Source organism: Pseudomonas sp. ef1, from assembly GCF_007293365.2.
Classification (GTDB): domain Bacteria; phylum Pseudomonadota; class Gammaproteobacteria; order Pseudomonadales; family Pseudomonadaceae; genus Aquipseudomonas; species Aquipseudomonas siliginis.
Map to the genome: position 1 here is coordinate 1,664,064 of NZ_CM129815.1, position 56,064 is coordinate 1,720,127.

A 56,064-nucleotide genomic window follows, 5' to 3' on the forward strand; every position below is an offset into this window, starting at 1 on the left:
TGGCACGGCATAACCGCTGTACAGGTGCGAATCGACGCGAACGCCGTTGCCGCCTGGGGCGTGGAAATGCTTGACCGTGCCCGGGCTCGGCATGAAGGTCTTCGGATCTTCAGCGTTGATCCGGCACTCCAGCGAGTGACCGCGGATGACCACGTCATCCTGAGTGAACGACAGCTTGTTGCCAGCGGCGATGCTGAGCATCTCCTTGACGATGTCGATACCGGTGACCATCTCCGAAACCGGGTGCTCCACCTGAACACGGGTGTTCATTTCGATGAAGTAGAAACGACCGTTCTCGTAGAGGAACTCGAAAGTACCGGCGCCACGATAGCCGATGTCGATGCACGCCTTGACGCAGCGAGCCAATACTTCCTGGCGCGCTTTCTCGTCGATGCCCGGTGCCGGTGCTTCTTCGAGAACCTTCTGGTGACGACGCTGCAGCGAGCAGTCGCGGTCGCCCAGGTGGATGGCGTGGCCCTGGCCGTCGGACAGAACCTGCACTTCGACGTGGCGCGGGTTGGTGAGGAATTTTTCCAGATAGACCATCGGGTTGCCGAACGCCGCGCCTGCTTCGGAGCGGGTCAGCTTTGCCGAGGCGATCAGGTCTTCTTCCTTGTGCACCACGCGCATGCCGCGACCACCACCGCCACCGGCGGCCTTGATGATCACCGGGTAGCCGACTTCACGACCGATGCGCAGCGCCGTTTCTTCGTCTTCCGGCAGCGGGCCGTCAGAGCCAGGAACGGTCGGTACGCCGGCTTCGATCATCGCGTGCTTGGCCGATACCTTGTCGCCCATCAGGCGGATGGTGTCGGCTTTCGGGCCGATGAAGGCGAAGCCGGAGTTCTCGACCTGCTCGGCAAAATCGGCGTTTTCCGCGAGGAAACCGTAGCCTGGGTGAATGGCGGTAGCGCCGGTCACTTCAGCGGCAGCGATGATGGCCGGAATGTGCAGGTAAGACTGAGCGGCGGACGCCGGGCCGATGCAGACGGATTCGTCTGCCAGACCCAGGTGCATCAGCTCTTTGTCGGCCTTGGAGTAAACGGCGACGGTCTTGATGCCCATCTCTTTGCAGGCACGCAGAATCCGCAGGGCGATCTCACCGCGGTTAGCGATCAGAACTTTTTCCAACTTCGCAGTCATCAAAGGCTCTCCGCGGTTCAAACGATGGTGAACAGCGGTTGGTCGTACTCAACCGGCTGGCCGTCTTCGACGAGGATGGATTCGATCACACCGCTGGTTTCAGCTTCGATGTGGTTCATCATCTTCATGGCTTCGACGATGCACAGGGTGTCGCCTTTCTTCACGGTCTGGCCGACTTCAACGAAGGCAGGCGAGGTTGGCGAAGATTTACGGTAGAAGGTGCCGACCATCGGCGAACGGGCAACGGTGCCGTTCAGCGCGGGTGCAGCAGCGGCAGCCGGAGCAGCGGCAGCGACTGGCGCGGCAGCAGGGGCAGCGGCCGGAGCCTGCATCGGGGCTGGCGCGTAGTACTGCTGCGCCGGGGTCTTGCTGTGGCGGCTGATGCGTACGGACTCTTCGCCTTCCTTGATCTCGAGCTCGTCGATGCCGGACTCTTCCAGCAATTCGATCAGTTTCTTAACTTTACGGATATCCATGAATCATCAACTCCCAAGGGTCGGTCAGGGGCGTATAGCTTGGTGTTCAAGCTGCTCTAGTGCGGCCTCCAGGGCCAGTCGGTAACCGCTGGCGCCAAGGCCGCAGATCACTCCTACCGCTACATCGGAGAAGTAGGAGTGATGGCGGAAAGGTTCGCGCTTGTGCACGTTGGACAAATGCACTTCGATGAATGGGATGCTCACTCCCAGCAGCGCGTCACGTAATGCGACACTTGTGTGCGTAAAAGCCGCCGGATTGATCAGAATGAAGTCCACGCCTTCACCGCGTGCAGCGTGGATGCGATCGATCAATTCGTACTCGGCGTTGCTTTGCAGATGCAGCAGATGATGGCCGGCTTCACGGGCGCGCCGCTCCAGATCCTGATTGATCTGCGCCAGGGTCGTCGACCCGTAGGTCCCCGGTTCCCGGGTGCCGAGCAGGTTCAGGTTGGGGCCGTGCAGCACCAGTAGCGTCGCCATCTGCGTTGTCCTTGTTATCAATGAGCAGTCGTCAGAACCCGGCGACTATGCCGCAAAGCCTTTGTGACTGTCCAGTTCCATGCAATAGGCGGCACGATGGGCGATGTTTGCGCGAAATTTGTGACCGAGGATCAGGATCCGGTCATTTGTAGTGACTGGGCTGGCGCCTTCGCGAGCAGGCTCGCTCCCACAGGGGTATGCATTCCAATGTGGGAGCGAGCCTGCTCGCGAAGGCGGTGTGTCAGACGCGGAAGGCCTGAACGGCCGTATGCAATTGGCCGCCGAGAACCAACAAATTCTCGCCCTGTTCGCGCCCTTGGCCGATGCGCAGCAGGTTATCCCCACCCAATTGATGAATGCGCTCGCTGTGATCGCGGATCTCGCTGACCGCGCCACTTTGCTGCGCGGTGACATAGGCGATGCGCACGGCGGTGTCGGCGATGGTCTGTATCGCGCCAACGATTTTGTCCAGTGCACCGTCTGCCGCTTGCGCCTGACTGGCCGTGGCTTCGGCGTGTTCGACTTGCGCGCGCATGCCTTCGACCGATTGTCGCGCGGCGGTCTGCAGGCCGGCGATCAGCGTCTGGATTTCTGCCGTGGCCCCGGCGGTGCGTTGTGCCAGCGAGCGCACTTCCTCGGCGACCACGGCAAAACCACGGCCCATCTCCCCGGCGCGGGCCGCCTCGATCGCGGCGTTCAGGGCGAGCAGATTGGTCTGGTCAGCAATCGAACGAATCACTGTCAGCACGCCGCCGATGGTTGCTGATTCTTCTGCCAGATGTTCGATCATCTGCGCATTGCCTTGAACCTCACCGACCAGCGCATGCAGTCCGGTCAGGCTCTGGCCGATTACAGCCTGCTCATGCTCGACGGCGAGACCGGCATGACGGCTGGCGTCGGCAGCCTGACGGGCATCGCCGGCCACTTGCTGAATGGTCGCCTCGAGTTCTCCCAGCGAATCGCGAATCAGCGCGGTATCGCCGGCCTGATGTTCGGCGCCGCTGTGCAGGTCATTGCTCAGTTCGGCGAGGGTGCGGCTGCTGCCCGCGACCTGCTCGGCGTTGCCGCGAATGGTGCCGACCAGATCCACCAGATAGGCGCGCAAGCGGTTGAGCGAGGCTTCGATGTCATGCAATTCGCGATTGGTCTTGCCCAGTTGGATGTCGCGACTGAAATCGCCTTCGGCCCAGGTCGACAGCGCTGGGGCGAGGTTGGTCAGGGTGCGGGCCAGGCGCCGCTGCAAGGTATCGATGAGGAGGGCGATCAGCAGAATCAGGCCGATCATCACGCCTTGCATCAGCCGCACTTCGCCCTGGATCTGCCCATGTTGCGCGCGTACCACCGGTTCGAGGCCGGCGATGGCGTGTTGCACGCTGGCGATTTTTTCGTGGGTCGCGGCGCTGAGCTCGGCGCGTTTCTGGATCTGCTCGCGGGTGCGCGCCAGTTCCGCCGGATAGCGGCCGAGCAAGCTGTTCAGTTCGCGTTTGAGGCCGACACCGGCATCTTCGGCGGCGGCTTTGTCGGTGTTTTCGATGCCCATCAACGCGGCGAAATCGTCACTGCTCGATTCGTTGCTGGCGACCACACCGAGCAAGGGCAGGGCATCGATGGCCTCGGCCTGGGCGCGCATGTTGCTCACTTCACGCTCGACATCGGCGGCCAGCTCACTGCGCCCGCTGCTCACCAGTTTGTCCCGCGCCAGCGACAGTCTGCCCAGATGCTGCGATGCGGCGAGCAGCGGCGCGAGATAAGTCGCGTTGCCATTGGCGTAGGTATTGAGCTGGTCGAGGCTGGCGCTGAGTTCGCGTTCGGCCTGCAACAGCAGCGCCTGCGGATCGCCAGCCAGTTTGCCGGCGGCGAGCAGGTCGGTTTTGCTGAACTCATCAAGGCTCGACAGGCTTGGCCGTACGGTGTCGGCCAGCGCCGGGGGCAAGTCACCCAGTTGCTTTTGCACGCTGTCGATAGCCTGGGCGGCGCTGCTCAGGCGCAGCGCGTCACCGCTGGCCAGATAATCCTCGACGTTGCGCGCTACTTCATTCTGAAATTGTTGCGACAGCCCCAGGTAACGCTCCATCAAAAGATAGGGTCGTTCGAGGGCTTTTTGCGACCACCACAGCGTGGCGCCAAGGGCCACGCAGACGGCGACCAGCAGCAGAGTGTTGAGATTGGTGAGCAACTTCAGGCGCATGACGGCTACCAACGGCAGGAATGGTAAGCGCCTGAATTTATTGCGGTTCTATTACAAAGTTATGACCGAATCAGTGGATTCCGATGAAAAAGTGGCACTTTGCTTTGACTGGCGCGCGGTCTGCACCCGATTGCGTCCTGCACCCTTGGCGCGATACAGCGCCTCATCGGCCTGGCTGGCCATCATCAGGCTGTCGGAGTCATCGCACATTTCTACTACGCCGGCGCTGAACGTGCACCAGAGGTCCTGCGGCTGTGCCGGGTAATGAATCTCGGCAAAGCGCTGGCGAATCTCGTCGAGGACTTTGTGCGCCGCGTCGATATCGGTGTCGGGCATGACAATGGCGAACTCTTCACCGCCGTATCGGCCAATGAAATCGGTCTTGCGCAACCGCTGCTTGAGAAACAGCGCCAGGCTCTTGATCACCCGGTCGCCCATGGGGTGGCCGTGGCTGTCGTTGACCCGTTTGAAGTGATCGATGTCGAGCATGGCAAAGCTCAGCGGTTTGTTCTCGCGGCGGGCGCGGAACGAGCAGTCTTCGAGCAATTGCAGGATGTGCGTGTGGTTGTACAGGCCGGTGAGGCTGTCGCGGACCATCCGTGCTTTGAGGTTGCGCGCCCGAGCGGCGCGGTTGCGCACAGTGGTGATCAGGTGCCGCGGTTTGATCGGCTTGGTCAGGAAGTCATCGCCGCCCTCGCTCATGGCGTCGAGCTGCTTGTCCAGATCGTCCTCGGCCGACAGGTAAATGATTGGCACGCTGACGTAGCGGTCATTGTGACGGATCACTTTGGCCAGCTCGGTGCCGGTGCAGGCCGGCATGTACATGTCGAGGATGATCAGGTCCGGCTGGAAATCCGCCAGCTCGGCCATTGCCTGAATCGGTTCGATCAGGGTGCGTGTGACAATCCCGGCGCTGTTGAGCAGGCGCTCGGTGTGCAGGGCCTGGGCGCGCGAGTCGTCGATGATCAGCACTTTATAAGGCTCGTACTGGGCGACGCAGGTCAGCACTTCGATTTTTTCCAGCAGACTCGATGCTTCGAGCGTGCCGGTGAGAAATTCCTGGCCACCGGCGCGCACGGCGGCGAGGCGGGTCGGGGTGTCGGTTTCGTGCAGGCTGAAGAACAGCAGCGGCAGCGGTTCTTCGAGGCCGACCTGAGCTTCGGCGGCGAGTTTCAGGCCGATGCCGGGGCCACTGAAATCCACGTCCATGACAATCGCCGCGGGCAAGCGCTCGACCATCGACGAGCGAAACGCCGCGACACTGTCCAGTGCCTGCGCGCTGAGGCCAAAGAATTCGAGCTGCTTGGCCAGTCGTTCGGCGCGGTCGTGATCCTGCAACATTACGTAGATCGGCTTGCGCAGCGGCGGCAGGAACGTCTGGTCGAGCTGATCGCCATGGCGCAGGCCAGTGCGCGACAGGCGCTGCATCAAACGATTGAGATCGGTGATCAGGCCGCTGCTGAGACGCCCACGGTTGGCATCCACCGCTTGCAGCGACTGGCTGATGTGATGCGCCAACTGAGTGTGTTCCGGCTGTTCAAAGCGCTCGGCAAAACGCAGCAGACGCAGATTCGCCTCGCTCAGTTCGGCAAGATCGACGGTGGACCACTCACTGCGTTGCAGGCGCTGCCATATCTCAAGAATCTGACGTGCCTGATGAATTACCCGCTGGGCAAAGTGGTGCTTGAGACGCTCACGGCTGGGGTCTTCTGGCTCGGTCATATCCTGACTACTAGTTAGGGTGCATGCTGAGATCGACTGGTGGCTCTATGCTAGCACCTCTTTTCCCTTAGACGAGTGTCGTACGTCAATAATCTGCTGGACGACACGATTCAGTTTCTGACCGGGTGGTTTTGTTTTTACCTCTGATTTCGACCAAGTGCCCGCATGCTGGGATTTTGCGAGCAATCCGGCCAGCGCTGTCGACATTTCACCGGTCTTGATAGGCGGCGTCTGACAGCGCTTTCTGATTTTTCTTCTACGCGCTTTCACCGGCCAGATTGGCTGGTACGGTTCAGGGATTCCCCTAGCTGCCGCCCTTCCATCATGAGCCAATGTTTCACCGAACTCGCCAGTGATGCCCAGCGCCTCAACCACAACATCACGCCCATCGACGACTGCGCCTGCGGCGAAGAGTTGTTGTATGGCGAGCGGGTGCAGGTGACAGAGGTGCCAGTGCTGACCTGCACTGGTCTATGGCGTATCTATCAGCGCGAAGCCGAAAATATCGTTGCGCCAGACGGCGTTCTGATTGCCGATCCTGTGGAGCGTAATCAGGTAATTAATGCGGCCTATGCCCGATTGTGGTTGCAGGATTCTCGTTTTCAATGGGCAGGTTTAGCGGCGTTTGCCTCAAAACAGGTCGGTTGTGGATTGCTGCATGCTTCAAACACTGTCGATCTCATAGGGCAGCAGCGGGACGCCAGAGCTCAATTACGTGGTATTCGCCGAGAGGCCGGATTGCTGACGCCGGGTCGGCTTGAAGAACAAGCGAAAGCGTTGAAGGATTACAAGGCCGCGAATGCGCGTAATCCGGTTTCCGCACTGGATCTGCACCTGGGCGGCGAGTTGACGCTCGTGCAGCAGCAATTTCGCCACGTGCACGAAATGATGGCTTTGGGGAACACCACCCTGTTTTTGGATATTTTTCCACTTCATGTGTTTTACGCCAATCGGGGACTGAAAGAATTTAGTACCTGTCTGAAGGCGCGAGAGGGGATTTACGGACATCCCATGTTTCCGGTGCTATGGCCCGTTGGGCAAAAGCAACTGAAGTTTGGACAGTACTTCGAAATATTACTGCAGGCATTTCAAGCCATTGAAGAAGGGGATATCGCGCGTAGCGTGAAGCATCTTGCGGAACATGAGCAGCGTCACATACTTCAACCGACTATTTATGAAGACACGCGCCTCATCGCTTTGCTTAGAAGCAATCACGCCTCCTTCGTCACAGGTTTTCCCTCCGGAGTAGCTCAGGCCATCGAACTCACTTTGGCCAATCAGTGCCGTTCGCTCGACGACGGACGCACGATCGGCTTTGACGACAATCCATTCGCCAATCTCGCTGACATCGAACAGCGCATGGAATTTGTGCTTCGGGCTGCGCGGCGTTTCGATGATTTGCTAAGTGGCATCCATCGCTCCGCTCTTGAAGAGTCAATAAGAGATATAGCGGCTGGAACTGTGGCGCGATGAAGCTGCGTCGATGGGTTGATGGCTGGCGATTTGTTCTGCTTGCGATCATAGCGGTCGCGTTACTGCGCTGGTCAATTGAAATCATGCAGGACGATTTCGAGATCGCTCTAACGATCAACGAGCCTTGGGAGCAGATGCGTCAACGCTCATTTGCCGCCGTCGGGCCGGTGCCATCCAGTGCTGTTTGGATCAGCAAGTCCAGATCGGGTGTGCGTTTGCGCTTCATCGATCCAGAATTCGGTTTTGTAACTCCTTTAGCTCGCGAATTCAGGATCAATGCCAAGTCAGTACAGTGGGTAGGGCGTGTTCGTCTTTCACCGCAAATGAAGCCGCTTTCACTTGATGAGGCACTCATCGTCGTCTCGGATTTGCATGCCCAACTGCGCAAAAAATGCTGGGTGGAGGCAAAAGTGATGAATGACCCTCCAATAGCGGACACGTTGCAATGGCGCACATGGTTTCACTCCCGTACGGAATATGCGACGTCGTTTTGGCTGGCAGCTGACAAGTATCAGTTGGCGATTGATTTAGAGCCATGGGGGATGAGGACTCACAAAACAGATCCGCTTTATCGAATTGTATTGACAGTTGATGAGCCCTATTTGCCGTTTGCCAATGCAGCATCTGCGAATGGTTGCGTTCGCAAAGACAGTAAAACTTCATAACTAAGGAGCTATCCCATGCCCATCCCAGCCTTCATGACCATCCACGGCAGCCGCCAGGGCCTGATCACCGCCGGCGCTTTCACCGAGGCGTCGGTCGGTAACGGCTACCAGAGCGGGCGCGAAGACAAGATCATGGTGCAGGCCCTCAGCCATGGCATGTACATCCCCAAGGATCAGGGCGCCGGGCGGCGGATGCACAGGCCATTGATCATCACCAAAACCCTCGACAAGGCTTCGCCCTTGCTGAATATGGCGCTGTCCAGCGGCGAGTTGCTGAGCGAATGCCGCGTGGAGTTCTATCGCACTTCGGCCAGCGGCGTGCAGGAGCACTTCTACACGGTGGAACTGGAGGATGCGTTGGTCGTCGGCAGCGAACTATTGATGCCGCACTGCCTCGACAGCGGCACGTCGCACCTTACGCAACTGGAGAAAATCCACTTCAGCTACCGGCGCATCTACTGGCGCCACGAAATCAGCCGGACGATGGGTTCGGACGAGTGGCAAGGCGAGGGACTTCGATGAGGCTGGTCCGTGAACTGAGCCTGACCGACCACGAGCGCCAGCATGTCTGCTGCGTGGAGGAGGCGCTGGCGCACGTCAGCAGTCTGTTGAGCATGCGCCAACCGCTCGAAGGTCTGGATCAACTGCGGGCCGGTTTGATGATCAATCTGGACAGCGAAGTCCTGGCGCAGATCAAACAGGGTGAATGGTGCCTGATCAAAGCCGAGGCCGACTATGGCTACTGGCAGGGCGCCGAAGCGGTGTTCCACCAGGCCGTGCTCGATCTGATGAACAACCCGCCCGAGCAGCCCACGCGCACCGCACGAATCTTTCGTCTGGTCGACAGCGTGACCGGTCAGCCGTTGCCCGCGCAGGCCTACATCGCCATGATCGATGGAATACCCAGTCAGCGCCGAACTGATGCCCAAGGCATTGCACATCTGTTTACCGACGACCAAGTGCGGCAGCTTTCGCTGCGCATCTTCAACGTCTGAAATCTGCGTCTATCCTTTCGTTCGCGACACCCTTCGCTTGTTTTGCGCCAGTACCGCGATAGCGGGTGCTAGGCCTTGGCACGTTGTTGTATGGTTGTGGTCGAACCGTTGAACCCAAGTGATTGAAAGGATATCGCCATGCTGGACTGGAAAAACCGCGCGGGCAGCGCGCCTGAACGTGCCGCCGAGCCCAAGTCGGCCACCCGCAGCTATGTCGGCGGGCTGCTGTTCAGCCGGGCGCTGGCCACAGTGATCGGTCTGTATCTGCTGGTCACCATCGCGCTGGGCTGGTACTGGAGCCAGGAACCGGAGCTGTTTCCGGTGGCGCAGAACGCCCAGGTCGCTGCCGAGAAAGAAGGCAAGCAAATGGTGGTCGGCTACACCACGGTCGAAACCCTGAAGACCGTTGCCGGCACCTTGCTCAACAAGCCGGGCGGTTACATTTCCAATGACCGTTTCCCGCCGGGCCTGTGGATGGACAACACGCCGAGCTGGGAATACGGCGTGCTGGTGCAGGTGCGTGACCTGACCCGCGCCCTGCGCAAGGATTTTGCCCGTTCGCAATCGCAGTCGGCCGAAGACGCCGATCTGGCCAAGGCCGAACCGCGCTTCAACTTCGACAACAAGAGCTGGGTGCTGCCGTCCAGCGAGTCGGAATACCAGGAAGGCATCAACTCCCTGAGCCGCTATCAGTCGCGCTTGTCTGATCCGAACCAGAAAAACGCGCTGTTCTACGCGCGCGCCGACAACCTCAACAACTGGCTGGGCGATGTCGGTACCCGTCTCGGTTCGCTGTCGCAACGCCTGTCGGCCAGTGTCGGCCGGGTCAAGCTCAACACTGCGCTGAAGACCGAAGTTCCGGCAGTCGGCGAAGTGCCGCAGGTTGACGAAGAAGTCGTGGAAACCCCGTGGATGCAGATCGACAACGTGTTCTACGAAGCACGCGGCCAGGCCTGGGCGCTGTCGCATCTGCTGCGCGCCATCGAAGTCGATTTCGCCGACGTGCTGGCGAAGAAGAACGCCACCGTCAGCGTGCGCCAGATCATCCGTGAGCTGGAGGCTTCGCAAGAGCCGGTGTGGAGCCCGATGATTCTCAACGGCAGCGGTTTCGGCGTGTTGGCCAACCACTCGCTGGTCATGGCCAACTATATTTCCCGGGCCAACGCTGCGGTGATCGATTTGCGTCAACTGCTCAATCAGGGCTGATACGTGAGCCAGACTACAAGAGAGGCGGCCCATCGCGCCGCCTCGGACGCTGAACAGATCGCCTGGGTCGACGAACAGGACAACCTGCTCGGCGCTCTGGTGCGCTCAGATTTGCGTGAGCGCGGGCTGATTGGCCGTGGCACTTACATCATGCTGTTCAATTCCGCCGGTGAGCTGTGCGTGCACCGCCGTACGTTGAGCAAGGCGATTTATCCTGGTTACTGGGATGTTGCCGCAGGCGGCATGGTCCAGGCCGACGAAAGTTATGCCGAGTCGGCGGCGCGCGAGCTGGAAGAAGAGTTGGGCGTCAGCGGCGTCGAACTCACCGCTCACGATCACTTCTATTTCGAAGACACCGGCAACCGTCTGTGGTGTTCGGCATTTTCCGCTGTATGGGACGGGCCGCTGAAACTGCAGCCGGAAGAAGTCCTCGAAGCGCGATTCATCCCTGTCGAACAGGTCATGCGCGAAATCAGCGAAAAGCCTTATTGCCCGGACTCTCTGGCCGCGTTAAGGCGCTATCTCAAGGCGCAGCAAAGCAACGTCGCAAAGAACACATGAATTGGCGCCGATTGGCACTTAGCAATCGCGATTTTTGCCGTTACACTGCGCGACCTTTTCAAGCTGCACCGGATAGCTTGAGGTTGGCCTGCAGATCTACCGTAGGAGCTGCCGAAGGCTGCGATCTTTTGATCTTGCCGTTAAAGATCAGGATCAAAAGATCGCAGCCTCGTTGCACTCGTCAGCTCCTGCAGATTCAGTCCAGCGTCCAAAGTTTTCCGATGCAGTAGCGCTGCCCCTGCCTGAGTGGGGCTTCGCGGTCGCTGACCTTGCCCAAGGTTGCGATCAGTCTTTGTCCTCCCGAGAGGATTGCCGGTGGCCAAGAAAGCCGCATCCTTCGCCGCCCTGGGCGGCCTGGTATTTTCCACCGACGCAGGTCGTCATTGCCCGGAATGCAGCAAGCCGGTGGACGCCTGTATCTGCAAACAAACCGTGATCCCGGCCGGTGACGGCATTGCCCGCGTGCGTCGCGAAAGCAAAGGGCGTGGCGGCAAGACGGTGACCACCATCACCGGCGTGCCCCTGGCCGAAGACGCGCTCAAGGAGCTGGCGACGACGTTGAAGAAACGTTGTGGCACCGGCGGGGCGTTGAAGGACGGCATCATCGAAATCCAGGGCGATCACGTCGAGCTACTCTTGGCAGAGCTGATCAAGCACGGTTTCAAAGCGAAGAAGTCCGGCGGCTAGCAGCCTCTGTGAAACCCTCCGGCGGCTTGATCCGGCTTCGAGTGTTCTCGGATCCGGCGTCGTCGCCATGGTTTTCACAGAGCCTGTTCATGACCGGTTTCTAAACTCCACGCAGTCAGTGCGGTCTACCGCCGCACTGACGAACCGTCATTTTCATTCTTTAGACTGCGCCGGCCTGCACTTCAGGCGACGCACTCTGACTTCTTTATAGGGGACTTCGATGTCCGTACGACGCACACGTAAAGACGATGGCAGCCAATGGACAGTTGCGGACAGCCGCAGCGTTTACGGGATTCGCCATTGGGGGGCCGGGTATTTCGCGATCAATGAAGCCGGTCGCGTCGAAGTACGTCCGAACGGCCCGAGCAGCTCGCCTATCGATCTGTTCGAGCAAGTCGACCAACTGCGCAAGAGCGGTTTGTCCTTGCCGCTGCTGGTGCGGTTCCCCGACATCCTGCAAGACCGTGTCCGTCAGTTGACCGGTGCTTTCGATTCAAACATCGAGCGCCTGGAATACCAGAGCAAATACACCGCGCTGTACCCGATCAAGGTCAACCAGCAGGAAGCGGTGATCGAGAACATCATCGCCACCCAGAACGTTTCCATCGGTCTGGAAGCCGGCTCCAAGCCTGAACTGCTGGCCGTGCTGGCGCTGGCGCCGAAGGGCGGCACCATCGTCTGCAACGGTTACAAGGACCGCGAGTTCATCCGTCTGGCGCTGATGGGCCAGAAGCTCGGCCACAACGTGTTCATCGTCATCGAGAAAGAATCCGAAGTCGGCCTGGTGATCGAAGAAGCCGCCTCGCTGAAGGTCAAGCCGCAGGTGGGTCTGCGCGTGCGCCTGTCGTCGCTGGCCTCGTCGAAATGGGCGGACACCGGTGGCGAAAAATCCAAATTCGGTCTGTCGGCGGCGCAACTGCTGTCGGTGGTCGAGCGCTTCCGTGGCGCCGGTCTGGATCAGGGCATCCGCCTGCTGCACTTCCACATGGGTTCGCAGATTGCCAACCTCGCTGACTATCAGCACGGCTTCAAGGAAGCGATCCGTTATTACGGCGAATTGCGCAACCTCGGTCTGCCGGTCGATCACATCGACGTCGGCGGCGGCCTCGGTGTCGACTACGACGGCACGCATTCGCGCAACGCCAGTTCGATCAACTACGACATGGACGATTACGCCGGTGTCGTGGTCGGCATGCTCAAGGAATTCTGCGACGCGCAGAGCCTGCCGCATCCGCACATCTTCTCCGAGAGTGGCCGTTCGCTGACTGCGCACCACGCGATGCTGGTTGTGCAGGTCACCGACGTCGAGAAACACAACGACGAAATCCCGCTGATCGAAAACAAGGAAAGCCTGCCGGAAACCGTGCAGTGGCTGGTCGATCTGCTCGGCCCGACCGACATCGAAATGGTCACCGAAACCTACTGGCGCGCCACCCACTACATGAGCGACGTGGCCGCGCAGTATGCCGACGGCAAGCTGACCCTGGCGGAAAAAGCCCTCGCCGAGCAGTGCTACTTCGCCGTGTGCCGTCGCCTGCACAACTCGCTGAAAGCGCGTCAGCGTTCGCACCGCCAGGTGCTCGACGAACTCAACGACAAGCTGGCCGACAAGTACATCTGCAACTTCTCGGTGTTCCAGAGCCTGCCGGACACCTGGGCGATCGATCAGGTGTTGCCGATCATCCCGCTGCATCGCCTCGACGAAGAGCCGCTGCGCCGCGCGGTGCTGCAGGATCTGACCTGCGACTCCGATGGCAAGATCAACCAGTACGTCGACGAGCAGAGCATCGAAACCAGCCTGCCGGTGCACGCGTTGAATGAAGGCGAAGATTACCTGCTGGGCGTGTTCCTGGTCGGTGCCTATCAGGAAATCCTCGGCGACATGCATAACCTGTTCGGTGACACCGACTCGGTGAACATCTACCAGAACGCCGATGGCAGCGTGTACCACGCTGGTATCGAGACCCACGACACCATCGAAGACATGCTGCGTTACGTGCACTTGTCGCCGGAAGAACTGATGACGCACTACCGCGACAAGTGCGCCAGTGCCCGCATCAGTGCCAGCGAGCGCACGCAGTTCCTCGATGCCTTGCGTCTGGGCCTGACCCGCTCCTCCTATCTGTCTTCCTGAGACCCGATAGCGTTCCGCCCGGGTTGTCCGATTTTTTTCCGCAAGCTGTGGAAAATTCGGACAACCCGGTGGGACATCTCCTGATTTTTTCACGAAAACCTGTGCGATCACGGTCAGCAAACTCATCTGGTCTGCTTTTCGCGTAGGTCATTTCCTAAGTTGTACTTCGCCTCTCTACTCGGCCATGCCTCTCGGCGAGAATCCCCGGCCGCCCCTCCTGTAGAGATCCGCCCATGTTCGATCCAGTCAACGAGCCGTCGTTTCGTCTCGATGTAGCGGGCCTGTCCGACCCCTTCGAAGTTCTCGCCTTTACCGGAAGGGAAGCGCTCAGCGAACCCTTTGCCTTCGAGATCGATGTGGTGATCGACGATCCGCATCTGGATCTTGCCAGCCTGCTGCATCGTTCTGCGTTCCTGTGCTTCGGCGCGCCCGGCCAGGGTGTGCACGGGCAGTTGCACAGCCTTGTCCAGCACGAGCATGGCCATGGCTTGCGTTTGTGTCGAGTGCGTCTCGGGCCGAGGCTCGACTGCCTCGACCTGCGTTTGAGCCAGCGCATTTTCAGTGGCCGCTGCGTGCCGCAGATCATCGAACAGGTTCTGCGCGAGCATGGCATCGTCGGCTTGCAACGACGTTTCGACCTGCATAGCGACTACCCGACCCGCACCTTCTGCACGCAATACCGCGAATCCGATCTGCAACTGCTTCAGCGCCTGTGCGCAGAGGCACGCATTCATTATTACTTCGAGCATCACCGCGACAGGCATTGCCTGGTGTTCGGCGACGATCCGACGCGAATGCCCCATGCAGACGTCGCGCCCTATCAGGGCGAGCATGACCAGCGTGGCGTCGCTCCAGCCGTCCGCCAATGGCAACTGCACGAAGACTCGCAGGCCAGCCAGCGAGGCCCCAGTGCCGAAGGCCACAGCGATCTGCCCGCCTTGCGCAGCGGTCAGTGGTTGCCCCTGGACGACCATCCTTTCATCGAATGCAACCGCCCATGGTTGCTGACCCGCATCGAGCACCGTGCCGATCAGTCTCTCGAACCGCCCTATTGCAATCGCCTGTTCGCGGCCGCGCGGGTACCCGTCTGTGCGCCCGCCGCTGCGCAGTCCAAGCAGCGCATGCACAGCCTGCAGCGAGCCTGGGTGGTCAGCGTCGATGAGCCGCAGCCGGATTGCTCGCGGCCGGTGGCGGTGCAATTCGACTGGCTCTATCAGGGCGAAGGGGCTTCGCCGAGTCATTGCTGGCTGCCCCTCGCGCCTGACCTGAACGAGCTGCCCTCGGCGGCACTCGCTGATGGTGTGGAAGTGGTGGTGAGTTTTCTTGAGGGCGACCCCGATCAGCCGGTGGTCAGTGGCGTGCTCCAGCCATCGGTGTTGCCAGAGGCTGCGGTCGAGGACGATGAACCGGTATCGCTCCCAGAACTGCTGGTGAGCGATGGGTTGCAGCAACTGTTGCAGTCTGGCGAGCCGTTGCTGCTGCTGTGCCTGATGCCGGGCGGTGGCAGCTTCAACCACTGCGCCGAGTCCGTGTGCAGTTGCCGGCTGCTCACCGCGCTCGATCAGAGCAGCGCACGATGAGCGGCGCGGCGCTTGAGCCCATGGCGCAATGGCTGTTGCTCGACACCCCGGACGCGGCACGCGCCCTGCTGACCTTGCGCCAGGGCTTTGCCGATGTGCAGCGGCACCGATTGTTTGACGGCACCGAATTTCAACCGGTCAGCGAGCACGGCCCGGTCCTCGTCGACTTGCGCGAGAGTCCGGCATTGACCGCCTTGTGCCTGCGCGATCCGGACACCTGGCGTGGCCTGTTGCTGAGCTGCGAGATACCGGCGCAGCAGCTGCTCAGCCATTTGCAGCGCATGCTTACTGTCTCGTTCGGTTTGAATCATCGGGCCTTGCTCAGCTATTACAACCGTCAGACCGCCAGCTACTTCTTCGACGCCTGCGACGCCACGCAACTGAGTCGCTGGCTCGGGCCAATCCGCCAGTTGCGCTGGTTTGGCGGCACCTGGGCCGACCGCGCCATCGGCAGTCAGGGCTGGCAACAGCTGCGCAATCCCGGCCTGCTCGTCGAACCTTTGGGCATCGAAGAAAGCCTGACCCGGCGCCAGCGCGAGCGCTTGCAAACCTGTCTGCTGGAGCAGCACATCTGGCGCTGGTGCCAGTCTCTGAGCGTTGATTACCAGACGATCGCTGTACATGTGCAACAAGGTCTGGCGCTGGGTTTCAGCGATCGTGCTGTGCTCGATGGCTGGCTGTGGCTGCGCCTGCTCAATCCGCGCGCCGTGCTGGTCGTGCCGCCGGCCGGACTGACGCAGCCGGAACGGCTCGATTTTTTGCGTCGGCAGTGGGGCGCGGCGGACTGACTTTTCTGATCAGTGAGCCTTGCCGCTGAACCAGCCATCGCGGCGCTTCAGCCACAGGGCTTGCGCGCCAAGGGTTACGCTGCGCAAGACCATGAACAGCAGAAAAGATATCCACAGGCCGTGATTGCCCAAGGCCTGCAAATACCAGGCGAACGGCAGCAACAACAGCACCGTCAGCAGCATGCCGTTACGCATTTCCCGCGCACGGGTGGCGCCGATGAACAAACCGTCGAGCAGGTAACTCCACACCGCAATCAGCGGCAGCACGGCGAGGTAGGGCAGGTAGACGAATGCGGTATCGCGCACGCTCTGAATGTCGGTTTGCATCTCGATGAACAGGTGCCCGGCCAGCAGAAACAGCACGGCAAACCCGAGGCTGGCAATCAGCGACCAGCCGCCGGCCACCACCAGCGATCGACGCAATGCCAGGCGATCCCGCGCGCCGATGGCATGGCCGCACAAGGCTTCGACTGCGTGGGCCAGGCCATCCAGTGCGTGGGCCGTCAGTAGCAGGCCGTTGAGCAGCAGCGCATTGGCCGCCACGGTTGCATCGCCGAGCCGTGCGCCCTGCACGGTGATCAGGAAGAACACCGATTGCAGGGCGAGGCTGCGGATGAAAATGTCACGGTTGACCGCCAGCAGCGGCCGCCAGCTCTGCCAGACTCTCAGCGCCGACCAGATGATCTGCCCCGGATAGGCGCGCAATGCCGTGCGCGTCAGCCACAGGCCGAGCAGGGCGCCGCTCCATTCAGCGATTACCGAAGCCCGCGCCGAGCCGACCACGCCCCAGTCCAGGCCAATGACAAACCACAGATTGAGGGCGATGTTGATCAGGTTGGTGCTCAGCAGAATCGCCAGCGGCGCCCGCGCGTTCTGCGTGCCGAGGAACCAGCCGACCAGCGCATACGTCGCCAGCGCGGCGGGCAGGCCGAACAGGCGGGTGTGGAAAAACTCCCGGGTCAGCTGATCCAGTTCAGCCGACGGTTGCATGAAGTGCAGGGCAACGCCGCTGAGCGGCACGCCAAGAGTGCCGAGCACGACGGCCAGCCCCATAGCCAGCAACAGACCCTGCAAGAGAATCTGCCGCAACGCCGCGCCATCGCTGCGCCCGGCAGCCTGCGCGGCAAAACCGGTGGTGCCCATGCGCAGAAAACCCATCGCCCAGGCGAGAAACGTGTACAGACTGGCGCCGACCGCCACCGCGCCCAATTGATGGGCATGGGGCAAGTGACCAATGACAGTGCTGTCGACCAGCGCCACCAGCGGCACGGAAATATTGGAAAGAATCATCGGCGCGGCGAGCGCCCAGACCTTGCGGTGAGTCGGGCGGTCGCGCCAGTCGGTAATCAGAGAGGACATGCAGGCTCCTTGGGGGAGCGGGGATTGTAGCGAGTCATGCCATTCAATGTGGGGAGCGAGCCTGCTCGCGAAGACTGACCGACCGTGAAGATTTCGGCTGTGCCGGCCATTCGCGAGCAGGCTCGCTCCCACAGGGTGGCGGTGGGGTTAATGGATGATCCAGCTCAACAACCACAACCCCAGCAGCAACCAGATGATCCCGGCAATGATCGACGCGTTCATGAACGCCCGGATCGCCGACCACAGCAGCATCAGGCCAACGATCAGGGCGATGATGCTGATGATCGAGGTGTCCATCCCCAGCGTTTGTGCCAGGCCGTCGACAAAGTTGCTGCCGGCATTGCTGAGCATATTGAACAGGCCGCTGAGGCCGTCGACGATAAAGCGGATGATCGAACCGAGTGCCTGGCCGAGCCATTCGAAAAAGCTTTCTACACGCATGTGTGCATCCCTGATGAAAGAGCTGAGCCTTGGGCCACACCGAGGGTGGCCGAGTTCCCTGCATGATAGAAGGTTTGCCCGGATCATGTGTGGGAGCGAGCCTGCTCGCGAAGGGGGCGTGTCAGGCAAGTCCGGTCTGGATGATCCACCGCCTTCGCGAGCAGGCTCGCTCCCACATTAGTTCACCTGCACCCTTGCCTTCGCTGGGTATCCCCCCGAAGCTATGCGTCTTCAGGAGAGCCCGATGAACCTTGTTGAACTGACCGAACGCCTGCATGCCATTCGCGACCGCAATGACTGGCGGCAATTTCACAGCCCGAAAAACCTCGCCATGGCCGCCAGCGTGGAAATGGCCGAGCTGGTGGAAATCTTCCAGTGGCTGACGGAAGACCAGTCGCGCCAGTTGCCGGCGGACAAGCTCGCCCACGCCGGGCAGGAAGTAGGCGATATCGTCCTGTATCTGTTGCTGCTGTGCAGCGAACTGGGCCTGGACATGAATGAAGTGGTGCGCGCCAAGCTCGCCGACAGCGAACGGCGGTTCAGCTGATGAGCGACCGTCATTTCGACCAGTTGGCCACGCGCTTCGCGGAAAAAATCTACGGCGGCGCCAAAGGCGCGATTCGCCTCGCGGTATTACAGGCCGATCTGACCGAGGCCTTGCCGGATCGTCCGCTGCGGGTGCTGGATATCGGCGGGGGCCTGGGGCATATGTCGCTGTGGCTGGCCGAGCGCGGCCATGACGTCACCTTCACCGAGCCGGCCGAACCGATGCTCGAGGGTGCGCGCCAGCGTTTTGCCGAAGCCGGACACACCGCTACGTTCATTCAGGCGCCGTGGCAGGAACTGCCCGGTCAGCTCACCGAGCCCTACGATCTGGTGATCTGCCACGCCGTGCTGGAATGGCTCGCCGAACCCCATGCGATCCTGCCGGTGCTGCATCAGTTGACCAAGCCTGGCGGCTGGCTGTCGCTGGCGTTCTACAACCGTGATGCGCTGATTTATCGCAATCTGCTCAAGGGCCATTTCAAGAAAATGCGCAAGAACGTCATGGCCGGCGAGAAGCAGAGCCTGACCCCGCAGCAGCCTCTCGACCCAAGGGAATTGGCAACGCAACTCGCCGGTATGTGGCAGGTCGAAAGTCAGAGCGGCGTACGGGTATTTCACGATTACATGCCGGTGGAATTCCAGGCCCGCGCCGAACTGGCGGACTTGCTGGAAATGGAACTCGCGCACCGTCGTCACCCAGGCTTCGCCGGGCTTGGGCGTTACTTGCACTGGATCTGCCGGCCGATCTGAGCGGAGCGCGACATGAAAGCTCGATGCGGGTTATTGCTGATAAGTCTGGGGTTGGCCGCTTGCCAAGGCAGCAACCCCTACGTGGCCCAGTCACGGCCGTTGCCGCCGGCACCGCCGCAAGCCGCCACCACCTTCGACCGCAGCGCCTACCCGGCGCCGCCGCGTGATTACGGGCGCTACCGCAACTGGGCCTGGCGCAACGGCCAGTTGCCGCCGGGCACGGCGTGGGCCGATTCGGCGCAAGTGGCCGAGGCGGTCAGCAACGCCCTCGACCAGCGCGGCTTGCGGCCGATGCGCGACAGCCGCCCGGCCGACCTGCTGGTCAGCGCCGATCTGCGTCTGGAGACCCGTTTGCGTCAGGTTCGCGATGATTACGGCTACTACGGCGGATACGGCGGCTATGATCGTTATGGTCGCGGTTACGGCATGTACAACAGCGTGCCGATCGTGCGCACCTATCAAGAGCAGGTCGTAGTGGTGCGAGTCGATCTGTTCGATGCCGGCAATGGTCAGCCAGTGTGGAGCGCCAGCGCCGAAACCGGCACCCAGGGCAATCAGATCGAACGCGCCGATGCGATCCGCGAGGCTGTGGAAAAAGCCATGGCGGCGTATCCTCCCAGCTGACGTCGTGTCAGCAGGTTCATGTCTTCACCCGGAGAAAAATCATGTTCCGCCGTCTCGCTCTACTCGCTGTTGCTGCGCTGCTCAGTGCCTGCGCCGCCAATCAGGTCAATCACGATTTCGACGCCAGCCGCGACTTTGCCGCGTATCGCAGCTGGAGCTGGAAAGATCCTGCCCTGCAATATCGTCCCGATGACCCGCGCATCAAGAGTGACCTGACCGAACAGCGCATCCGCCAGGCGGTGTCCGATCAACTCGATCAGCGCGGTTTGCGCCCGGCCGCTGGCGGCGGCAAGGGTGATCTGAGCGTGCAGACCTACCTGATCGTCGAGGACAGGCAGCAGCAAGTGACGACGAATTACGGCGGCGGTTGGGGCGGCCCCTGGAACGGCTACTGGGGCGCGCCGATGTACAACGAAACGCGCAACATCACCTACAAGGTCGCGACCATTCAGATCGACCTGCTCGACGGCAAGGACGGCAAACTGGTCTGGCGTGGCAGCGATGAGCAAATGCTCAGCAACCGCCCGAATCCGGCTGACCGCAGCAATGCCATTCGCGAGACCGTCGCACGGATTCTGGCCAACTATCCACCGCGTTGAATGAACGGCCCTTTTCCCGCCCGGACGCAAATCCCCTGTAGGAGCTGCCGAAGGCTGCGATCTTTTGATTTTCAGAGGCAAGATCAAAGGATCGCAGCCTTCGGCAGCTCCTACGGTGGTTTGCCATGCCAACAGCGCATTGTCGGCAGCCGCGTCTACACTCTTTTTCATTAACGGAGGTAGCGCTCGGCACTGCGCCGGCAAAGGAGTGCGCCATGTCGCCAGGATCGCAAGGCAACGGCCCGGCCCGGCAACGCGGGGCGATCGGCTTGATGGCGGCTGCCACCCTGAGTCTGGCGCTGGTGATGATGTTGCTGGTGGTCGACAGCGGTCGCCTGTACATGGAACAGCGCAAATTGCAGCGGGTGGTGGATACCGCCGCCCTCGAAGCGGTCAGTCGCGGCGGCAATTGCCTGCCCGGGCTGACCGCCGCCAGTTATGCCGGGCAAAGTGCGCTGCGCAATGGTTACGTGGTCGATGCCGCCAATACGCTCGTCACCACTTGCGGCACGCTGGCCACCGCCGCCAGTGGTGTGCGCAGTTTCACCGTCGATGCCACGCAATCAAGCGCAGTCAAAGTCGCCGCCAGTCGTACGGTCACCAGCAGTTTTGCTGGCGGTGTGCAGGCGCTGTTCAGCGCCACGCCGGTCAGCCTCAATACCACGCTCAATGCTTCGGCAGTCGCGGCCAAACCGCAGCCGACCGTCGCCCAATTGAATATTCGCAGCACCCTCGCCAGCATCGACACGGCGCAGTCGAACATTCTCAACCCGCTGTTTTCCGGGTTGCTCGGCGGCAACGTCAACCTCACGGCGGTGGGCTGGGACGGTTTGCTGCACACCGATATCAACCTGCTCAAATACCTCGATCAACTGGCCATCGACCTCAACGTCGGCGCCGGCAACTACTCGCAGTTGCTCAACACCCAAGCGACGGTGACGCAGTTGATTCAGGCCGCAGCGACGGTGGTGCAACTCAACGGCGCAACCGCGCAAGTGGTCACCGCGCTGGGCCAGTTGCAGGTCGCCGCGATCAACGCGGCGCCGGTCAGACTCGGCGAGATCCTGCAACTGCAGACCGGCACTACGGCGGCGGGGCTGGATGCCAATCTGCAATTGCTGCAACTGGTGCAAGGCGTGGTGCAACTGGCCAACAGCAAGAGCGCGGTGGCGGCGACCTTGCCGGTCAACGTGCTGGGGCTGGCCGGTGTCACGGTGCGGGTGAAGGTGATCGAGCCGCCGCAGTTCTCGGCGATTGGCGACCCGGCGCGGGCCAAGGCCGATCCGTTGGGACCGGACCGGATTTATGTGCGCACGGCGCAGGTGCGCACGCTGCTGTCGGTGAATCTGCCGGTGCTCTCGGGGGTGACGGGGCTGACCAATGCGGTGCTGGGCCTGGTCGGTACGCTGACGCCGACGCTCAATGCACTGTTGAGCCTGAATCTGGTGGACACGCTCAATTCAGTGTTCTGCCTGTTGGGTGCCGGCTGCCAACAGCTCGATCCGAAGCTGCTGCCCTCACCGCAAATCGACATCGCGCTGGATGCCGGCGGGGCGAAAAGCTATGTCACCGATTACCGCTGCCCGACCGGCGATACCGACAGCAAAAGCCTGACTGCCGCCACCACGACTTCTCTGGCTGATCTCAAACTCGGCAAGATCGATCCCGTCGCCGCGTTCTCTTCAGTCGCCGAACCAACCGTGACGCCGCTGCCGCTGGTCGATCTCGGCATCATTACCTGCCACAAAATTCTCGGCATCGGCAGTTGCGATGCCGCCTCCCGCGTCCAGTACGGCGCGGGCGGCATCGCCATCAAACTCGACACCAGCGTCGCGCAAACCACGCAGAATCTGCTGTTCTCCAGCACCACACCCTTCGCCACCCCGGCCAATCTGAAACTGCCGCCCAGCGTGCTACCGGCCGCGCCGACCAGCAACATCGTCGGCAGCCTGGCGAACACCCTGTCGGGCATCAACCTGATCGTCTACAAACCCGTGGGCAGCAATCCGCTGGGCGCCATCGTCACCGGTGTGGCTTCACTGATCAGCGATGTCAGCAACCGCTTGTTGCCGGTGGTCACCGGTTTGATCAGCCCATTGCTTGATCCGCTGTTGAACAATCTGCTCAAGGGTCTGGGCATCAATCTGATGAACACCGAGGTGGGCGCCAACATGACCTGCGGGCAGACCGGCAAGGCCTATCTGGTGATCTGATCATCCGTGGCAATCGGCAATTCGATGCAGAACCGTGCGCCCTCCGTGGAGTTGCGCACGCTCAACTGGCCGCCCATGTTGGCGATGATCCCGTAGCTCACCGACAGGCCCAGGCCGGTGCCGACGCCAATCGGCTTGGTGGTGAAGAACGGCTCGAAGATCCGCTCCAGCAAACGCGGATCGATGCCGCCGCCATTGTCCTCGACCCACAGCCGCACGCTTTCCTCGTCACGCTCGGCGTAGATTGAAATCCACGGTTTGAATGCCGGGTCGTGCTCGCGCTTGCCGAGCAGGGCGTCGCGGGCGTTGACCATCAGGTTGATCAGCACCTGCTCCAACTGATCGACGTAGCCGCGCACCTGCGCCTCGAAACCGGTCTCGCTGATGCGCAGATCGACACCTTTACCGCGCATGCCCTCGGCCAGCAGTGACAAGGTGCCTTCGATGGCTTGGGCCGGATTGAACAACTGTTGTTCGATTTCCGAGCGCCGGCCGAACACACGCATGTGGTCGACCACCTTCGCTGCGCGTTGAACCTGAGCGTCGATGCGGTTGAGTTTGTCGGTCAGATAATCGACCTGCACATCACCGTTGCCGAGGCGCTTGAGCACGTTGACGATGGCCATGCGCATCACGTTGAGCGGCTGGTTGATTTCGTGGGCGAGGCCGGTGGCCATTTCGCCGAGGGTAGCCATTTTCGCGCTCTGCGTAAGTTGTTGTTGCGAGCGGCGCACCTCGGTGTTGTCGCGGCCCACCGCTTGCACTTCGATCAACTGCCCATGCTCATCGAACACGCCGCGATCCGACCAGACCCACCAGGCGTGTTCGCGTCCGGGCAGTTGCAGGCTGATTTCCGCTGTGCTCACTGGCTGTTCCGGCGTCAGTTGGCTCAAGCGCTGAACGAACGCTGCGCGCTGTTCTTCGGACATCCAGCCACCCAGATCAACCCCGGGCAGTTGTTCCGGGGTGCACTCCAGATAAGTAGCCAAGGGTCGGTTGCCAAAGATCAGCGTCAGGTCCGGGCGATAACGGCAGATCATCGCCGGCGAGTCCTCGACCAGAATCCGGTAGCGCTCTTCGCTTTGTCGCACCTGCTCGGCAGCAAGCGTTGCGTCGGTGACGTCCAGCCACAGGCCCACCGCCTCGACTGGCAGACCGAGATCGTTGCGCAGCAGTTTCGCTTCATCGAGCAGCCAGTGATACTCGCCACGGTTGTCGCGCAGGCGATAACGCGCACGCACCGAGCCTTCGCGCAGCAACTGGCGGTTGCGCTGGAAATACAGTTCGCGGTCGTCGGGGTGCACGCGCTCGACCAGTGTTGCTGCATCGCAATCTTCCAGCGTCCAGCCCAGCAAGGGTTGCAGGCTGGCGCTGAAAAAAGCCGGGATCAACGCGCCTTCTGCGTAGCGCTGCACGTAGATCACCGCCGGCGAACTGGCGATCAGATTGTCCAGCCGCGCATGGGCGGCAGCGGCGCGCTGTTGTTGATTCTGGATGTCGCTGATATCGAGCATGAACCCGACCAGACGCCGATGTTCGCCCTTGCCGCTGACCTGGCCCTGAATCCGATACCACGTCACTGCTGCGCCGGCCTCCGCGTGGTGCAGACGCACGCTCAGGGTCAGCGCTTCTCCTTGCAGTTGCAGGGCGCGCAGGCGGCTGCGCAACTCGTCGCGGTCGGCGGGATGAAACAGCGACAGCCAGTTTTCTACCGGCAGCAGGCGATCGCTGAGATTCAGTGCCGAAGCCAGCGTCGGCGCCAGCGCAATCTGCTCTTCGGCACTGATTTCCCACCAGCCAGTGCCGAGCAGGTTTTGCAGGGAATCAAGACGCTCCATCGATTGCACATGGCGCTGCTCGCGCAAGCGGCTGAGCAGCGGTCCGGCCAGCACACCGGCCAAGGTCAGCCAGTCGCGATCGGTCAGCCATGGCGCCACGTTGTCGACCGTATAAAACCCGCAGAGCAGCCACGCGACCACGCCCTGGTCATTGCTGTAGGGCACGGCGAAACCGTTGGCGTTGCCGAACGTGGCCTGCAATCGCGAATGTTCATAGCGGCCCTGCGGGCCGGCGAGGCGTTGCGGCGCGCTGCCGTTGAGGCTGTCCAGCGGCGTGCCCAATGGCTGGCCGTCCTCCCACAATTGTGGAGCGTCATGGCCACGAAACTGTTGATGAATCTGCCAGCCCTGGGCCCGTTCATCGAGCAGCGCCACGGCGAGGCAGGGGATGTGCCAGCGCTGGGCGATGGCCTGCAATTGTTCGCCGAGCACCATCGGCAAACGCGTCAGGCTGCAGGTGCGCAGACGATCGCTGACTTGCGCGGCGAGGGCCTGGCAGGCGTCGCGGTCGCGCGCTTGCTGACGTTCGAGCAACAGGTCGGCGATGTCGAGCAGCTGCAATCGCCAGCCATCCTCCAGCGGCTGCACCCAGCCGCGCAGGTGCAGCGGCTGATCATTCAGGCCGGTGAAATCCAGATCGAGCAATTGCCCGTGCCAGTCCCGCGGCTGGCCTTCGACGCTCAGCAGGCTATGCGGCAGCAGATAGGCGCGAAGCGGCAGCGGCTGACCCTGAGGTTTGTGCTGGGCGAGCAAATGCCGCAGCGGGCCGGCGATCTGCAACACGGCGCCGTTGCCATCCAGATAAAAATGCAGGCCGATCGGCGGCGCGCCGAGGTGGTCCGGCAATTCGTGGGCTGCGGCGGGGGCGCGCTTGAGCAAGCGCCCGAAAAGCTTATCGCCGGCGGTCAAAATTGCAGGCTCGAGCGGGCGGTGAGGTGCGTGGGCAGATTAGGCACCGTGCCGATCCCGGGCAGCACCAGAAACGGCATGATCTGATTGAGCTTGCTCACCGGGTAATTGACGCTGACGGTCAGGGTGCCAGTCCCCGCGTCGTACGCCGCACTGGTGTCGGTGCCGACCACCAGATTCAAGGCCGAGGGCAGCCATTGCAGTTGTTGGGTCAGCGCAGCATTGGCGGTGTTGACCACCACCGTCGAATAGTTCGGCGTGGTCGGGTCCACCGCAACGCTGCGGCGCACCGCCTCAGCGGTGGCCTGGTTGAACGATTGCATCATCACGAAGGGCAGGCCGTAGCTGACCAGCCCGTAAAACACTGCGAAAAAGATGATGAACACCAAGGCGAATTCGATCGCCACCGCACCTTTTTGCGACCTGCGAAAGCCGTTTTTCATGCGTGCGTCTACCCTGACAGTCACTGCGTAGTATCAGCATAGAATCAATCAGGCAAAACGGACGGCTTTCAGCGGATGCAGATTTCCCTTGTTCTGATCTGGCTGGCGATCTGCGCCGCGCAAGATGCCCGACAGCGGCGCATTTCCAACATGTTGACCTTGGGCGTAGGTGCGCTGGCGCTGGTCTGGTTATTGGCGACCGGCAGCACTTGGCTGGGCGCCGACGCAGCGCAAGGTGGCTGGGCCTGCCTGATCGCCTTGCTGCTGACGTTGCCGGGTTATTTCCTCGGCCGCATGGGCGCTGGTGATGTGAAATTAATGACAGCCCTGGGTCTTGCGACGAACGGCATATTCGTTCTTGGCGCGTTTATCGGCGCGGGCGTGGCCAGCGTGCTGTGGCTGCTGCTCGCGCCAAAAGTCTGGCCTCATATGCGTCAAGGGCTTAGAGCGCATCTGCGTCATCTGGCCCCGGACAAGTCAAAAAAGCTGCCATTTGCGCCGTTCGTGTGGGTAGGGGTGGTGCTTTCGCTGTACTGGATCACCTGATCGCGGGGTGCCACTAGTCCTATGTACATAGTCGGAAAGTCGGTCTACTTTCAATTCAGGCGAATACGCCACCAAAGTGCAGGAATCGTCAGCGTTGGCCGAGCAAATGGAGTGGTTCGTGAACAAGCCTAATTCGGTAAAAATCCTCGTGGTCGATGATCAGCCGCTGATCGTCGAAGAACTCTGTGAGTTTCTCGAGAGCAGTGGCTACCGTTGCGTGCCGTGCGACTCGAGTCTTGAAGCCATCGAGCTGTTCAGGGCGGACCCGGACATCGGTCTGGTGCTGAGTGATTTGCACATGCCGGACATGGACGGCATCGAGTTGATCCAGGCGTTGCAGCGGCTGGCCGGCAAGCAGCGGGTGTTCGAGGCGATCATGCTCACCGGGCGCGCTGACAAGCAGGATGTGATCAAGGCATTGCGTGCGGGGATTGCCGATTACTATCAGAAGCCGATTGATCTGGCAGAGTTGCTTGAGGGTGTGCAGCGCCAGGAACTGGCTTTGCAGGAACGGCAGAAGAATCTGCATCTGGGTCATCTGAATCAGAAGTTGCAGTTCTTGTCCGAGTCGATTGATGACCTTTATCAGGATCTGGACAAGGTGCGGCGCTCGCCCGCGCCGGTGTTGGCCGATGGTGAGCCTGAGTCTGTGGAGATGCCGGCGGTGTTCAGTCAGTTGTCGCCCCGGCAGTTGGATGTGGCGCGGCTGGTGGGCAAGGGGCAGACCAATTATCAGATTGCCTGTGAGTTGGGGATTACCGAGAACACGGTGAAGCTCTATGTGTCGCAGGTGTTGCGGTTGACGCATATGCATAATCGGACGCAGTTGGCTTTGGCCCTTTCTCCCGTTGGATCTGCTGGGCGGCAGCGGGTTACTGCGCATTGACTTGGCGGCCTTTGGGCCGACCATGCTTTGGGGGGGGTGGGGTGAATATCCGTTTTTTTTGGTGTCGCTGATTACGGTTCCGCCCTTACGGCGGGTCACTTTTGGCAAACGCCCCAAAAGTAACCAAAAGGTCTTCGCCCTGACGTTCGGCCCGCTCGCTGGGGCTCGGGGTTCCTTCGCTCCGGGATCGATCCTGGCGCAGCGGCTCCGGTTTGCTTCGCTGCACCTCCTTCCACTGTGTACGACTGCGTCGTACGGTCGCTGCGCTCCCACGCCCGGATCAATCCCTCCACTCAGCCTGCCGACGGGCTCCCAGATCAAGATCAAAAGCTACTCGAGCTTGCGCTCATTGTTGAGTGGTGCGGCTTCGCCGCGGGCAGCTGCGCTGCTTTTGCTTTCTGTAGGAGCGAGCCTGCTCGCGAAGGCGGCCTGACAGCCGACCTGTTTTTGAGTCTTACGCGATCCAACTGTAGGAGCTGCCGAAGGCTGCGATCTTTTGATTCTGCTGTTGCTGTTTTGTAGGAGTGAGCCTGCTCGCGAAGGCGGCCTGACAGCCGACCTGTTTTTGAGTCTTACGCGATCCAACTGTAGGAGCTGCCGAAGGCTGCGATCTTTTGATTCTGCTTTTGCTGTTCTGCAGGAGTGAGCCTGCTCGCGAAGGCGGCCTGACAGCCGACCTGTTTTTGAGTCTTACGCGATCCAACTGTAGGAGCTGCCGAAGGCTGCGATCTTTTGATTCTGCTTTTGCTGTTCTGTAGGAGTGAGCCTGCTCGCGAAGGCAGCCTGACAGCCGACCTGTTTTTGAGTCTTACGCGATCCGACTGTAGGAGCTGCCGAAGGCTGCGACCTTTTGATTCTGCTTTTGCTGTTCTGTAGGAGTGAGCCTGCTCGCGAAGGCGGCCTGACAGCCGACCTGTTTTTGAGTCTTACGCGATCCAACTGTAGGAGCTGCCGAAGGCTGCGATCTTTTGATTCTGCTTTTGCTGTTCTGTAGGAGTGAGCCTGCTCGCGAAGGCGGCCTGACAGCCGACCTGTTTTTGAGTCTTACGCGATCCAACTGTAGGAGCTGCCGAAGGCTGCGATCTTTTGATTCTGCTTTTGCTGTTCTGTAGGAGTGAGCCTGCTCGCGATGAGGCCAGTCGGTCCGCCGATAACTCGAAGTCGTTTAAATCTGTTTCAAAATAACCAGAACCTTCCCACAAGGTTTTCAGGTTGTCCGTCGGACGTCGGGTCACTAGTCTCTGGCTGTCGCTGACAACTCAGCGGCCAGGTGTGGAAACCTGAAATTCAAGTAGTTGCTTTGCATTGCTACCGTAATCGTTGTCGGCGTGTTCGTTCGTCTGCAAACTGTGTCGCGGCGGCTGTGCGTGGGCAGACTTTGGTCTGGCCGGTTGCCTACTTATCGGTTTTCCACCCTGCGTACAGCTGCCACCTTTTGTCGTGTGGAAACGACAGAAGAGGGCGTCACAGCCAGGTAGGAGTTCTCATGGACAAACTGATCCCAGACCCACCCCCATCCCCCACCACCCCGCTCGAAGACGCCATGCGCGCCGACGATCTTGTGAAAAACCGCGAAGCGATAAAACGCGCGCTCGATTTCTATCTCTGCCCCGAACCCGCAAAACCGCACCCGCCCAGCACGTTGTTCATGGTGGTGCCCAATGTCGATACCGAAAGCTTGTTGGCGCATGCCTGTGAGTCGCTGGCGTCAGCGAGTGCGATGGCGAGTAATTTCGCTGGCGAGTTGAGCGGGTTTCAGCGCAGCACGGCGTTGGCGATTCAGCAGATTGTCATGCTGGCCGAGCTAGCCGTGAATCGGGCGCTGGACCGGGTTGATCCGCAGCGTTGAAACCGCGTTATCGTTCTTCGCGAGCAGGCTCGCTCCCACCGAAAGCACGCGGTCGACTGTGGGAGCGAGCCTGCTCGCGAAGGGGCCTTCAAGGGCACCACCAAACTAATTCTTGCTCTCGATCTTCCCGCCCGCATCCGGATCGTAAAAGTCCGGAATCTCGTACTGGTATTTCTTCAGCCAGCGCTGCATCGCCAGTTCGCGTTCGGTGGCGGTGGCGCTTTGGGGTTTGGGGGAGGCGGCTTTGTTGCGGCTTTGCAGGACCAGCCAGCCTTCGGTTTCCTGCTGCTGCGCAGAAGCAGGGCCGGCGTCGATGGCTTGGGCGCTGAGGGGCAGGGTAAGCAGGGTCAGGTAGCACAGGCCTTTGCGGATGGTCATGGCTGTCTCCTATTCGAGCGTCGGCGGTAACGGGTCGATGAAGGCGGCGACGCGGTCGCCAGGTGTGGCTTTGGTGTTGGTCGGGGCTTTAAGTTTTTCTGCGCGTTGCTGCGCTTCGGTGAATTGCTCCGGGGTCAGTTTCGAGCGGCTGACGATTTCCGCGGCTTGGGGCCAGTCGTTCTGGTAGAGCAGCAGGGTGACCATGTTCAGCGTCGCCAACTGATTGTTCTGGCTCAGTTCGATGGCGGTGAGAAATTCGAATTTCGCTTCGTTGAGGCGCAGTTGGTTGAGGTAGACCACGCCGAGGTCATTGCGGATTTTCTCGTCAGTGGGTGCCAGGCGTGCGGCGCGTTGCAGGTGGGCCTGGGCCTGGCCGTTGTCGCCACGGGCGGCGTAGACCTGGCCCAGGCCATGTTCGGCTTGGGCGGTGAGGCAGCCGCCGAGCAGGCTGCGGTAGAGCGGCTCGGCTTCGCTGCGGCCGAGCAGGCGATAAACCTTGGCTTTGCGCAGGCGCACTTCGCTGAGGTTGTCCGGCAGGCTTTGCAGGTTGGCGAGGCTGGCGTGGAGCTTGCCGTCGCTGGCCAGATCATCGGCGAGGTTCAGCGACAGTTCCTGCTCCGAGGTCAGTTTGCTGCAGCTGGACGGCGACAGCAGCGAGGTCCACGGCGCCTGGCCATCCGTGGCGCAGCCGCTGAGCAGCAACAGACTTGCCATGACTATCAGTACTTTCATCAAACGCTCTCCATGAGCCAAGGTCAGTTTGCGAAGGCGCGGGCAATGGCGGTGAAGCCCGGGCCGGCCAGTACGATCAGCAGGGCAGGAAACAGAAACAGCATCATCACCACCGACATCTTCGCGGACATTTTCGAGATGTATTCCTGCAGCCGGGTCAGGCGTCGGTCATCGAGTAATTGCTTGAGCGCCAGCAGCGATTTCATCGCACCGCCGCCCTGGTGGATCAGTTGCTGGAGGATCACGCAGGTGTCGGTAAATTCGTCCACAGCGAGCATCACCGCGGTCTTGTTCAGCTCCTGACCCAGCTCCAGACCCGAGTCGACGCGGCTGAGGATCAGGCGCAGTTCGCTGGTCAGCTCCGGCAGCAGTTTCTGCGCTTCGACGCTGAGCACGCGCAGCGCTTGTTCCACGGCCATGCCGGATTCGAAGAGGATGCGCAGCAGCGGTATGAACGTGGAGATTTCCACGGCGATGGTTTTCTGTCGGCGGGCGGCGGCGTAGGCGAGCAGGCGTTTGGGCAAGAGATAGCCGCCGCCCGCAGCGAACATTGGCGCCATCCAGCGATGGCTGGTCTGCGGGAAAAACACTTCCTGCAAAAAGATCGCCAGCCCCAGAGCGAGCAGCGGCGTGCCGATCTGGCAGGCGGCGAAGAGCGCGCGCTCGTTGGCGCGGCGCCAGCCGAGGCGGCCGAGCAGGGTCTGGGTTTCGCTGTCGATGCTCACCGAGCCCCGGCCGAAACGGCTGTTGCCCAGCGCGCGCAGCCAGTGGCCGAAACGGTTCTCCCGGACCAATTGGCCGTGCAAGCGCTGATGCACCTGACGCACGCGGCGGCGCTCGGTGAGCAAGTGATTGCCCAGCAATAACAGCGAACCGAGGAGCAACAGCGACGCCGCGAGCCAGACCATCTCAAACGCTCCGCAACATGCGCCACAGCGCCAGACTGCCCAGCACCTGCAACACGGCGGCGCTGAGCAGCATGGTCTGGCCGCTTTCGTCGTGCCACATGCCGAGCATGTAGCCGGGGTTGGTCAGCATGAAGTAGCTCACCAGAATCAGCGGCAGCAAACCCAAAACCCAAGCGGTCATGCGCGTTTCCCCGGTAAGGGCGCGCAACTGCCGCGCGCCCTGGTCGCGCTCGCGGATCAGTTTGATCAGATTCTCCAGCAGCTCACTGGCATTGCCGCCGTAGCGGTGATTGACCTTCAGGCCGAGGGCGAACATGCGCAATTCGTCCTGCTCGTAGAGTTCGGCAAAGTCGCTGACGGCGTCAGGCAAGTTCACCCCCAGTTGCACGTTGCGCTGTACCCGGCCCATGGCCGCTTTCAAGGGATCTTCACTGGCCTCGATGCCGCCCAGCACCGCATCGCTCAGCGTGCGCCCGGACTTGAGGCTGCGCACGGTGTGGTCGAGCAGTTGCGGCAGTTGTTCGATCATGCGACGGATCCGTTGCCGGTAGCGAATGGCGATGTACAACCGCAACGCCACGGGCGGGACGAGCAACATGATCAGCAAACCAACCCAGCTCCCGAGCAGAAATCCCAGGCCCATGGCCGCCGCCCACAGGCTCAGCCACAGGCCGAAACGCTCGCTCGGCCGACCCAGTCCTGCACGCAGAAACATGCGCTCCAGCCCCACCCACCTGGCCTGCTCGACGGCCAGTTGCGGTTGCCCGGCGGCGAGTCGATTGAGGACTTTTTCCTTCGCGGTCTTGCGCAGCCCTTGCAGGAACAGATAGATCGACAGCCCCAGCAGCATCAGGCAAATGGCGATGAGAATGATCGGTCCCAGCATCTGCGTGCTCCTCGCCGTCAGCCCAGGTGAGCGTCGTGGCGCAGCTTGTCGCCGGCCGGGTTGACCGCTTCGCGGACAAAGCCAAAGCCTGTGCGACGGTCGAGGCGGAACAGGGTGTTGGTGACGTAGACGTCCTCGCGAATGCCGACCACTTCCACCACTTCACTGACGCAGCGCCGGCCATCGGGCATGCGTGTCAGTTGAATGATCACGTCGAGGGCGGCGCAGATCATCTGGCGCAAGGTGCGTTCGGCAATCGAGCGTCCGGTCAGGCCGACCAGAGTCTCCAGACGCAGCAACGCGTCCTGCGCATTGTTGGCATGCACGGTGCTCATCGAACCGTCGTGGCCGGTGTTCATTGCGGTGAGCACGTCGACCACTTCGACGCCACGGATCTCGCCGAGAATGATCCGGTCGGGACGCATGCGCAGGGCGTTGCGAATCAGGTCGCTGGCCTTGACCTCGCCATGCCCCTCAGCGTTGGGCGGACGGGTTTCCAGACGCACTACATGCGGATGGCCGAGTTGCAGTTCGGCGACGTCTTCGATGGTCACCAGCCGTTCGTGCGGGTTGATCAACTGGCTGAGGATGTTCAGCAGCGTGGTCTTGCCGGTGCCGGTGCCGCCGCTGATCAGGATGTTGCAGCGCTTGCCCACGGCGTTCTGCAGGAATTCGAAAATCGCCAGATCAATGGTCTGCATCGCCATCAGGTCGGTGCTCTTGAGCATGTCCTTGCGGAACTTGCGGATCGACAGGCACGGGCCGTCGAGGGCAATCGGCGGGATGATCGCGTTGACCCGGCTGCCGTCGGGCAGGCGCGCATCGACCATCGGCGAGGACTCATCAAGGCGGCGACCGAGCGGCGCAAGGATGCGTTGCATGACCCGCTCGACGTGATGCGCATCGATAAAACGCAGATCGCTTTGATGCAGTACGCCGTCGCGCTCGATGAACACCCGGTGCGGGCCGTTGACCAGAATCTCCGTCACCGACGGGTCGCGCAGCAGGACTTCCAGTGGGCCGAATCCGGTGAGTTCGTCGACGATTTCTTCGCCGAGGCGCTCCATTTCGTAGCGCGAGATCGCCAAGTGCAAACGCGCGATGTATTCGGCGACCTTGTCGGTGACGAACTGCGCCAGTTGCTGGCGCGAACCTTCCAGCAGGTTTTTCCCCGACTCCTCGATGGCGTCGATGATGTAGCGGTGCAGGACCAGTTTCAGGCCTTCGTGATCGCTGTTGCCGATCGCTCCGTGAGACGTTGCGCCAAAGAGTTTTTCTGCGCTCATGAGTGGCCTCGCAGACGGTCGAACCAGGTGACTTTCGGTTTGCTCAGGCCTTCGGAGCGTTTCGCCAAGCGCTCGCCGAGGGTGCGCAGGCTCTGGGTGAGTTTCTCCCGGGGCGCCAGTTCGAAGAGGCTGACGCCCTGGTTTTTCGCGTTCAGGCGCACGTCGGGACTGAACGCCAGCACGGCGATGACTTCCAGATTGAAGGTCTTGCCCAAGGTCTCGGCATCCGGCGCGACGTTGCTCAGGTAGCGATCGATCAGCAAGCGCCCGTGCTCGAGTTTCATGCCTTTTTCGCGCCACTGGTTAAGCACGGCGAGGTTGCGTCGGCAGTTGAGTACGTTCTGGTCGGTGTACCACAGCAGTTTGTCGCAATGGCTGACGAAGGTGCGCAATGCCTCACTGTCGGCCTGCCCGGTGAGGTTCACGACAATGTGCTGAAAGTGCTGGCGCAAGGCGCTGAGCAGCATGTACAGCTCGGCGGCGCTGGTGGTTTCCAGCGGCTCGTCAGTGTTGGCGTAGGCAAGAATGCGCAGGCCGTGGTCGGCGCTGGTGAAAGCGCTGTCGATCAGCGTAGCGTCGAGCCGGCGCAAATGACGCAGGGCATCGCCAAAGTGAAACGAACTCTCCAGCCCCAACAACGCCAGGCTGTCGCCACGGGGCAGGCCGAGATCGAGCAGCAAGGTTTGCTGGCCGCTCTTCTGCACCACCATGGCCATGTGATTGGCGAGCAAGGCACCGTCGGAGCTGCTCTGCACGCCGTACATCACGGTAAGCCCGCCCAGCTGCGTGTTGGGAGTGACGGCGGGCAGGCGTTTGCCCAGGCGCCGCACCAGCCCGGCGACTTCGCTTGAACGTGAGCCATAGGCGACGAAATCCCGTGCGCCGGCGCGCATCGCATTGAGTACGAGCTGATTGTCCATGCCGTCGCCGAGGGCGACGATTGCCAGCATCGGCTTGGCTTCCAGCGCACCTTCGATCAGCGCGCTCTGCGCCACGACATGCTCGCGATCGAGACCGACGAAGACCAGATTGGCGAACGTCACATCGACCAGTGCGAGCAGTTCGTCGAGGCTGCCGCCACCGGCGCTGACCACCTGGCCCAGGGGCGCGAGTGCGCTTTGCAGCCATTCCAGATCGGTGCTGTTGCGGGTGATGGCGAGGAAGGTCTGACTGAGGTTCTGGCTCATTGCGACAACCCGCTGCGCTTGTCGAAGTTACCGTTCTCGAGGAAGAACATGCGATAGAAATTCGGGTCGTAATTGCGCAGTTTTTCGCCCGGCAACGACGGCAGTCGCGCGTCCGCCGCCAATGGCTGGACCAGGTGCGGGGTGACGATCATCAGCAGTTCGCGCTCTTCGCGTTTGATTTGCGAACCCTTGAAAAACGCCCCGAGGATGGGAATGTCGCCCAGGCCTGGAAACTTGTTCACTTGCGAGCTGTTGGTGGTGCTGATCAAACCGCTGATGACGAAACTTTCGCCATCACCCAGCGACACGCTGGTGTCGGTGCGGCGGATGGTCAGCGCCGGAACGGTGGTGCCGGCGATGTTCACCGCGTTGGCGAAATCCAGTTCGCTGACCTCCGGGGCGACTTTCAAGGCGATGCGGTCGCGGCCGATGATGGTTGGCGTCAGGGTCAGGCGGATGCCGAATTCCTTGTACTCAATCGACACGCTGTCGCTGCCGGAACTGGGCACTGGAATCGGGATTTCTCCGCCGGCCAGGAAGCTCGCACTCTGCCCGTTCAACGCCACCAGACTTGGTCGCGCCAGCGTGTAGGCGAAGCCGCTGGTTTCCAGGGCGTTGATGATCGCCATGGTCTTGCCGCCGACCCAGGAGAAATTGAACAGCGAGTTATCCACCGGCAAGCGCGGCTGCGGCACGCCGTCAATCGGCGGCAGTGTGCCAGGCGAGCCGAACAGGAAATTGCCGCGGGTGCCGATCAGCGAGGCCGTGGCTTCCTTGAGCTTGGTGCGGCTGACTTCGACGAAACGGATGTCGGTCTGCACTTGCGACGGCAGGGTCGGATCGTCCGACGGCACGCTGCTGGTCAATGCCGTGGTCGCCGCACCCTGGACGAAGACCATGGCTTGCTGTGGCTGCGCCGAACACGCCGTCCAGACCATCAGGCTGGTCGCGCCGGGGCCGACGCCAGTCAGCAAAAAGGACGAACCGCCATTGGCATGCACGTCGGCAATTTTCGGGTCGCCGACCGCCAGCCGAGTGATTGCCACCGGTGACTGCATGTCCTGCTGGAAGCCTTCACCGATCTCGATCACCGAAGGCAGGCGCGGCAGTGCCGAGCAGTTGCCCGCCGCCGCGAGGGCGCTGTCCATCGTCAATCCCAACAACAGCAAGGCCCGGAGCGCCGGTTTCAATGTCGGTCTGAGTCGACTCTGCATGCACGTGAATCCTTGCGCAGTCATGGGGTTTGTTGGCTGATCTGGTTGCCGCGAATGATTTCCACCGCAGGCCTGGGCGCCGCGCCGGCACTGGCGGTGGCAGGTGCTTTTTGCGCGCTGCCCAGGGCGAGTTGAGTGAACTGGAAAAGCTGGCTATTGGCCCGATCCAGGTGCGCGGGCGATTGCGCTTCGCCGGCCCAATATTTGGCCAGCCGCTGTTCTTCGCTGCTGCGCACCGCGAGGCGCAACGTGCCGACTTGAGTGGCCAGCATCAGACGACTGAGCAGTTGTTCCGGCACCGCCAGCACCACGGTGCGTGCGGCGATGCGGCGTTGGTCCTGTTTGATTTTTTCTTCGGCGCTGAGGCTGGGCGATGCCGGTTGGCCGTCATTGGTCAGGCCGTACTGATCGCCGATTCCGAGCACGCGCAAGGCAGGAACGGCGATCTGCGCCGACTGCTGCAGGTTGCTCGCGTCCTCGCGCAGATACAGCAGCACATCAACGTAATCGCCCGGCAGCAATTGCCCGGCGCCACCGATCACTTCGTCAACGGCCACGGTCAGCGCGCGTTCGTCGCGGCGAATCATCCGCGCCAGCGCACCGCCGGCCTGGAAGCTTTCGTCATTGAGCCAGGTGCCAGTGCTGAGGTGGCGCCAAGGCGTGCGGCCGACAGCTTGTTCGATGCTGGTCAGGCTACCGGCCGGTGCGCTGCGCAGTTTTTCCACGGTTACATCGGCGGCGGTCAGCGGCGTGAACGGCGCTACATCGTGGAGCAGCACCACCACCGGTTGGCGGGTCTGGTCTTCGGCAATCGCGACAGTCTGTTCAATGCTGACCGCTGGGGCGACGGGCGCCTCGGCGACCGGGGCCGGCTGACGACTGAGCACCAGCCCCCAGTAACCGACAAAAACCGCGCCGAGCAACAGCAACGCGGCTAGGCCCATGGTGACGCGACTGTTCATGACGGCTCTCCCTTTCCTGCTGCACAACCGACTGCATTTGCTTGCGAAAGGCGGACTGAATCGGCAGCTATGAACATGCAACTATTTCGCTATTTCCAAGCTAGCTGATCCAAGCAAAAGCGCCATTAGTGACAGGCAAAATAACCGTACCAAAGTGTGAGTCTGGCCGGTTAACAGCGGGAAATGGCCGAGACACGTTGGGATTAATGCTTTGTGATTAATGCGTTCTTACAGTTGTTGGGCGGGGGTTTGTTGACAATGCTCAGGTGGCACGGTGGAACCTTGCCGCGGTGATGATGTCGGCGCCAGAGGCGCGAAGGAGTGGACCTATGTTTCGTATGACTTTTGATTATGTGATCGCCAAGGCTCGCGCGTTTGCCCGCAGTGAAGAGGGCGCTTCGGCGATCGAGTATGCGATTGTGGTGGCGATGGTGGCTGTGGTGGTTGTGGCGTTCGTCACTCCGCTTGGAGACAGGGTATTGGCGATCTTCAACAATATTCTGACCTCGCTCGATGGTACGGCTGTGACTCGGCCAACGCCCTGATCTTGTGAACACTGCACCTGGCTGATATCGCACTACACTGGATTTACCTTTCAGTATTCAGGTATTGCCTATGAACGCGTCTTCGTCGCCCCGCCAACAACTGCTTCTGGTTGATGATGAAGAAGACGCGTTGCTGGAGTTGGCGGAGTTGCTGGAGGGGGAGGGGTTTGTCTGTCATACCGCGACGTCGGTGAAGCTCGCGCTGCATCATCTGACCCGGCATCCGGATATTGCTTTGGTGATTACTGATCTGCGCATGCCGGAGGAGTCGGGCATGTCGCTGATCAGGCGGTTGCGTGAGCATACGTCGCGGGCGCATTTGCCGGTGATTGTGATGTCGGGGCATGCGGATATGGAGGATGTCAGCGATATGTTGCGGTTGCAGGTACTGGATCTGTTTCGCAAGCCGATTTATCACGTCAGGTTGTTGGAGACTCTCGATAATCTTTTTCCCAAGCCTAAGGTTCAGGGTGGGTGAACTCGGCGGCCTTTGGGCCGACCGTGTTGGTGGGGTTTTGGGTGAATATCCGTTGCTTCGGGTGCTGCGGCTGGCGGTTTCGCCTGACGGCGACTTACTTTTTTACAAGCGCCTAAAAAAGTAAGCAAAAAACGCTAGCTCCTGCGTTCGGCCCTCGCAGGCTCGGGTTCCTTCGCTCCGGGACTGATCCGGGCGCAGCGGCTCCGGTTTGCTTCGCTGCACCTACACTCGCTGTGTTCGACTTCGTCGAACGGTCGCTGCGCTCCCACGCCCGGATCAATCCCTCCACTCAGCCTTCCGACGTCGCCGGTGGATCAAGATCAAGAGCACTCGAGCTTGCGCTCATTGTTGAGTGGGGCGGCTTCGCCGCGGGCAGCTGCGCTGCTTTGCTTTTGCTTTTGCTTTTGTGGGAGCGAGCCTGCTCGCGAAGGCGGCCTGCCAGCCGACCCATTTCTTCCTGATGTACATCAATCCTGTGGGAGCTGGCTTGCCAGCGAAGGCGCCCTGCCAGCCGACCTGTTTCTCGCTGATGTACTCGATTCAAACTGTGGGAGCGAGCCTGCTCGCGAAGGCGCCCTGCCAGCCAACCAATTTCTTCCTGATGTACATCAATCCTGTGGGAGCTGGCTTGCCAGCGAAGGCGGTCTGCCTGCCGACCTGTTTCTCGCTGATGTACTCGATTCAAACTGTGGGAGCGAGCCTGCTCGCGAAGGCGGCCTGCCAGCCGACCAATTTCTTCCTGATGTACATCAATCCTGTGGGAGCGAGCCTGCTCGCGAAGGCGCCCTGCCAGCCACCAGTCTCTCACTGAACACCCACGATCAAAACTGTAGGAGTGAGCCTGCTCGCGATAGCGCCCTGGCAGCCAACCCATTCCTGCCTGATGTACATGAATTCTGTGGGAGCTGGCTTGCCAGCGAAGGCGGCCAGCCAGCCAAAAATGCTCTGCCTGACTCACCACCTGCGCAACCAACCTCTTGCTCTTGTCACTCCGGCACAAGCCTGTCCAGTACGCGGTTGACCGCCAGTTCGCCCAGCATGATCACCTGCTGTATTCCCAACAGGGAGCTGCGTTGCGGTCCATCGATAAATCCGGCGAGGTCGCTGGCCATGATGCTCGCCGAGGCCAGTGATTCGCAGGCATGGACCAACAAGGTTTCGTTGTCCGCAGCCGGGTCGACGATGAACAGGGTGCTGGGTTTGCGCGGTGCGGCAGGGTCTTTGATGAGGCGGGGGTTGAGGTAGTAATCGATGGCGCGGTCGGCGGCTTCCTTGAGTTTTTGCGCTTCGACGAGCGGGTCGGCGAAGGTTGGATCGGCAAGAGGAGGATCGGGCGTTATCTTTTTCACGGGCTCAGTCTCCTGATGGAGTAGGGCCGCAACCGGTTCGCGACTAAACGAAAGGGAGGCAGCTGCACGCAGGTTAGTCGACCGATGAGCCACGAAATCGGCGCGCCCGAAGGCGCCCTGCGCACAGCCACCATCAAGTGCAGGTATGCAATACCTGGCTGACAGGAACCTGTGCGTCGTGGACAAGCGGGCGACTAAACCCGACCACTGATGAGCAGTGGCAGGCAAACGATAGAACCCGCGCCCCAGGCGCACAAGCCGGCGGATTCTGGCGTAGCCGTAGGCAATGGCGCAAGGATTTGTAGCCTGTTGCGAGGTAGCGTGGCCTGTGTTTAAACGGCTGGTTTAAGCACTGCGATAAATCGGTTGAACAGCCGAACCATTTGGCGAGCCTGCTCGCGAAGGCGGTGCGTCAGTCAAAAAACCCTCACTGACACATCGCTCGACCATCACAACTGATAACTGAAACTGATGCTGTAACGCGGCTTGCGATTGAACGTATCCAGCGCTTCATCCGACATCGCCTTCGCCACTTCCAGCGCCACGTTGTAATACTTGGCATCACCAAAGCGCAGCCCGACGCCGGTCGATGACAGGTTGTTGGCCTGCACCGGCAGTTGGTTGAACCAGCTGCGCGAGCGGTCGACGACGACGTAGGGTTGCAGGATGCGCACCCAGTTGCCCTCGCGGTTGAAGCTGTAGTTGACCTCGTAAGCCACGCCCCAGCCCTTGTCGCCCGAGGCCTGGTCGTCGGGGTAGCCACGGCCGAAGTTCTGTCCGCCGAATACGGCGCGTTCGCTGTCGGGCAAGGTGTCGTCGCTCCAGTACAGCGCCGCCGAGAGCACGCCTTGCCAGTTGTCGAGAAACTTGTCGCTCTGCACGCCGGACAATCTGACGCGGAAGAAATCCAGGTCGATGTCGTCGTAGTTGGTGTGTGCGCCGAGGCTGTCGAAGCCTTGGTAGACGCCGGCACTGAGGATGCGCAGTTGGCGGGCGTCGGCCTTGCGCCAGTCGCCTTCGAAAGCCAGGGCGCGGACGTCGGTGCGCAGTTCGGTGCTGAAGGGAAAGTTGATGCCGTCGTAGCGCGTCTTGTCGTCGACCGCATACAGGCGTGAGCCGGCGGTCAGCAGTTCGTTGGCGGAGGCGATCAGGGGCGTGCTGAAGCCGATCGAGTAGCGATCGTTCTCGCGGTGGGTACTCAGGCGTCCGCCACCGCCGACCAGCACTTCGGTGTCCGGGTCGGCGCGGTAACGCGAGGCCGAGACGTTGAGTTGCGTGCCTTCGGTATCGAGGAACTGGCTGTAGTCGAGACGGTAGTAATGCTCTTTGTCGTCGCCCGGTGGGAACAGGCCGCTGAGGCTCAACTGCTCGCCCATCGACGTCTGCGAATTGCTGCTGACACCGAGCAACGCCTGCGGGCCGTTACGGTTGTCTTCTGTGGTGCTCAGGGTGCTGGTGAACGGTTTGCGACTGGCCTGGGCAACCAGGGTGGTCGCGCCATCGGTGGTGCCCGGTGGCGGCACTTGCGCTTGAATGGTTACGCCGGGAATGCGGCTCATCAGCGTGGTGTAGCGCTCGAAGGTCTTGCGCGTCAGCGGGCGTTCGGCCTGGATTTTCGCGGCGAGTTTATCGAGCAGGCCTTTGACCCGGCCGATGTCGCCCTGCATCTGGATATCGCGCACATAGCCCTCGACCAGCACCACGCGGGCCACGCCGTCATCGAAGTTCTGTTGCGGCAGGAACGCGTAGGACAACAGATAGCCGTCCTGCTGATAGCGACGGGTGATGTTGCGCGTGGCTTCGATCAGTTCGGCAAGGCTGGCCTGACGGCCGATCAGGGGCTTGTAGATTTCCGCGAGTTCGTTGAGCGGGTAGATCGTGCCGCCTTCGATCTGCACGGTCTTCAGGTTGACCTTGGTTTCCATCAGCAATGGCTGTGCGGCGGTCGCACCCGGGTCCGGCACTTGCAGCGGCGCCGCGCTCGGGCGATAGGCGTCGGCGGGCAGGTTGGGAACGGGCAGGTTGCGGATGGTTTCGTTGCTGTTGAGAAAGCTGGGCAAGGTGTCGGCGAGGGCAGCGGAACTGAGGCTCAGGCACAGCAGGGATGCCAGTACGCGCATGGGACACTCCATGGTCAGAACACAGCACAGGGCAGATTTTTCCGTAGAAAAAAGGCGGAAGACTCGTGGGAATCTTCCGCCCTCAACCAAGCGTAGGCGCTGTAGGTAAGGCCGTCGAATCGGCCAGGTGCAATTTAGCGTTTGTTGCCGCCCAGCGCGCCGGTCAGGCCGCCGAGTACCCCGCCCAGACCGCCAGTTGTGCCGCCAGTGGCAGTGCCGCTGTTGACCAGACCACCGACCGCTGCCACGGTGCCGCCGACGTTGGTAACCAGACCGCCGACAGCAGTGGTGACCGGATTATTGGTGGCGGCAATCGCTCCGCCGAGATTGCCGACTGCGGCGCCCACCTGATTTGTAAGACCAGCGACCGGAGTGCCGAGACCGGTAGCGGCGCCGACCTGTTGAGTGACAGTGGTGACCGCGCTGGTGACCGGATTGAGGCCCGCACCGACTGCGGCGCCGACGCTGGCCAGCGGCGAGGTGGATGCAGTGATCGGTGTGCCCGAACCACCGAGTACGGTGTTGATCGAAGCAATCGTGTTGCCCAGCCCGCCGGCGGTGACGCCGCCGGCACTGACCACGCCGCTGGTGCTGCCGGCATTCAGACCGCTGCCGACGTTGACCACCGCACCACCGACAGTTTGCAGCAGACCGGTGCCGCCCAGCCCGCCACCGATGCCGCCACTGCCCGAGCCAGTGCCATTGGACACCAGACCACCCGCTTTGCCGACCGCCGTGCCGGTGTTGCTCAGGGCGCCGCCGAGGGTGTTGGTCAGGGCATTGCCGCTGCCTGCGTCGGTGACTTTGCCGCCAAGGCTGTTCACCGTGCCGCCCACTTTCGAGATCACCCCTTTGAGCGGATCACCCAGACCGGTGGCATCGCCGAGTTTGTCGGTGGTGCTTTCGACCATGGCGATCACCGGTACCAGGCCGCTGCCGACCTTGTCGGTCAACTGGCTGGTCGGGCCGCTGGTCAGTGAGGTGTTGAGGGTGTCGCCAAGCATGGTGACTTTTTCACCGATGCCATCGACCAGCGGCGCCACGCGGGTGACTACACCGCCAACGACAGGAACGCTGCGGGTCGCTGTGTTGAGTTTGACGCTGAGGTCCGAGACGCCGTCGCCAACATCGGAAACCACGCCGCCAACCGAGGCGACGGTGGTGGTCAGGCCATTGGGGTCAGTGGCCAGTTTGCCGATGCCATCAGAGACGCCATCGCCCAAGGTGCTGACCACGTTGCCGGTGGTGTTGGCCACGCTTTGCACGATGCCGCCAGCGACCGGAACAGTGCTCAGCGAATCGCCGATCTGGCCGACGCCATCGCCGACACCGCTGACGGTTTTGCCGACATCCTGAACAAGTGTTGTGGTCACCAGCGAAGGAGTGGCCGGGTTGGTCGGAGTGGTGGGATCGGTCGGGTCTGTCGGATTGGTCGGATCGGTGCCACCGCCAGTGCCGCCAGTACCACCGGTTCCGCCGCCAGTGCCGCCAGTGCCGCCAGTGCCACCAGTGCCGGCAGTTTCGCCGCCGGTTCCGCCGCCCGCGCCACCGCTGCCATCGGTACCCGCCGTGCCGTCCGCCGTCGAGCTGCCCGAACTGCTGCGATGACCGCCACCGCCGCTGCTGCAGCCGACGAGGCCGACCGAAAGAATCAGTGCCAGCGCGATTGCCGATTTGGACCACATCACTTGAGTTTTCATGATTGAGATTCCTGCACCTGTCACAACGTTACGTTGCCTTCGATGGCTCGCCGATCTGTCGTCGGCGATGCCTCGTCCGTGGCTGTAATCTCAGTCGACGGCAGGTTTTTCACCATTCTCAAGTTGGTATTAACCCCTTTATATAGAGGGCTCGGCGCTATGCCGAAGGACTAATACCCAGGTAATAAACGGGCAAAAAAAAGCCTTGAAATTCAAGGCTCGGTTTTTTGCAAAGCGGCGGGCAGGGCGCGGAAAAACTTAAGTGATATATACACAATTAACGGGTTTTTCCGCCCCGCCAGATCAGGCGATCGGTTGCCACTGACCAACCATATGTTCCAGGTCGCCGGCACCGATCAGACGCAACTCACCGCTGGATCCCGCGGCACTGGCCAGCAATGTCACTTCACTGGGCAGGCGCACCGGTTTGCGAAAGTGCACGGTGATTTCCAGGTTGGCTTTGGGCAGGTGATCGGAGAGTGCCGCCAGTGTCCGCGCCTTGTTCCACAGTCCGTGGGCGATCGCGGTGGGAAAACCGAACAGCTTGGCGCTCGCCGCACTCAGGTGAATCGGGTTGTAGTCGCCGGAGACTTTCGCATACTGGCGGCCGATATCGGCCGGCGCAGTCCAGCGCGCCACTTCGAGCAAATCCTGCGACGGCTGCCAGTCCTGTGCCAGCGCCTCGCCCTCGAGTTTCACCCCGCGACAGAGCATCCGGCTTTCGGCTTCCCACAGCGGCCCGAGCTGATCGTCGAGGGTGGTCAACAGATCGAACGTCGCGCCCTTGGCATGCGGTTGCAGGTTGTGCACGCGCACGCTGACTTGCCCGCGACTGATCGCGCCCATTGGCCGCAGCACGCGGATGCGGTTGCTCAGGTGAATCAGCCCCAGCAGCGGGAACGGAAAATCCTTGGCCGTGAGCAATTGCATCTGCAAGGCGAAGGCGAGGATGTGTGGATAGGTCGGCGGCAGCAGGCCGTCATCGACGAAACCGCAGACCTTGCGATAGGCCGTCAGCCGTTTGCTGTCGATATCGACCCAGCAGCGCAGGCCGCTGTCGGGCAGTTGCGTACCGGTGATTTTGCGTCGCGTCGCTGCGCGCGAATAAAGCCCCGGCAGACTCGGTTCGCGATCCAGCGTGTGCCATTCGATGCTCATGCTCAAGCCCCCAGAACACTTTGCCCACAGACCCGCAACGCTTGCCCGGTGAACGCGCCCGTGCCCGGTTGCGCCAGCCACGCCACGGCTTCGGCGACGTCCTGCGGCAAGCCACCCTGGCCCAGCGAACTCATGCGCCGCCCGGCTTCGCGCAGGCCGAATGGAATGTGCGCAGTCATTTGCGTTTCGATGAACCCGGGGGCGACGGCGTTGATGCTGATGCCGCGTTCCAGCAGCGTCGGCGCCCAGGCCTGGGCCAGACCGATCAGGCCAGCCTTGCTCGCCGCGTAGTTGGTTTGCCCGCGATTGCCGGCGATGCCGCTGATCGAGGCAAGCAGGACCACCCGTGCGTTGTCGCGCAGGGTGCCGCTGTCGAGCAGCGCCTTGGTCAGCACTTGCGGCGCGTTGAGATTGACGGCCAGTACCGCGTCCCAGAATTCCGGGGTCATGTTGGCCAGGGTTTTGTCACGGGTGATGCCGGCGTTGTGCACGAGGATGTCGAGGCCGTCGGGCAGTTGTTCCATCAATTGCGCGGCGGCGTCATCGGCGCAGATATCGAGGGTGATCGCCCGGCCGCCGAGGCGCGCGGCGAGGGCCTCGAGGTCGGTCTTGGCCGGTGGTACATCGAGCAGAATCACCTCGGCGCCATCACGGGCCAGGGTTTCGGCAATCGACGCGCCGATGCCGCGTGCAGCACCGGTGACCAGCGCCTTGCGCCCGGCCAAGGGGCGCGTCCAGTCGGTCACTGGCGTGGCGCACGCGGTCAGGCGAATCACTTGACCGGAAACGAATGCACTTTTCGGCGAGAGGAAGAATCGCAGCGGCCCTTCCAGTTGATCTTCGGCACCTTCGCCGACGTAGATCAGCTGCAAGGTGCCACCGCCGCGCAGCTCTTTGGCCAGCGAGCGCGAGAAGCCTTCGAGTGCTCGCTGCGCACTGGAGGCGAACGGATCACCCAAGCTTTCCGGCGCGCGGCCGAGGATGACCAGATGCGCGCTATGGTCGAGATTCTTCATCAATGGCTGGAAGAACTCGCGCAACTGCTTGAGCTGGTCGGTGTGTTGCAGATCGCTGGCGTCGAACACCACCGCTTTGAGTTTCGGCCCGTGGCCGGGGATCCATGCAGTGGCCAGCGAGGGCTCGGTGCCGTAGCTGTAGATGGCATCGGTCAAGCGATTGGCAAACACGCTGATCCGTTCGGCCAGCGGCCCGCCACCGATCAACAGGGCGCCCTCGATCGGCCGCAGACGTCCCGCCTGCCAGCGTTCCAGCCGCACCGGCGACGGCAGGCCCAAGGCCCCGACCAGACGATGGCCGAAGGATGAGTTGGCGAAGTCGATATAGCGGTCAGACATGGAACGCTCTCCAGAAGTTGGGGTTCAAAGTGTGGACTGCCTGCGGCAATCAATCGTTCGATCGGCGCAATAAGGCCTACGCTGGTTTAGCAGAGTAGACCACTGACCCTGTGGGAGCGGGCTTGCCCGCGATGGCGGAGTGTCAGCCGCTGAAGGGTTGGGAATGCCGCCCCCATCGCTGGCAAGCCAGCTCCCACAGGTTTCCATGTGAATCCGCAAATTCCACAGGAGTTATCCATGACCCAGCTGCGCCGCGTCGCGATCATCGGCGGTAACCGCATCCCTTTCGCCCGCTCCAACGGGCCGTACGCCACGGCCAGCAATCAGGCGATGCTCACCGCCGCGCTGGAAGGCCTGATCGAACGCTACAACCTGCACGGCCAGCGCATCGGCGAGGTAGTGGCGGGCGCTGTGCTTAAATTGTCACGGGATATGAACCTGACCCGCGAATGCGTGCTCGGCTCGCGCTTGTCTCCGACGACACCGGCCTATGACATTCAGCAAGCCTGCGGCACCGGTCTGGAAGCGGCGTTGCTGGTTGCGAACAAGATCGCCCTTGGCCAGATCGACAGTGGCATTGCCGGCGGCGTCGACACCACCTCCGACGCGCCGATCAGCGTCAGCGAAGGCCTGCGCAGGATTCTTCTGCAGGCCAACCGCGCCAAGAGTACCGGCGACAAACTGAAAACCCTTTTGCAGTTGCGCCCCCAGCACCTGATCCCCGAATTCCCGCGCAACGGCGAGCCACGCACTGGCCTGTCGATGGGCGAGCACTGCGAACTGATGGCGCAGACCTGGAATATCCCCCGCGAAGAACAGGATCAACTGGCCCTCGAAAGCCATAACAAACTCGCCGCTTCTTACAGCGAAGGCTGGCACAACGATCTGATGACGCCGTTCCTCGGCCTGACCCGCGACAACAATCTGCGCCCGGACCTGACCCTGGAAAAACTCGCCACGCTGAAACCGGCCTTCGAGAAAAGCGCCAAGGGCACGCTGACGGCGGGCAATTCCACGCCGCTCACCGATGGCGCTTCGGTGGTGTTGCTCGGCAGTGAAGAATGGGCCAGAGAGCGCGGTTTGCCGATTCTTGCCTACTTGCGCGACGGCGAGGCGGCGGCGGTGGATTTCGTCAACGGTGCCGAGGGCCTGCTGATGGCGCCGGTGTACGCCGTGCCACGCTTGCTGGCGCGCAATGGGCTGACGTTGCAGGATTTTGATTACTACGAAATTCACGAAGCCTTCGCCGCGCAAGTGCTGTGCACGCTCAAGGCCTGGGAGGATCCCGAATATTGCCAAACCCGCCTGGGGCTCGACGCACCGCTGGGTTCGATTGATCGCAGTCGGCTCAATGTGAAGGGCAGTTCGCTGGCGGCGGGGCATCCGTTCGCCGCGACGGGCGGGCGGATTGTCGCGAATCTGGCCAAGCTGCTGGATGCGGCGGGCAAGGGCCGAGGGTTGATTTCGATCTGTGCGGCGGGCGGGCAGGGTGTCACCGCGATCATTGAACGCTAAGCAGTATTCCAATGTGGGAGCGAGCCTGCTCGCGAAGGCGCCGTGTCAGTCGCCATCATTCTCTGCTGACAGAGCGCTTTCGCGAGCAGGCTCGCTCCCACAGGGGATCCGGTGCATGTGCATGTGCATGTGCATGTCAGATTCTGTCGCAAATGCCCTTGCCGACCGATACCAATCAATGCCACGGTCTCGGCTATGATTCGCCCGGGTCGCTGCGATTGATCCGGCACAGTGTGTGCATCCTCAAGGTTCACAGGTCGGCAACCCCTCCCCGTCGGGCGAGGATTGCCGTATAACGAGTGACATTCGCGTGTTTGGTAATAAAGGACCCACAATAAAAGCTGATGAAGACTCCAAAACGCATTGAACCCCTGATCGAGGACGGTCTGGTCGACGAAGTGCTGCGTCCACTGATGAGTGGCAAAGAGGCAGCTGTTTATGTAGTGCGCTGCGGCAATCAGTTACGTTGCGCCAAGGTCTACAAGGAGGCGAATAAACGCAGTTTCCGCCAGGCGGCCGAGTATCAGGAAGGCCGCAAGGTTCGTAACAGTCGTCAGGCGCGGGCCATGGCGAAGGGGTCCAAGTTCGGTCGCAAAGAGACCGAAGACGCCTGGCAGAACGCCGAAGTGGCGGCGCTGTTCCGTCTGGCCGGCGCCGGTGTGCGAGTGCCCAAACCCTATGACTTCCTCGACGGCGTGCTGTTGATGGAGCTGGTGGCTGACGAATTCGGCGACGCTGCGCCGCGTCTGAACGACGTGGTACTGGAGCCGGATCAGGCGCGCGAGTATCACGCCTTCCTGATTTCGCAGATCGTGCTGATGTTGTGTACCGGTCTGGTGCACGGTGACCTCTCCGAGTTCAACGTGCTGCTGACACCTACCGGCCCGGTCATCATCGACTTGCCCCAGGCAGTCGACGCTGCGGGCAACAACCACGCGTTCAGCATGCTCGAGCGTGACGTTGGCAACATGGCTTCGTACTTCGGTCGCTTCGCGCCGGAATTGAAGAAGACCAAATATGCCAAGGAAATGTGGGCGTTGTACGAAGCCGGCACCTTGCACCCGAACAGTGTGCTGACCGGCGAGTTCGACGATCCGGAGGACCTGGCGGATGTCGGCGGGGTGCTGCGCGAAATCGAAGCGGCGCGCCTCGACGAGGAACGCAAGCAGGCCATTCGCGCGGCGGACGACGCGCCGAAAGGCAAACCCGAAGAACCGCCTCCACCGCCGTGGATGCAGTGATCGCGTGATGAAAAACCCGGCTTCGGCCGGGTTTTTTGTGCCCGCGCATTTTCCGCAAACGCGAGCATGCCCTTGTAGGAGCTGCCGAAGGCTGCGATCTTTTGCCTTTGCTTCAAGGACAAAATCAAGAGATCGCAGCCTTCGGCAGCTCCTACAAGGACCGTATGTGAGTACCCCACGCAACACCCACCTGATCGTAACCGCCCGGCTGATCTCCGATTTCGGCGCCTTCCTCAACATGGTCGCGCTCGCCACTTACGTTTATTTGCTGAGCAACAGCGCCATGAGCGTCGGCATCTTCCTCGCCAGCCGTGTCAGTGGCGGAATTTTCGCCAGTCTGATCGGCACGCGCTTCTACCGGCGCTGGCAGGGCCGCGCGCCGCTGATTGCGTTCGATCTGTTGCGTGCGGCAGTGCTGGGGCTGCTGTTGATCACACCGGCGAGTCAGCAGGCATGGCTGTTGCCGTTCATTGCCTTCGGCCTCGGCTTGGGCAATTCGATGTTCGCCATCGGCCTCAACAGCAAGTTGCCGCGTTTGATCGAGCCGGCGCAATTGCTCAAGGCCAACGCCTGGATCACTTCAGCTTCTTCAGCCGCCATGGTCGGCGGCAGTCTGGTGTCGGGGTTGCTGGTGGCTGCTTTTGGTTTCGAAACGGTCTTCGCCCTCAACGCGCTGACCTATTTGCTTGCGGCTCTGCTGATCGTGCCGCTGCGTTTCGAAAAAACGCAGGTCAGCGAACAGCCGGTACGCGGTGAATGGTTTGCGCTGCGGCAAGGCCTGCGTTCGACGCCAGTGGTTGCGGCAATGCTCGCGGTGACCATGGCCGACACCTTGGGCAGCGCCGCGCACAACGTCGGCTTCCCGATCATTTCGAAACTGCTCACGCCGGAGGCGGCGAGTACGACCTTGGGCCTGGCGCTTGCGGTATGGGCCAGCGGCAAACTGCTCGGCGCACGCATCGCCAGTCACCTCAAGGGCTCGGAGAACAGCCACCTCGAAAGAAGATTTTTCTTCGGCGTGGCGCTGATGTCATGCGGTTTCATTCTGATGTTCCAGCAGCACGGCCTCTACGGTCTGCTGCTGTTCGCCTTGCCGGCCGGGCTTGGCGACGGGGTTTCCGAGGTCAGCCTGATGTCACGGCTGCAACGGGAACCTGCGGCTTTGCGCCTGCCGATTTTCAGCGTGCTGACCTTGCTGCAGATGACCGGTTTCGGCATCGGCATGCTGGTCGCTGCGCCGTTCTATGCGTGGTGGACGCCGGGGGCCGTGGTCATGCTGTTCCACGGCATTCCCTTGGGTACGTTGTGCGTGGTGACGCTGTTGCGGATCAGGCGCGGGCGGGTTGCGCGCAGCAGCCCGACGCCAGTTCCTTGAGGATCGGGCAGTCCGGGCGATGGTCGCCGCTGCAATGCTCGACCAGATCCTGCAGGGTGTCACGCAACTCGCCGAGCTCGCGGATCTTCTGATTCAGCTCATCGATGTGCTGGCGCGCCAGTGCTTTCACATCGGCGCTGGCACGCTGGCGATCCTGCCAGAGGGTCAGCAGCTTGCCGACCTCTTCCAGGGAAAAGCCCAGATCCCGCGAGCGCTTGATGAAAGCCAGCGTGTGCAGGTCATCGCTGCCGTACACGCGGTAACCGCTGTCGGTGCGATTGGCCGCTTTGAGCAGGCCGATCGATTCGTAATAGCGGATCATTTTTGCACTCAGGCCACTCTGCCGGGCTGCTTGGCCGATGTTCATCGGTGTTCCTCCAGGTCCTTGGGTTTCCAGGTTTTCAACAGTAGCGCATTGCTCACCACGCTGACGCTCGACAGCGCCATCGCCGCGCCGGCCAGCACCGGATTGAGGAAGCCGAACACCGCCAGCGGAATGCCGATCAGGTTGTAGACAAAGGCCCAGAACAGGTTCTGGCGAATCTTCGCGTAGGTCTTGCGGCTGATCTCCAGCGCTGCCGGCACCAGTCGCGGATCGCCGCGCATCAACGTGATGCCGGCCGCGTGCATGGCAACGTCGGTGCCGCCGCCCATGGCGATGCCGATGTCTGCGGCGGCGAGGGCCGGGGCGTCGTTGATACCATCGCCGACCATGGCAACCACGCCGGTTTTCTTCAGCTCGGCCACCGTCGCGGCTTTGTCGGCAGGCAGCACTTCGGCGTGAACATTGCGGATGCCCAAGGCCTCGGCCACCACACGTGCGCTGCCGCGATTGTCGCCGGTCAGCAGGTGGCTCTGGATATCCCGTGCGGCGAGTTGTTGCACCGCTTGCAGAGCGCCGGGTTTCAGCGTGTCACCGAAGGCGAACAGACCAAGCACCTTCGGCTCGGGACTTTGCTCAATCAACCACGACAATGTGCGGCCTTCACTTTCCCAAGCCTCGGCGGATGAGCTCAATTCACCGGCACCCAACCCGCTTTCGTCGAGCATCCGCCGATTGCCCAGCGCCAGGCGCCGGCCATCCAGCGTGCCAGCGATGCCGCGCCCGGTCAGCGACTGGCTGTCGCTGACGTCGGGCACATTCAAGCCGCGTTCGGCGGCGGCATCCAGCACCGCTTTGGCCAACGGATGCTCGCTGCCGCGCTGCAACGCGCCAGCCAGGGTTAGCAAATTGTTTTCGTCACCATCGACCGCGCTGAAGTGCGCGATACGCGGCGTACCCGAGGTCAGCGTGCCGGTCTTGTCGAACACCACGCTGCTGACTTCATGGGCGCGCTCCAGCGCTTCGGCGTCCTTGATCAGAATGCCGTGGCGTGCGGCGACGCCGGTGCCGGCCATGATCGCCGTCGGGGTGGCAAGGCCGAGGGCGCACGGGCAGGCAATCACCAGCACGGCGACGGCATTGATCACCGCAGTTTCCAGCGGTGCGCCGTACAGCCACCAGCCGATCAGCGTGGCCAGGGCGATCAGCAACACGGTCGGCACGAAAATCTGGCTGACCTTGTCGACCAGTTTCTGGATCGGCGCTTTCGCCGCCTGCGCGTCCTCGACCAGACGAATGATCCGCGCCAGCACCGTTTCCGCGCCGAGCGCCTGGGTGCGCACCAGCAAACGACCCTCGCCGTTGATCGCGCCGCCGGTGACCTTGTCGCCCGGTTGTTTCGGCACTGGCAGGCTTTCGCCGCTGATCAGCGCTTCGTCGGCGTGGCTCTGGCCTTCGACGACTTCGCCATCCACCGGGAAGCGTTCGCCGGGTTTGACCAGCACCAGATCGTCGAGGCGCAGGGCGCTGATCGCAACGTCTTGCTCACGCCCGTCGATGACTTGAATCGCGCGCTCCGGCCGCAACGCTTCGAGAGCGCGGATGGCGCTGGCGGTCTGGCGTTTGGCGCGGCTTTCGAGATATTTGCCGAGCAACACCAAAGCGATGACCACCGCCGAGGCCTCGAAATACAGATGCGGCATGCGTCCGGCGGCGCTGGCCCATTCATAGACACTCAGGCCATAACCGGCGCTGGTGCCGAGGGCGACGAGCAGGTCCATGTTGCCGGCGCCGGCGCGCACGGCTTTCCACGCCGCCACATAAAAGCGTGCGCCGAAGATGAATTGCACGGGGGTGGCGAGGGCGAATTGCGCCCAGGCCGGGAGCATCCAGTGAATGCCGAACGGCTGCAGCAACATTGGCAACACCAGTGGCAGAGCGAGGGCGATCGCACAGATCAATGCCCAGCGCTCGCGATGCAGGCGTTTTTGCTGGTCATCGGACTGTGGCCGTTCAGCTTGCCAGACGCTGGCCGAGTAACCGGCCTTGCTCACCGCGTCGAGCAGGGTTTGCGTATCGACCTGGCCGAGCAATTCGATGTGCGCACGTTCGTTGGCCAGATTGACGCTGACGCTGCTCACGCTTGGGACTTTGCTCAGGGCACGTTCGACGCGACCGACGCAGGAGGCGCAGGTCATGCCGTCGATGCTCAATTCGACGGTTTGCCGGGGCACGCTGTAACCGGCGCGCTCCACAGCTTGCATCAGCGCCGGCAGGCTGTCGCCGGGCGCCTGCACCCGGGCCTGTTCGGTGGCGAGGTTGACGCTGACGGTGCTGGCGCCGCTGACGTTGCGCAGGGCTCGCTCGACACGCCCGGCGCAACTGGCACAGGTCATGCCGGCAATCGGCAGATCGAAAGTGATGGATTCGGACATCGGTCGCGCTCCCTGTAGTGGATGTCTACAGGATCAACCTTGCCATGCGGGCAAGGTCAAGCACCATTTCGCAAGATGTTGATCGTTCCCACGCTCCGCGTGGGAATGCCTCCTGTGACGCTCCGCGTCACGCTTCGGGACGCAGAGCGTCCATGGCTGCATTCCCACGCAGAGCGTGGGAACGATCGGCAACGGGTCGGCGCTTGGCTCAGTAACCGAGGCCAGCCGGCTTCAGGTACACGCCTTCGGCATTCATCGCCAGGCGGAACTTCAGCACATCCCCGGCGTGCAGCACGACTTCCTGCGAACCCGGCGCCAGCATCCCGGGATTGCAACCCGGCGCCTGGCCCGGCAGCAGCTTCAAGCGCAGCGAAACCTTGCCCGGCGGCAGGTTGAACGAAGTGCTCTGCTCCTGGAACAGGCGCGCCGAGAGCTGGTCCTGGATGTACACGCCGATCTCGCACGAGGTCGCCACTTCGAGGCGCTCGCGGGAAATGATCAGTACCGCGTAATCCTCGCCGGCGGCTTGCACCTGCGGGACGGCGGCGAAAAGGCTGAGCAAGCCAAACAGGCCCAAAGCTGACCAGCGCATGGCTGAATCTCCTGAATTTCAGTCATTGATACACGCAGCTTGGCCGAGCGCGGCGCCGATTGCCAGCCCGGCAGTTTTTCGCAGAACTTGACCTTGCCATCGTGGCAAGCTCGAGACTGCCGGCAACCTCACTCAAAGGAGTCTTCCCATGCAAGTGTTCAACGTTCAAGGCATGTCCTGCGGTCATTGCGTCAAAGCCATTACCACTGCGGTGCAGGCGCTGGATCCGGCAGCCAGCGTGCGGGTCGATCTGGCGGCCAAGGAAGTCGGCGTCGAAAGTGCGCTGAGTGCCGATCAGGTCATCGCAGCGATTCGCGAAGAGGGTTATGAGGTGAAGCTCGTCTGAAATTGATCGTTAGCGAGCTATCGGAATGTTCAAGGCGTCCGGGCGCGGCTAGACTGTCGGGCTGCGACTTGCCCACCTGGATGCCTGATGAACTTCCGCACGATTTTGATACTCGGCGCCTTGAGCGCCTTCGGTCCTTTGGCGATCGACTTCTATTTACCTGCCTTCCCGGCCATGGCGCTGGCCTTCGGCACCGATGAGCAGCATGTCCAGCTGACGCTGGCGGCTTACTTCCTCGGTCTGTCGCTGGGCCAACTGGCTTACGGGCCGATTTCCGATCGTTTCGGCCGGCGACTTCCGCTGCTCAGCGGCGTTGCTCTGTTCACCCTGGCGTCATTGGCCTGCGCCTACGCGCCGAGCCTGGAATGGCTGATCGGCGCGCGTTTCGTCCAGGCACTCGGTGGCTGTGCGGGGATGGTGATTTCCCGCGCGGTGGTTGCCGACAAGTGCGACGCGGTGGGCTCGGCGAAGGTGTTTTCCCAATTGATGCTGGTGATGGGCCTGGCGCCGATTCTGGCGCCGATGCTCGGTGGGCTGCTGGTCAATACCACGGGTTGGCAGTCGATCTTTCTGGTGCTCACCGGGTTCAGTGCGGCGGCGGGTCTGGCGGTGGCGTTGGGGCTGCCGGAAAGCATGCCGGCCCACGTGCCGCGCCAGCCGTTGTCCGGTGCGTTGCGCCAGTACGCGCGACTGGTCAAGGACTCGGTCTATCTGGGCCATGCCCTGACCGGTGGCATCGCGATTGCCGGCATGTTCGCCTACATCGCTGGCTCACCGTTTGTGTTCATCAAGCTCTACGGTGTACCCGCCGAGCATTTTGGCTGGCTGTTCGGCACCAACGCGGCGGGGTTCATTCTGGTGGCGCAGGTCAATGCGCGTCTGCTGGCCAAGCGTGGCCCGGCGTTCTTGCTGGTGCGCGCGGTGTGGGTGTATTTCCTCGCCGGGCTGACGCTGTTGGCGGTCAGCGCGATGCGTCCAGAGGCGTTGTGGCCGTTGCTGATTCCGCTGTTCATCTGCATTGCCAGCCTCGGCTGCATCATTCCCAACGCCTCGGCCTGCGCGATGAACGGTCAGGGCGCCCGCGCCGGCAGTGCTTCGGCAATGCTCGGTTGCCTGCAATTCAGCATCGCCGCCGGTGCTGCCGCGTTGGTGGGGGTGTTGCACGATGGCAGCGCCGTGCCGATGGCCATGGTCATCAGCCTGTGTGGTTTGCTGGTGGTGAGCGTCGCGCTGCTCACCCGGCGCTTGCAGAATGCCCGGGCGTTGGCGCAAGCCCAGGTTTGACGCTCTGCCTGGAAAGCTCAGCCGGCGGCGCGCTGCTGGCTGGGTTCGGGGATTCGGTGGGGCGCGCAGAGTCGCGCTTCGAGGGTGCGAGTGAAGGCCAGAGCCTCGGCTTCACTGCGAAAGGTTACGACGTGCTGGTCCAGGCGCACCTGCCATTGAGACTTTGCCACTTCTTTTATCAGGATCTTCATTGCTGACCTCCCTTGCGTAAAAGATGTATCGCAGAGGCTTCGATTGTAGACCTCGATACCCGCGTAATTGTGACAAGGGTCAAGCAACCGACTGACGGCAAAAAGCCCCGCAACCGCTCTGGCATCACGAGCGGTTGCGGGGCTTTATTTTTTTAGAAACCTTCTAAAACAATTTTCCCCTTGGCCTTGCCGCTTTCCAGCAGCTCATGGGCGCGTCGCAGGTTGGCTGCATTGATCACGCCGAAGTGCTCGCCCAAAGTTGTCTTCAAAGTGCCGGCGTCGATCAGTTCGGCGACGCGGTTGAGCAGCTTGTGCTGTTCGATCATGTCCGGCGTTTCGAACAGCGAGCGGGTGTACATGAACTCCCAGTGCAGCGACAGGCTCTTGCGCTTGAGCAGGCTGATGTCGAGGGACTTCGGATCGTCGATCAGCGCCAGCTTGCCTTGCGGCGCGAGGGCTTCGACCAGTTGCGCCAGATGCTGATCGGTCTGGGTCAGGCTGGCGACGTGGGTCACGCTGTCGATTCCGGCGCGCTTCAATTCTTCGCTCAGTGGCTGGCTGTGATCGATGACCAGATCGGCACCGAGTTCGCTGACCCAGTCACGGGTCTGTGGGCGCGAAGCGGTGCCGATTACTTTCAGGCCGGTCAACTGCTTGGCCAATTGGGTAAGGATCGAGCCCACGCCGCCCGCCGCACCAACGATCAGCAGGCTCTGGCCTTGATCATTGCGGCCTTCGCTGATTTGCAGGCGCTCGAAGAGCAATTCCCACGCAGTGATGGCGGTCAGCGGTAGCGCGGCGGCTTCGGCAAAACCGAGGGACTTGGGCATGTGACCGACGATGCGCTCATCGACCACGTGCAACTCGCTGTTGCCACCGGCCCGGGCAATCGAACCGGCGTAAAACACCTTGTCACCGGCCTTGAACAGGGTGACGTCGCTGCCCACGGCTTTCACCACACCGGCAACGTCCCAGCCCAGCACTTTCGCCGTGCCGTTTTCCGGCGCCATGTTCTGCCGCACTTTGGTGTCGACCGGGTTGACCGAGATGGCTTTGACTTCCACCAAGAGGTCGCGCGGGCCTGCGACCGGTTCTGGCAGTTCAATGTCTTGCAGGGACTTGGTGTCGCTGATCGGCAGGGACGCGTAATAGGCAATGGCTTTCATGGATGGCTCCGTACAGTTGATAGAAGAAGGATTCAGGCAATCTTGCCGAGGCGTTTGAGCTGGAAGTGTTCGATGGTGTGGCCGGCGCTGGCCTGAAAATTCTGAAAATGCGCGCTGGCGTTGTGCGTCTCAAGAATCTCGTCACTGGCCCACTGTTCGATGACATAAAAAACCTGCGGATCGGCAAGGTCGCGGTGCAGGTCGTACTGGCCACAACCCGGCTCGGCGCGGCTCGGTT

At 61.7% G+C, this 56,064-nt stretch carries 54 protein-coding genes (2 of these 54 running past the window's edge); 26 read left to right on the top strand and 28 right to left on the bottom strand.

Annotation, left to right across the window (positions count from 1 at the left end; genetic code table 11):
- The 5 genes from accC to gcbA all read right to left on the bottom strand — a co-directional run.
- On the bottom strand, positions 1-1,143 hold the 5' portion of the coding sequence (gene accC, locus FEE99_RS07545) for an acetyl-CoA carboxylase biotin carboxylase subunit (RefSeq protein ID WP_024011424.1). The gene continues 213 nt to the left of window position 1, outside the view; 1,143 of the gene's 1,356 nt are visible here — the first part of the coding sequence; it begins with the start codon at positions 1,141-1,143; its stop codon lies beyond the left edge, outside the window.
- Positions 1,144-1,160: 17 nt separating this feature from the next.
- On the bottom strand, positions 1,161-1,619 hold the full coding sequence (gene accB / locus FEE99_RS07550; protein ID WP_016771862.1) for an acetyl-CoA carboxylase biotin carboxyl carrier protein: 459 nt from the start codon (positions 1,617-1,619) through the stop codon (positions 1,161-1,163).
- Between the two features lie 24 nt (positions 1,620-1,643).
- Positions 1,644-2,099, bottom strand: coding sequence for a type II 3-dehydroquinate dehydratase (gene aroQ, locus FEE99_RS07555; RefSeq protein WP_016771861.1), 456 nt, complete (start codon positions 2,097-2,099; stop codon positions 1,644-1,646).
- A 241-nt stretch (positions 2,100-2,340) separates the two neighbouring features.
- A complete protein-coding gene (locus FEE99_RS07560) occupies positions 2,341-4,287 on the bottom strand; it encodes a methyl-accepting chemotaxis protein (protein WP_041480668.1) in 1,947 nt (648 codons plus the stop codon).
- A 51-nt stretch (positions 4,288-4,338) separates the two neighbouring features.
- Complete coding sequence (gene gcbA / locus FEE99_RS07565) at positions 4,339-6,009, bottom strand: diguanylate cyclase GcbA (RefSeq protein WP_016771860.1); 1,671 nt, start codon at positions 6,007-6,009, stop codon at positions 4,339-4,341.
- A gap of 324 nt (positions 6,010-6,333) precedes the next feature.
- Here gcbA and FEE99_RS07570 point away from each other — a divergent pair, with 324 nt between their 5' ends.
- From FEE99_RS07570 to FEE99_RS07615, 10 genes are all read left to right on the top strand, one after another.
- On the top strand, positions 6,334-7,482 hold the full coding sequence (locus FEE99_RS07570; RefSeq protein ID WP_041480667.1) for a DUF2515 family protein: 1,149 nt from the start codon (positions 6,334-6,336) through the stop codon (positions 7,480-7,482).
- Entirely contained in the window at positions 7,479-8,147 is a 669-nt protein-coding gene (locus tag FEE99_RS07575) for a hypothetical protein (RefSeq protein WP_052392226.1), read from the top strand. Before FEE99_RS07570 ends, FEE99_RS07575 begins: the two co-directional genes overlap by 4 nt.
- Before the next feature lie 15 nt (positions 8,148-8,162).
- Positions 8,163-8,669 carry an Hcp family type VI secretion system effector gene (locus FEE99_RS07580; protein WP_041480666.1) on the top strand — a complete coding sequence of 169 codons (507 nt, stop codon included), beginning with the start codon at positions 8,163-8,165 and terminating at the stop codon, positions 8,667-8,669.
- Positions 8,666-9,142 carry a hypothetical protein gene (locus tag FEE99_RS07585; protein ID WP_041480665.1) on the top strand — a complete coding sequence of 159 codons (477 nt, stop codon included), beginning with the start codon at positions 8,666-8,668 and terminating at the stop codon, positions 9,140-9,142. The genes FEE99_RS07580 and FEE99_RS07585 overlap by 4 nt, the downstream gene beginning before the upstream one ends.
- Positions 9,143-9,280: 138 nt before the next feature.
- Positions 9,281-10,348, top strand: coding sequence for a DUF2333 family protein (locus FEE99_RS07590; RefSeq protein WP_041480664.1), 1,068 nt, complete (start codon positions 9,281-9,283; stop codon positions 10,346-10,348).
- Between the two features lie 3 nt (positions 10,349-10,351).
- A complete protein-coding gene (locus FEE99_RS07595) occupies positions 10,352-10,909 on the top strand; it encodes an NUDIX hydrolase (RefSeq protein ID WP_041480663.1) in 558 nt (185 codons plus the stop codon).
- 315 nt (positions 10,910-11,224) lie between these two features.
- Positions 11,225-11,596, top strand: coding sequence for a translation initiation factor Sui1 (locus FEE99_RS07600; protein WP_007914613.1), 372 nt, complete (start codon positions 11,225-11,227; stop codon positions 11,594-11,596).
- A gap of 220 nt (positions 11,597-11,816) precedes the next feature.
- Positions 11,817-13,730 carry an arginine decarboxylase gene (gene speA, locus FEE99_RS07605; RefSeq protein WP_016771856.1) on the top strand — a complete coding sequence of 638 codons (1,914 nt, stop codon included), beginning with the start codon at positions 11,817-11,819 and terminating at the stop codon, positions 13,728-13,730.
- Between the two features lie 233 nt (positions 13,731-13,963).
- Positions 13,964-15,310 carry a type VI secretion system Vgr family protein gene (locus FEE99_RS07610; RefSeq protein ID WP_041480662.1) on the top strand — a complete coding sequence of 449 codons (1,347 nt, stop codon included), beginning with the start codon at positions 13,964-13,966 and terminating at the stop codon, positions 15,308-15,310.
- Positions 15,307-16,098 (top strand): DUF4123 domain-containing protein, encoded by a 792-nt coding sequence (locus FEE99_RS07615; RefSeq protein ID WP_041480661.1) that lies wholly within the window; start codon positions 15,307-15,309, stop codon positions 16,096-16,098. The genes FEE99_RS07610 and FEE99_RS07615 overlap by 4 nt, the downstream gene beginning before the upstream one ends.
- Positions 16,099-16,107: 9 nt before the next feature.
- Here the strand turns inward: FEE99_RS07615 and FEE99_RS07620 are convergent, their stop codons facing one another.
- The gene (locus FEE99_RS07620) at positions 16,108-17,457 is read right to left on the bottom strand and encodes an MATE family efflux transporter (protein WP_041480660.1); all 1,350 of its coding nucleotides are present in this window, start codon (positions 17,455-17,457) and stop codon (positions 16,108-16,110) included.
- A gap of 147 nt (positions 17,458-17,604) precedes the next feature.
- Positions 17,605-17,898, bottom strand: a complete 294-nt coding sequence (locus FEE99_RS07625) for a hypothetical protein (protein WP_041480659.1) — start codon at positions 17,896-17,898, stop codon at positions 17,605-17,607.
- A gap of 244 nt (positions 17,899-18,142) precedes the next feature.
- Here FEE99_RS07625 and FEE99_RS07630 point away from each other — a divergent pair, with 244 nt between their 5' ends.
- The 5 genes from FEE99_RS07630 (at position 18,143) to FEE99_RS07650 (ending at position 22,630) form a co-directional block, all read left to right on the top strand.
- Positions 18,143-18,445, top strand: coding sequence for a MazG-like family protein (locus FEE99_RS07630; RefSeq protein ID WP_016771852.1), 303 nt, complete (start codon positions 18,143-18,145; stop codon positions 18,443-18,445).
- Complete coding sequence (locus FEE99_RS07635) at positions 18,445-19,194, top strand: methyltransferase (RefSeq protein WP_024011431.1); 750 nt, start codon at positions 18,445-18,447, stop codon at positions 19,192-19,194. The genes FEE99_RS07630 and FEE99_RS07635 overlap by 1 nt, the downstream gene beginning before the upstream one ends.
- Positions 19,195-19,206: 12 nt before the next feature.
- Positions 19,207-19,818 carry a DUF4136 domain-containing protein gene (locus FEE99_RS07640; RefSeq protein ID WP_041480658.1) on the top strand — a complete coding sequence of 204 codons (612 nt, stop codon included), beginning with the start codon at positions 19,207-19,209 and terminating at the stop codon, positions 19,816-19,818.
- Between the two features lie 41 nt (positions 19,819-19,859).
- On the top strand, positions 19,860-20,417 hold the full coding sequence (locus FEE99_RS07645; RefSeq protein ID WP_041480657.1) for a DUF4136 domain-containing protein: 558 nt from the start codon (positions 19,860-19,862) through the stop codon (positions 20,415-20,417).
- A 215-nt stretch (positions 20,418-20,632) separates the two neighbouring features.
- Positions 20,633-22,630, top strand: coding sequence for a pilus assembly protein TadG-related protein (locus FEE99_RS07650; protein WP_041480656.1), 1,998 nt, complete (start codon positions 20,633-20,635; stop codon positions 22,628-22,630).
- On the opposite strand, the gene FEE99_RS07655 is transcribed toward FEE99_RS07650, so the two are convergent.
- Both FEE99_RS07655 and FEE99_RS07660 read right to left on the bottom strand, forming a co-directional pair.
- Positions 22,615-25,377, bottom strand: a complete 2,763-nt coding sequence (locus FEE99_RS07655; RefSeq protein ID WP_041480655.1) for a PAS domain-containing sensor histidine kinase — start codon at positions 25,375-25,377, stop codon at positions 22,615-22,617. The two genes, FEE99_RS07650 and FEE99_RS07655, sit on opposite strands and share 16 nt — an antisense overlap.
- A complete protein-coding gene (locus tag FEE99_RS07660) occupies positions 25,374-25,820 on the bottom strand; it encodes a TadE/TadG family type IV pilus assembly protein (protein ID WP_024011435.1) in 447 nt (148 codons plus the stop codon). Before FEE99_RS07660 ends, FEE99_RS07655 begins: the two co-directional genes overlap by 4 nt.
- 75 nt (positions 25,821-25,895) lie before the next feature.
- Between FEE99_RS07660 and FEE99_RS07665 the strand changes: the two genes are divergently transcribed.
- The 3 genes from FEE99_RS07665 (at position 25,896) to FEE99_RS07675 (ending at position 29,101) form a co-directional block, all read left to right on the top strand.
- Positions 25,896-26,366 carry an A24 family peptidase gene (locus FEE99_RS07665; RefSeq protein WP_041480654.1) on the top strand — a complete coding sequence of 157 codons (471 nt, stop codon included), beginning with the start codon at positions 25,896-25,898 and terminating at the stop codon, positions 26,364-26,366.
- A gap of 118 nt (positions 26,367-26,484) precedes the next feature.
- Positions 26,485-27,252, top strand: coding sequence for a response regulator transcription factor (locus tag FEE99_RS07670; protein ID WP_041480747.1), 768 nt, complete (start codon positions 26,485-26,487; stop codon positions 27,250-27,252).
- A 1,486-nt stretch (positions 27,253-28,738) separates the two neighbouring features.
- Positions 28,739-29,101 (top strand): DUF6124 family protein, encoded by a 363-nt coding sequence (locus FEE99_RS07675; protein WP_041480653.1) that lies wholly within the window; start codon positions 28,739-28,741, stop codon positions 29,099-29,101.
- 105 nt (positions 29,102-29,206) lie between these two features.
- On the opposite strand, the gene FEE99_RS07680 is transcribed toward FEE99_RS07675, so the two are convergent.
- Genes FEE99_RS07680 through cpaB form a run of 8 tightly spaced genes read right to left on the bottom strand, consistent with a single transcriptional unit; the run spans position 29,207 to position 36,654 of the window.
- Positions 29,207-29,479, bottom strand: a complete 273-nt coding sequence (locus tag FEE99_RS07680; RefSeq protein ID WP_041480652.1) for a DUF3613 domain-containing protein — start codon at positions 29,477-29,479, stop codon at positions 29,207-29,209.
- A 9-nt stretch (positions 29,480-29,488) separates the two neighbouring features.
- Positions 29,489-30,211 (bottom strand): tetratricopeptide repeat protein, encoded by a 723-nt coding sequence (locus tag FEE99_RS07685; protein WP_041480651.1) that lies wholly within the window; start codon positions 30,209-30,211, stop codon positions 29,489-29,491.
- Between the two features lie 23 nt (positions 30,212-30,234).
- On the bottom strand, positions 30,235-31,119 hold the full coding sequence (locus FEE99_RS07690; protein ID WP_041480650.1) for a type II secretion system F family protein: 885 nt from the start codon (positions 31,117-31,119) through the stop codon (positions 30,235-30,237).
- Between the two features lies 1 nt (position 31,120).
- Positions 31,121-32,005: a type II secretion system F family protein gene (locus tag FEE99_RS07695; RefSeq protein ID WP_041480649.1), complete on the bottom strand. Its 885-nt coding sequence runs from the start codon at positions 32,003-32,005 to the stop codon at positions 31,121-31,123.
- A 17-nt stretch (positions 32,006-32,022) separates the two neighbouring features.
- Positions 32,023-33,291 carry a CpaF family protein gene (locus tag FEE99_RS07700; protein WP_041480648.1) on the bottom strand — a complete coding sequence of 423 codons (1,269 nt, stop codon included), beginning with the start codon at positions 33,289-33,291 and terminating at the stop codon, positions 32,023-32,025.
- Positions 33,288-34,478: a pilus assembly protein gene (locus FEE99_RS07705; protein ID WP_041480647.1), complete on the bottom strand. Its 1,191-nt coding sequence runs from the start codon at positions 34,476-34,478 to the stop codon at positions 33,288-33,290. The genes FEE99_RS07700 and FEE99_RS07705 overlap by 4 nt, the downstream gene beginning before the upstream one ends.
- Entirely contained in the window at positions 34,475-35,692 is a 1,218-nt protein-coding gene (locus tag FEE99_RS07710) for a type II and III secretion system protein family protein (protein WP_041480646.1), read from the bottom strand. Before FEE99_RS07710 ends, FEE99_RS07705 begins: the two co-directional genes overlap by 4 nt.
- Before the next feature lie 20 nt (positions 35,693-35,712).
- Complete coding sequence (gene cpaB / locus FEE99_RS07715; RefSeq protein ID WP_041480645.1) at positions 35,713-36,654, bottom strand: Flp pilus assembly protein CpaB; 942 nt, start codon at positions 36,652-36,654, stop codon at positions 35,713-35,715.
- 329 nt (positions 36,655-36,983) lie between these two features.
- Here cpaB and FEE99_RS07720 point away from each other — a divergent pair, with 329 nt between their 5' ends.
- The 3 genes from FEE99_RS07720 (at position 36,984) to FEE99_RS07730 (ending at position 38,488) form a co-directional block, all read left to right on the top strand.
- Positions 36,984-37,199 carry a Flp family type IVb pilin gene (locus tag FEE99_RS07720; RefSeq protein ID WP_370593582.1) on the top strand — a complete coding sequence of 72 codons (216 nt, stop codon included), beginning with the start codon at positions 36,984-36,986 and terminating at the stop codon, positions 37,197-37,199.
- A 70-nt stretch (positions 37,200-37,269) separates the two neighbouring features.
- Positions 37,270-37,677: a response regulator gene (locus tag FEE99_RS07725; RefSeq protein WP_041480644.1), complete on the top strand. Its 408-nt coding sequence runs from the start codon at positions 37,270-37,272 to the stop codon at positions 37,675-37,677.
- Positions 37,678-38,029: 352 nt separating this feature from the next.
- On the top strand, positions 38,030-38,488 hold the full coding sequence (locus FEE99_RS07730) for a hypothetical protein (RefSeq protein WP_064361055.1): 459 nt from the start codon (positions 38,030-38,032) through the stop codon (positions 38,486-38,488).
- Positions 38,489-38,663: 175 nt separating this feature from the next.
- Here FEE99_RS07730 and FEE99_RS07735 read toward each other — a convergent pair whose 3' ends face one another.
- The 5 genes from FEE99_RS07735 to FEE99_RS07755 all read right to left on the bottom strand — a co-directional run bounded on the left by FEE99_RS07735 (position 38,664) and on the right by FEE99_RS07755 (position 45,359).
- On the bottom strand, positions 38,664-39,026 hold the full coding sequence (locus tag FEE99_RS07735; protein WP_041479635.1) for a DUF6124 family protein: 363 nt from the start codon (positions 39,024-39,026) through the stop codon (positions 38,664-38,666).
- Between the two features lie 449 nt (positions 39,027-39,475).
- Positions 39,476-41,146, bottom strand: coding sequence for a ShlB/FhaC/HecB family hemolysin secretion/activation protein (locus FEE99_RS07740; RefSeq protein WP_041479636.1), 1,671 nt, complete (start codon positions 41,144-41,146; stop codon positions 39,476-39,478).
- A gap of 134 nt (positions 41,147-41,280) precedes the next feature.
- Positions 41,281-42,846, bottom strand: coding sequence for a collagen-like triple helix repeat-containing protein (locus tag FEE99_RS07745; RefSeq protein WP_041479637.1), 1,566 nt, complete (start codon positions 42,844-42,846; stop codon positions 41,281-41,283).
- A gap of 303 nt (positions 42,847-43,149) precedes the next feature.
- Positions 43,150-44,004 carry a MaoC family dehydratase gene (locus FEE99_RS07750; protein ID WP_041479638.1) on the bottom strand — a complete coding sequence of 285 codons (855 nt, stop codon included), beginning with the start codon at positions 44,002-44,004 and terminating at the stop codon, positions 43,150-43,152.
- A 2-nt stretch (positions 44,005-44,006) separates the two neighbouring features.
- Complete coding sequence (locus FEE99_RS07755) at positions 44,007-45,359, bottom strand: 3-oxoacyl-ACP reductase (RefSeq protein WP_041479639.1); 1,353 nt, start codon at positions 45,357-45,359, stop codon at positions 44,007-44,009.
- A gap of 237 nt (positions 45,360-45,596) precedes the next feature.
- Between FEE99_RS07755 and FEE99_RS07760 the strand changes: the two genes are divergently transcribed.
- The 3 genes from FEE99_RS07760 (at position 45,597) to FEE99_RS07770 (ending at position 49,490) form a co-directional block, all read left to right on the top strand.
- The gene (locus tag FEE99_RS07760) at positions 45,597-46,874 is read left to right on the top strand and encodes an acetyl-CoA C-acetyltransferase (protein ID WP_041479640.1); all 1,278 of its coding nucleotides are present in this window, start codon (positions 45,597-45,599) and stop codon (positions 46,872-46,874) included.
- 344 nt (positions 46,875-47,218) lie between these two features.
- Entirely contained in the window at positions 47,219-48,115 is an 897-nt protein-coding gene (locus FEE99_RS07765) for a PA4780 family RIO1-like protein kinase (protein WP_016771829.1), read from the top strand.
- Positions 48,116-48,281: 166 nt separating this feature from the next.
- Positions 48,282-49,490 carry an MFS transporter gene (locus FEE99_RS07770; protein ID WP_041479641.1) on the top strand — a complete coding sequence of 403 codons (1,209 nt, stop codon included), beginning with the start codon at positions 48,282-48,284 and terminating at the stop codon, positions 49,488-49,490.
- Here the strand turns inward: FEE99_RS07770 and cueR are convergent.
- The 3 genes from cueR to FEE99_RS07785 all read right to left on the bottom strand — a co-directional run bounded on the left by cueR (position 49,444) and on the right by FEE99_RS07785 (position 52,839).
- Positions 49,444-49,857, bottom strand: coding sequence for a Cu(I)-responsive transcriptional regulator (gene cueR, locus FEE99_RS07775; RefSeq protein WP_016771827.1), 414 nt, complete (start codon positions 49,855-49,857; stop codon positions 49,444-49,446). The two genes, FEE99_RS07770 and cueR, sit on opposite strands and share 47 nt — an antisense overlap.
- Positions 49,854-52,247, bottom strand: a complete 2,394-nt coding sequence (gene cueA, locus FEE99_RS07780; RefSeq protein ID WP_041479642.1) for a copper resistance metal-translocating P1-type ATPase CueA — start codon at positions 52,245-52,247, stop codon at positions 49,854-49,856. The genes cueR and cueA overlap by 4 nt, the downstream gene beginning before the upstream one ends.
- Before the next feature lie 208 nt (positions 52,248-52,455).
- Positions 52,456-52,839: a hypothetical protein gene (locus FEE99_RS07785; protein ID WP_024011458.1), complete on the bottom strand. Its 384-nt coding sequence runs from the start codon at positions 52,837-52,839 to the stop codon at positions 52,456-52,458.
- Between the two features lie 148 nt (positions 52,840-52,987).
- On the opposite strand from FEE99_RS07785, the gene FEE99_RS07790 reads away from it, so the two are divergent.
- A complete protein-coding gene (locus FEE99_RS07790) occupies positions 52,988-53,185 on the top strand; it encodes a cation transporter (RefSeq protein WP_041479643.1) in 198 nt (65 codons plus the stop codon).
- A gap of 87 nt (positions 53,186-53,272) precedes the next feature.
- Positions 53,273-54,469: a multidrug effflux MFS transporter gene (locus FEE99_RS07795; RefSeq protein ID WP_024011460.1), complete on the top strand. Its 1,197-nt coding sequence runs from the start codon at positions 53,273-53,275 to the stop codon at positions 54,467-54,469.
- 17 nt (positions 54,470-54,486) lie between these two features.
- Here the strand turns inward: FEE99_RS07795 and FEE99_RS07800 are convergent, their stop codons facing one another.
- The 3 genes from FEE99_RS07800 to FEE99_RS07810 all read right to left on the bottom strand — a co-directional run.
- Positions 54,487-54,660, bottom strand: coding sequence for a hypothetical protein (locus FEE99_RS07800; RefSeq protein WP_016771823.1), 174 nt, complete (start codon positions 54,658-54,660; stop codon positions 54,487-54,489).
- Between the two features lie 152 nt (positions 54,661-54,812).
- On the bottom strand, positions 54,813-55,826 hold the full coding sequence (locus FEE99_RS07805) for a zinc-binding alcohol dehydrogenase family protein (RefSeq protein ID WP_041479644.1): 1,014 nt from the start codon (positions 55,824-55,826) through the stop codon (positions 54,813-54,815).
- A 32-nt stretch (positions 55,827-55,858) separates the two neighbouring features.
- A protein-coding gene (locus FEE99_RS07810; protein ID WP_041479645.1) for a putative quinol monooxygenase crosses the window boundary here: on the bottom strand, positions 55,859-56,064 show its 3' portion. 88 nt of this gene lie beyond the right edge of the window; 206 of the gene's 294 nt are visible here — the last part of the coding sequence; the start codon falls outside the window, past its right edge — the gene reads right to left on this strand; it ends in the stop codon at positions 55,859-55,861.

Excerpts from the sequence above, each read along its gene's own strand:
- accB (WP_016771862.1), bottom strand. The coding sequence starts at position 1,619 with ATGGATATCCGTAAAGTTAAGAAACTGATCGAATTGCTGGAAGAGTCC.
- aroQ (WP_016771861.1), bottom strand. The coding sequence starts at position 2,099 with ATGGCGACGCTACTGGTGCTGCACGGCCCCAACCTGAACCTGCTCGGC.
- FEE99_RS07560 (WP_041480668.1), bottom strand. The coding sequence starts at position 4,287 with ATGCGCCTGAAGTTGCTCACCAATCTCAACACTCTGCTGCTGGTCGCC.
- gcbA (WP_016771860.1), bottom strand. The coding sequence starts at position 6,009 with ATGACCGAGCCAGAAGACCCCAGCCGTGAGCGTCTCAAGCACCACTTT.
- FEE99_RS07570 (WP_041480667.1), top strand. The coding sequence starts at position 6,334 with ATGAGCCAATGTTTCACCGAACTCGCCAGTGATGCCCAGCGCCTCAAC.
- FEE99_RS07575 (WP_052392226.1), top strand. The coding sequence starts at position 7,479 with ATGAAGCTGCGTCGATGGGTTGATGGCTGGCGATTTGTTCTGCTTGCG.
- FEE99_RS07580 (WP_041480666.1), top strand. The coding sequence starts at position 8,163 with ATGCCCATCCCAGCCTTCATGACCATCCACGGCAGCCGCCAGGGCCTG.
- FEE99_RS07585 (WP_041480665.1), top strand. The coding sequence starts at position 8,666 with ATGAGGCTGGTCCGTGAACTGAGCCTGACCGACCACGAGCGCCAGCAT.
- FEE99_RS07590 (WP_041480664.1), top strand. The coding sequence starts at position 9,281 with ATGCTGGACTGGAAAAACCGCGCGGGCAGCGCGCCTGAACGTGCCGCC.
- speA (WP_016771856.1), top strand. The coding sequence starts at position 11,817 with ATGTCCGTACGACGCACACGTAAAGACGATGGCAGCCAATGGACAGTT.
- FEE99_RS07610 (WP_041480662.1), top strand. The coding sequence starts at position 13,964 with ATGTTCGATCCAGTCAACGAGCCGTCGTTTCGTCTCGATGTAGCGGGC.
- FEE99_RS07615 (WP_041480661.1), top strand. The coding sequence starts at position 15,307 with ATGAGCGGCGCGGCGCTTGAGCCCATGGCGCAATGGCTGTTGCTCGAC.
- FEE99_RS07620 (WP_041480660.1), bottom strand. The coding sequence starts at position 17,457 with ATGTCCTCTCTGATTACCGACTGGCGCGACCGCCCGACTCACCGCAAG.
- FEE99_RS07625 (WP_041480659.1), bottom strand. The coding sequence starts at position 17,898 with ATGCGTGTAGAAAGCTTTTTCGAATGGCTCGGCCAGGCACTCGGTTCG.
- FEE99_RS07630 (WP_016771852.1), top strand. The coding sequence starts at position 18,143 with ATGAACCTTGTTGAACTGACCGAACGCCTGCATGCCATTCGCGACCGC.
- FEE99_RS07635 (WP_024011431.1), top strand. The coding sequence starts at position 18,445 with ATGAGCGACCGTCATTTCGACCAGTTGGCCACGCGCTTCGCGGAAAAA.
- FEE99_RS07640 (WP_041480658.1), top strand. The coding sequence starts at position 19,207 with ATGAAAGCTCGATGCGGGTTATTGCTGATAAGTCTGGGGTTGGCCGCT.
- FEE99_RS07645 (WP_041480657.1), top strand. The coding sequence starts at position 19,860 with ATGTTCCGCCGTCTCGCTCTACTCGCTGTTGCTGCGCTGCTCAGTGCC.
- FEE99_RS07650 (WP_041480656.1), top strand. The coding sequence starts at position 20,633 with ATGTCGCCAGGATCGCAAGGCAACGGCCCGGCCCGGCAACGCGGGGCG.
- FEE99_RS07660 (WP_024011435.1), bottom strand. The coding sequence starts at position 25,820 with ATGAAAAACGGCTTTCGCAGGTCGCAAAAAGGTGCGGTGGCGATCGAA.
- FEE99_RS07665 (WP_041480654.1), top strand. The coding sequence starts at position 25,896 with ATGCAGATTTCCCTTGTTCTGATCTGGCTGGCGATCTGCGCCGCGCAA.
- FEE99_RS07675 (WP_041480653.1), top strand. The coding sequence starts at position 28,739 with ATGGACAAACTGATCCCAGACCCACCCCCATCCCCCACCACCCCGCTC.
- FEE99_RS07680 (WP_041480652.1), bottom strand. The coding sequence starts at position 29,479 with ATGACCATCCGCAAAGGCCTGTGCTACCTGACCCTGCTTACCCTGCCC.
- FEE99_RS07685 (WP_041480651.1), bottom strand. The coding sequence starts at position 30,211 with ATGAAAGTACTGATAGTCATGGCAAGTCTGTTGCTGCTCAGCGGCTGC.
- FEE99_RS07690 (WP_041480650.1), bottom strand. The coding sequence starts at position 31,119 with ATGGTCTGGCTCGCGGCGTCGCTGTTGCTCCTCGGTTCGCTGTTATTG.
- FEE99_RS07695 (WP_041480649.1), bottom strand. The coding sequence starts at position 32,005 with ATGCTGGGACCGATCATTCTCATCGCCATTTGCCTGATGCTGCTGGGG.
- FEE99_RS07700 (WP_041480648.1), bottom strand. The coding sequence starts at position 33,291 with ATGAGCGCAGAAAAACTCTTTGGCGCAACGTCTCACGGAGCGATCGGC.
- FEE99_RS07705 (WP_041480647.1), bottom strand. The coding sequence starts at position 34,478 with ATGAGCCAGAACCTCAGTCAGACCTTCCTCGCCATCACCCGCAACAGC.
- FEE99_RS07710 (WP_041480646.1), bottom strand. The coding sequence starts at position 35,692 with ATGCAGAGTCGACTCAGACCGACATTGAAACCGGCGCTCCGGGCCTTG.
- cpaB (WP_041480645.1), bottom strand. The coding sequence starts at position 36,654 with ATGAACAGTCGCGTCACCATGGGCCTAGCCGCGTTGCTGTTGCTCGGC.
- FEE99_RS07720 (WP_370593582.1), top strand. The coding sequence starts at position 36,984 with ATGTTTCGTATGACTTTTGATTATGTGATCGCCAAGGCTCGCGCGTTT.
- FEE99_RS07725 (WP_041480644.1), top strand. The coding sequence starts at position 37,270 with ATGAACGCGTCTTCGTCGCCCCGCCAACAACTGCTTCTGGTTGATGAT.
- FEE99_RS07740 (WP_041479636.1), bottom strand. The coding sequence starts at position 41,146 with ATGCGCGTACTGGCATCCCTGCTGTGCCTGAGCCTCAGTTCCGCTGCC.
- FEE99_RS07745 (WP_041479637.1), bottom strand. The coding sequence starts at position 42,846 with ATGAAAACTCAAGTGATGTGGTCCAAATCGGCAATCGCGCTGGCACTG.
- FEE99_RS07750 (WP_041479638.1), bottom strand. The coding sequence starts at position 44,004 with ATGAGCATCGAATGGCACACGCTGGATCGCGAACCGAGTCTGCCGGGG.
- FEE99_RS07755 (WP_041479639.1), bottom strand. The coding sequence starts at position 45,359 with ATGTCTGACCGCTATATCGACTTCGCCAACTCATCCTTCGGCCATCGT.
- FEE99_RS07760 (WP_041479640.1), top strand. The coding sequence starts at position 45,597 with ATGACCCAGCTGCGCCGCGTCGCGATCATCGGCGGTAACCGCATCCCT.
- FEE99_RS07765 (WP_016771829.1), top strand. The coding sequence starts at position 47,219 with ATGAAGACTCCAAAACGCATTGAACCCCTGATCGAGGACGGTCTGGTC.
- cueR (WP_016771827.1), bottom strand. The coding sequence starts at position 49,857 with ATGAACATCGGCCAAGCAGCCCGGCAGAGTGGCCTGAGTGCAAAAATG.
- cueA (WP_041479642.1), bottom strand. The coding sequence starts at position 52,247 with ATGTCCGAATCCATCACTTTCGATCTGCCGATTGCCGGCATGACCTGT.
- FEE99_RS07785 (WP_024011458.1), bottom strand. The coding sequence starts at position 52,839 with ATGCGCTGGTCAGCTTTGGGCCTGTTTGGCTTGCTCAGCCTTTTCGCC.
- FEE99_RS07790 (WP_041479643.1), top strand. The coding sequence starts at position 52,988 with ATGCAAGTGTTCAACGTTCAAGGCATGTCCTGCGGTCATTGCGTCAAA.
- FEE99_RS07795 (WP_024011460.1), top strand. The coding sequence starts at position 53,273 with ATGAACTTCCGCACGATTTTGATACTCGGCGCCTTGAGCGCCTTCGGT.
- FEE99_RS07800 (WP_016771823.1), bottom strand. The coding sequence starts at position 54,660 with ATGAAGATCCTGATAAAAGAAGTGGCAAAGTCTCAATGGCAGGTGCGC.
- FEE99_RS07805 (WP_041479644.1), bottom strand. The coding sequence starts at position 55,826 with ATGAAAGCCATTGCCTATTACGCGTCCCTGCCGATCAGCGACACCAAG.